Source organism: Ruegeria faecimaris, from assembly GCF_900182615.1.
In the GTDB taxonomy this organism is placed as follows: Bacteria; Pseudomonadota; Alphaproteobacteria; order Rhodobacterales; family Rhodobacteraceae; genus Ruegeria; species Ruegeria faecimaris.
Window position 1 is genome coordinate 1 of record NZ_FXTE01000001.1, and the last position, 56,886, is coordinate 56,886.

Genomic DNA, 56,886 nt, shown 5'->3' on the forward strand with positions numbered 1-56,886 from the left:
ATCAATTCGATCTCGTCGCGCTGACGGCCCAGCTCGGACGTGATCGAGCCGAACAGCTCTGGGTCGCGCTCTGAGAGAGACTGGGTGAAAAAACCGGTATCACGTAGATTGGCGTTCATGGGGGCTCCACAATGCTGGGATTTCTTGCGGATTTCCTATCGGAAACGGGACATCGGCAAAAGGCTTAAAGCGACGATTTGGCCAGCGGTGGCGTCAAGTCTGGTCTATAGGGGAAAGGTATGATTGTTTCGGAACCAAATGTGCAGCACTGGAAACCACAATAGATGATTCAAAGAATCGCTTTTCTTGCCAGCGACGCCAAGGTGGCTCAAACCGCACGCGACAAACTGGTCAGGCGCTATGGCAATGCGGCGCCGCGTGATGCCGGTGTAATTGTCGCGCTGGGTGGGGACGGCTTTATGCTGCACACTTTGCACAACATGCAGCACCTCGATACGCCCGTCTATGGCATGAATCGTGGAACAATCGGGTTCCTGATGAACGAGTTCCACGAAGAAGATCTGATGGACCGTCTTTCCGCCGCTGAAGAAGAGGTCATCAACCCGCTGGCAATGCGCGCGATGGATCAGTCCGGCAAGATTCATGAGGCGCTAGCCATCAATGAGGTCTCTTTGCTAAGGGCAGGCCCTCAGGCGGCGCGGCTGAGGATCAGTGTGGACGGTCGCGTGCGCATGGATGAATTGGTTTGCGATGGCGCTTTGCTGTCAACGCCAGCAGGATCGACGGCTTATAACTATTCCGCGCATGGGCCAATCCTGCCGATTGGATCGGATGTTCTAGCCCTGACAGCGATTGCAGCCTTTCGTCCGCGACGCTGGCGGGGCGCGCTGCTGCCCAAAATCGCCCAGGTGCGGTTCGATGTGTTGGACGCGGACAAGCGGCCGGTCATGGCGGATGCGGATTCAAATTCATTTCCGGATATTGATTGGGTCGAAATTCGATCTGAACCGGCGATCCGGCACCGTATCCTGTTCGACCCGGGCCACGGCCTGGAAGAGCGTCTGATTTCGGAGCAGTTCACCTAAATGAAAGGCCAGGTATGAATTAATCGCGCTTGTGTGAACCAGTTCACACGAATCCGATTAACATTAAGGTACTGTGAACTTGCCTGGAGAACACGCCATGGTGGAAGTGAGTGGCCATCAACGGCGGTTTCGAAATGAACGTGCAGTTTATGTGCGGGCGAGGGTAGGTGGTGCTACGCTCGTTATCGGATTTCTAGGCATATTTTAGAAAGCGGACCCCGGGTACAAAACCCCGGGGTCAATTTTTTTTGGACAACGTTTATTTAGAAGGACGTCCCCATTTTCTTCCACAATGGCAGGCACATTTGCCCCACCCGGTCTTCTATTGCCGCGGCGGCGTCTACCGCCATATCCTCGCGCCATCTGCGGGCTGCGATCTGGATGTTGATCGGCTGCGGCCCATGCGGCAGCTCGGCCAGCCGCGCCGGAACGCATGCCGCGGGCAGGCCGATGAAGTTCATCGCATAGGAATAGACCGCACAGCCCAGAACTTCATGCACGCCCTCGGCGCCCTCGGTGTCTCGGTCCGGTTTGAAGAACGGCTGTGGCAGGAATGGTGACAGGACCAGAGGATAGTTTTGCATGAACAGAGACCACTCGCGCGCATAGTGGCTGCGCTTGGCCAGCATTTTTATAAGGTCTGTGCCAACTATGGGTGGGAATTCCTGAAAGTAGACCTCGAATATGTCGCGGATTGTTTTTGATCCCGCAGCCTCGATATCGGCTTTCAACAAGGTCAAAACTTCGCCCATCAGGGCGCGGTACCCGCCACGACCAGCTTCAAAGTTATCGGGTGGTGCGACCTCTTCCACTACATAGCCTGCTTCGATCAATGCATCGCGTGCCGTATCCAGAGCCTTGTCGACTTCGGGATGCAAATCGTATCCAAAGGTCTGCTTGGTGAAGGCGACCTTGATCGGGCCGGTTTGGTCCTCACCCCGCCACGGCATCGGCACGTGAAACGGATCGCGCGGATCGGGCGCGATCAAGCTGGGCATGGACAGGTGCAGGTCCGCTGCGGAGCGCGTGATCAGACCCTGCACCGACATCGATTGTGCCAATATGCCCCGTTCTGCCGATTGGCTGGGATTCCACGCCGGAACACGACCCAGACCCGGTTTGACGGTAACCGCCCCATTGGCGGCGGCAGGAAATCGCAGACTGCCCCCTATATCGTTGCCATGGGCCAGCGCACCGATCCCAGCCATCACAGCTGCGCCCGCGCCACCAGAAGATCCCCCGGGCGAGATATGACGTCCCCAGGGGTTATGCGTGCGGCCATGCAGATCGTTGTCTGTGTCAGCACGGAATGAAAATTCGGGCGTGTTGGTGCGACCGATGACGATGGCGCCCGCCTTTTGCAGGTTGGAAACAACCGGCGCATCATCCGGGGCGATCACGTCTTTCAGGGCAACGACCCCATTCGAGGTCGCATGTCCTTTTTGATCGACGTTGATCTTGATGGTGACCGGCACACCATGCAGGGGGCCGGGCTGCTCTCCGTCACCGACCGCCTTGTCCAGATTTCGCGCACGGTCCAGCGCTTGTGAACTCAGATCTTCAACAACCGCATTCAGCGCAGGATTGACCTGTTGCATCCGGTCGATGGAGGCTTTGACGGCCTCTTCCGCGCTGATTTCCCTGTTGCGCGTCAACGCGGTCAGATCGGTGGCGTTCAGACGCCAGATGTCGGTTTCTGTCATGGGGCCTCACTGTCTTGGTCAGACAGTAGAGGCCCGGTGTCAGGTTGCAAGAGGCGGCAGGCGCGCCGATTTTCTACTGGGCGTAGCCGATGGATTTGAGGGCCTCGGTGATCTCGTCCAGAATCGCCGGATCGTCGATGGTGGCGGGCATCTTGTAGTCCTTGCCATCCGCAATCGAGACCATGGTTCCGCGCAATATCTTGCCCGACCGCGTCTTGGGCAGCCGGTCGACAACCACGGCCAGCTTGAAGGCAGCGACCGGTCCGATCTTTTCGCGAACCAACTTGACGACATCCTGAACGACGTCACCATGGTCGCGGTCACAGCCCGCATTCAGACACAGGAAACCAACCGGCATCTGGCCCTTCAGCTGGTCCGACACGCCGATCACGGCGCATTCGGCAACGTCAGGGTGTGCGGCCAGAACCTCTTCCATGCCGCCGGTGGACAGACGATGGCCGGCGACGTTGATCACGTCATCGGTGCGCGCCATGATATAAAGGTAGCCGTCCTTATCGACCATGCCCGCATCGCCGGTTTCATAGTATCCGGGGAAGTGGTTCAGGTACGAGCTTTTGAACCGGTCTTCGGCGTTCCACAGCGTCGGCAGGGTGCCCGGGGGCAGGGGTAGTTTCACCGCAATCGCACCCAGCTCTCCGGGTTTCATCGGGTGGCCGCCTTCGTCCAGAATCTGCACGTCGTAGCCGGGCATCGGCTTGGCAGGTGAGCCCAGCTTGGTTGGCAGCTCTTCAATCCCCAGCGGATTGCCCGCGATGGTCCAACCGGTTTCGGTTTGCCACCAATGGTCGATGACCGGAACGTTCAGCGCGTCTTTGGCCCATTCGATCGTGTCGGGATCCGCCCGCTCTCCGGCCAGAAACAGGGCTCGCAGGCAGGAGAGGTCGTATTCAGGGATCAATTCCCCCTTGGGATCTTCACGTTTGACCGCGCGGATTGCGGTGGGAGCAGTGAAGAAACTGCGAACATTATGCTCGGATATCACCCGCCAGAAGGTGCCCGCGTCTGGGGTTCCAACCGGCTTGCCCTCGAACACTATCGTGGTGTTGCCGTGGATCAGCGGCGCGTAGCAGATATATGAGTGGCCAACGACCCAGCCGACATCAGAAGCCGCCCAGAACACGTCGCCGGGATCCACGTTATAGATGTTCTTCATCGTCCAGTTCAGGGCGACCAGATGGCCGGCCGTCGGCCGTACGACCCCTTTGGGCGCTCCGGTCGTGCCCGATGTATACAGGATATAAGCTGGATCATTGCCATCGACAGGAACACATTCCGCAGGCTCAACACCGTACTGGAACCCGTGCCAGTTGAAATCACGCCCCTCGATCAAATGCGCAACCTCTTGTTCGCGCTGGAATATCACGCAGAAATCGGGCTTGTGGCTGGCAAGTTCGATGGCACCGTCAAGCAGCGGTTTATAATGCACCACACGGCCCGGCTCCATCCCGCAAGAAGCGGCGATGATTGCTTTTGGTTTGGCGTCATCAATACGGACCGCCAATTCGTTGCTTGCAAAGCCACCAAACACAACCGAGTGCACCGCACCCAGCCGGGCACAGGCCAACATCGCCTCAAGCGCTTCGGGGATCATCGGCATATAGATGATAACCCTGTCGCCCTTTTCGACACCTTTTGCCCGCAATGCCCCGGCCAAAGTGGCGACCCGATTGCGCAGTTCGACATATGAGATCTCGCGCTTGGTGTGGGTGATTGGGCTGTCATAGATGATGGCCGTCTGTTCACCGCGACCATTCTCGACATGGCGATCAACTGCATTCCAGCAGGTGTTGACCCTGGCATCACAGAACCATTCATAAAGAGGAGCATTGTCGTCAAACAAAGCCTTGCTGGGTGGCCGAACCCAATCAATTCCTTTTGCAGCTTCCATCCAGAATGCCTCTGGATCGGATTTCCAGCTCTGGTAAACGTCCTGATATGCCACTTTGGTCTCCTCCGAAAAATCCCTGCACCGTGTCTAGGGCGGGGTAGAGGGGGCAGACAAGCGGTCGAAGTGACGGGGCGTCACTTTATCGCAAAATATTTGCAGATGTATAAGAATTTCCCTGCTAATTTTTGCAAACCTGTGGGCAATTTATGGATTTTGCGCGCCGAATTCACAGTTTTGCAAAACTGCAAATGTATTGGTGCAAATATGAAGGAATCAGTCCGGGCACCTGTTTCGGTGCCCGGAGGGGATCCGTGACCCTTTACCCGTAATGAGCGACAGGCGTTCCTGCGATCGCCGCCATGTTCAGTAGCCCGCGTGCGGTGATCGAGGGGGTCACGATATGTGCCTTGTTGCCCATACCCATCAGGATCGGGCCAACTTCCAGCGCGTTGGCCTTCATCTTCAGGATGTTGCGCACACCGCTGGCGGCATCTGCGTGGGCAAATATCAGGACGTTGGCGACACCTTCTAGACGTGAATGCGGGAAGATGCGCGACCGCAGTTCAGGGTCAAGCGCTACGTCCAGATTCATCTCACCCTCATATGTGAAATCGCGCGGCTCCGAGTCCAGAATCTCCAAAGCGGCCCGCAGGCGCTTGCCCGAGCCTTCGGCCTGATTGCCGAATTGAGATTGCGAACAGAACGCGATTTTTGGCTCCAACCCGAAACGCCGGACATGACGGGCCGCGCCCAGGGTGGTTTCGGCAAGCTCTGCAGGCGTTGGTAATTGCCTCACATGTGTATCGGCGATGAACAAGGGGCCGTCCTCAAGAACCATCAGAGACAAAGCGCCATGTGCGCGCAGGTCGCCATTGGCCAACACCTGTTCGACATAGCTTAGGTGCCAGCGGTATTCGCCAAAGGTTCCGCAGATCAGGCTGTCGGCCTCGCCACGCTGGACCATGATCGCCCCAATGGCTGTGCTGTTGGTGCGCATGATGGCCTTGGCCAGATCAGGGGTGACACCGCGGCGCTGCATGATCTGGTGATATGAGGTCCAGTAATCATAGTAGCGATTGTCATGTTCCGGGTTCACGATCTGAAAATCCTCGCCGGGACGCACGGTCAGGCCCAGGCGCTCGCATCGCGCTTCGATGACTTCGGGACGTCCGATCAGGATCGGTGTTTCCGTGGTTTCTTCCAGAATGGCCTGAGCGGCGCGCAGCACACGTTCGTCCTCGCCCTCGGCAAATACTATTCGGCGCGACGCAGCTGCTGCGGCCTCGAAAACCGGGCGCATGATCAGGGCGGATTTGAAAACCGTCTGGTTCAGGCGCTCTTTATAGGCCTCCATATCTGGAATCGGACGCCTGGCAACGCCACTGTCCATAGCCGCCCGGGCCACTGACGAGGACACAACAGCGACGAGGCGCGGGTCAAAAGGTTTTGGGATCAGATAGTCAGGTCCGAAGGTCAGTTGCTCGCCCTTATAGGCGGCGGCGGCTTCTGCACTGGTCGTTGCCCGGGCCATATCAGCGATACCGTCTACGCAGGCGATCTGCATAGCGTCGTTAATTTCGGTCGCACCAACATCCAGGGCGCCCCGGAAGATGAAAGGAAAGCACAGAACGTTGTTCACCTGATTGGGAAAATCACTGCGACCGGTTGCGATGATCGCATCGGGGGCCACTTCGCGAGCTGCGTCCGGCAGAATCTCGGGCGTCGGGTTAGCCAGCGCGAAGATGATTGGTCTGTTGGCCATTTTCGCGACCATTTCGGGTTTCAGGACATTCGGTCCGCTAAGCCCCAGAAACAGATCGGCATCCCCGATCACGTCATCCAGCGTGCGCAGATCAGTCTTTTGCGCAAATTGGCTCTTGTGCGGGTTCATGTCCTCGGCTCGCCCTTCATAGACAAGCCCGTGAATGTCACACAGCCAGATGTTTTCGCGTTTCACACCCAGCTTCACCAGCATGTTCAGGCAGGCGATCCCAGCCGCGCCTCCGCCGGTCGAGACGATTTTGATATCCTCGAACTTTTTCCCGGCAACGTACAGCGCGTTCTTGGCAGCGGCGCCCACGACGATTGCGGTGCCGTGCTGGTCATCGTGAAAAACGGGGATGTTCATCCGCTCGCGGCACAGTTTTTCGACAATAAAACAATCGGGTGCCTTGATGTCTTCAAGGTTGATCGCACCGAACGTGGGTTCCAGCGCGCAAACGATATCGGCCAGCTTTTCGGGGTCGGATTGGTCAACCTCGATGTCGAAACAGTCGATCCCTGCGAATTTCTTGAACAGAACCGCTTTGCCTTCCATCACCGGCTTTGAAGCCAGAGCGCCTATATTGCCCAGGCCCAGCACTGCTGTTCCGTTCGAGACCACGCCAACAAGATTGCCCCGCGCAGTGTAAAGCTCGGCGTTGGATGGGTCGGCCTTGATTTCCAGGCTGGCCTCGGCGACGCCGGGCGAGTAGGCGCGCGCCAGATCCCGACCGTTGGCCATGGGTTTCGTAGCCCTGATTTCGAGCTTTCCAGGCTTTGGGTGAGCGTGATAATCAAGCGCGGCCTGTCGCAGGTTGGGAGTGTCAGACATAGGCAATTCATCTCCGTTCCGAATTTGGTTGAAGGGTTAAACTATTTCTGGCGCCTTGGCTACGTGACGTCACTTCATAAATGGATTTTTGCCAAACACGGCCGTAGGTTGAATTATGTTCTAATATGGTTACGGTCGCGCATCTTCATATTCGGCACCGCTTCCACAGGAGATCGAAGGCCCAAGATGACCCCGGAAAAACAATCTCAGCCGATACCCGTCACAACCGATACCAAGCGGTCCTTTGGGCTGGACCAGCCGCTGTTTCGTGCAGCGATTGGAGTTGCGTTGCTGATCTTGGTGGTCCTCTGTATCTGGCCGGTGCAGGCGATGTCCCTCAGCCATGAGGGCGGCCCGTTCGAATCCATTTCGGCCGCGGCGCTTGTTCTGGCCGGGGGCATTGCGCTTTTCCGGTATCGCGGGATTTCCCGTCTCTATATCGGTCTCGTCTGTTTGCTGCTGGCAGAGCGCGAACTAGCTGCGGATATCTATGCCGTAGATAGCCTGCCATATGGGATTCTGAATGGGCTGGACACGCTGCTCGATATGAACGCGGTTCGCGTCATCCTGGCTGTTTTGGCTCTGGGCGGCTTGCTCTGGCACGGGGTGCCAAACGGGTGGCGTGCGTTCAAGCAACGGGTCCCGTTTCTAATGGTGTTCTTTCTGGCCGGTATGTGTGCGGTGGTTGCGCAGGGGTTGGAAGAAGTCAGTGGCGCACTGAAAGACGACCTGTCGGACCAGATGATCATGCGTTTGTTTGTGTTGGAAGAAACGCTTGAGATGTTCTTTTCGATTGGCATTTTGGCTTCTGTTCTGATCGGATGGCCCAAAGCCACGACCGAAGAGAACTTGAATGACCAGCAATCAGACCAAAGCTGAGATTCGTCTGCCGACGCAGGAATTACGTGACGACATCCCGTTTTTTACCAAGGTACTGGGGATGCGGATGGATATGATCTATCCGGCTGATGACCCTCGGGTCGCCGTGTTCTCGGGGCATGGATTGCGATTACGGATCGAACAGGATGCACCCGAGGCGCCCGGAATGTTGCGCATTCTGACCGAAAATCCGGATGAGTTTGCGGCTGGCCAGCGCAGTTTGGTCGCGCCGAACGGGACGCGTGTTGAAATTGATGAACTGAACCCGCCGATGGTGATGCCGGATACCGTGCATTCCTTTGTCGTGCGCAGACTCAAGGATCAGGCCCCGTGGGTCATCGGGCGCGCCGGAATGCATTATCGCGATCTGGTACCCGATCGCTTGGGCGGGTCGATCATTGCCAGCCATATCCGCATTCCTGATGGCGGTCCGGTTCCAGACATGGTGCATTTCCACAAGGTCGGGTTTCAGTTGATTTTCTGCATCCATGGCTGGGTCGATGTGGTTTACGAGGATCAGGGCGACAAGATGCGCCTGACCGCCGGCGATTGCTTTATCCAGCCGCCCGAAATCCGTCATCGTGTGTTGGAAGCATCGGACAATGTGCAGGTGATCGAAATTGGTGTTCCTGCCGAACATGTCACCGAAATCGACCACGAAATGCAGTTGCCGACCCCGCAATACCGCCCGGATCGCGAATGGCAGGGCCAGCGCTTTGTCTACAACCGGGCCGAGGGGGCAGAATGGGGGCCGTTCCGTTTGCCGGGCTACATCTGTCGCGACACCACGATTGCCCAGAACACGATGGGTGTCGCAGGCGTTCAGGTGGTGCGTCGGGGGCAGGGTGACACCGCCTGGGCTACACATGATACCGATATTCATTTCACCTTCGTTATGAACGGTGAGTTGACGCTCGAAGGCGAGGGGCGCGACCCGTATCGGCTGGAACAAGGTGATGCCTTTGTCATTCCACCGGGCATGCGGACACGCCTGTCTGATCCGACCGATGATGTTGAACTGCTTGAGGTCACGCTGCCTGGCGTGTTCAATACGGTTCTGGATTAAGCATTTTGGCTCAGGAATTCTGCGCTCGGGGCTTCAATTCCCCGGGGGCTTTCATTTAGGGTATGACTTTCTGACCAGATGATCAAAAAATGGGGAATCGCCATGAGCTTGAAAGACGCAGCCTTGTCCGTGCGGGAAAACGCCTATGCGCCTTATTCCAATTTCAAGGTCGGCGCGGCGATCCGGTCCCTGTCGGGGCAGATCTACTCCGGTTGCAATGTGGAAAACGTGGCCTATCCCGAAGGCACTTGCGCCGAGGCCGGAGCCATTGCCGCCATGGTCGCTGCTGGCGAGCAGGAACTGACCGAGGTTTACGTGGTCGCGTCGTCTCCTCAGCCAGTACCGCCGTGCGGGGGGTGCCGCCAGAAACTGGCCGAGTTCGGCAAGCGTGACGTCAAGGTGGTATTGGCCAGCTTGGACGGGGCGGAGTTGAAAACCACTATCGGGGATCTGCTGCCAGGCGCATTTGACGCCTCGCATATGGAGGATGTCTGACCCCATGGACGCCCGCTCGATCATCGCAAAGTTGCGCCGCAAGGATATACCCTCCGCCGAGGAACTGCACTGGTTTGCCCAGGGGCTTGCCGATGGTGGGGTCAGTGACGCGCAGGCAGGGGCCTTTGCCATGGCGGTTTGCATGGGTGGGTTGGGTGCGCAGGGCCGTGCCGATCTGACCATTGCGATGCGCGACAGCGGCGATGTCCTGAACTGGGATGTGGAAGGTCCGGTAATCGATAAACACTCGACCGGGGGTGTGGGCGACAGCGTCAGCCTGGTACTGGCCCCCGCACTGGCCGAGCTTGGGGCCTATGTGCCAATGATTTCTGGCCGGGGACTGGGACATACGGGCGGCACGCTGGACAAGCTCGAATCCATCCCCGGTGTGACCACCCAGATCAGCCAGGACCGGCTGGTGCAGGTGCTGAACGAAACGGGGGCAGCCATTGTCGGCGCCACCGGGCAAATCGCGCCAGCGGACAAACGGCTTTACGCCATTCGGGATGTCACGGCGACAGTAGAAAGCCTCGACCTGATCACCGCGTCGATCCTGTCGAAAAAGCTTGCAGCCAGCCCGGATGCACTGGTGCTGGACGTTAAGGTTGGCAGTGGGGCCTTTATGAAAACCCTTGATGACGCGCACAATCTGGCACAGGCGCTGACTGAAACCGCCAACGCTGCAGGGTGTCGGACCTCAGCAGTCATAACCGATATGAACCAGCCGCTTGCCTCTGCGCTGGGCAATGCACTTGAGGTGGATGAGGTCATGAAGGTATTGACCCAAGCGCCTGACGCGCCGTTGGCTGTGATCTCTGCCGAACTGGGTGGGGTTCTGTTGGCTGACGCCGGTATGTTTGCCTCTTCAGAAGAAGGCCGGGACAAAATCGCCAAGGTCATCCGCGATGGCCGTGCCGCAGAACGGTTTGGCCGCATGATGGCCGCAGTTGGGGCACCCATTCACTTTGTCGACGATTGGTCGCGCTATTTGCCCGAAGCCAGCGTGATCCTGGAAGTGCCCGCTCTCGCTGCGGGCTATGTAACCACGATAGACGGAGAGGCTCTGGGCCTTGCGGTTGTCGAATTGGGTGGCGGACGTCAGGTTGAAAGCGATGTGATCGACCCTGCGGTCGGGCTGTCAGATCTGGTGCGACTGGGCGACCGGGTCGAAAAAGGCGTTCCATTGGCTGTCGTCCATGCCGCCCGCGAGGATGCCGCGCGACGTGCGGCTGATGCTGTTCAAAAGGCGATCACGCTTGGAACGGGTAAACCAGTGGTGCCATCCCTTGTCCACGAGAGGATCACGCCATGAGCCGCGCCTTCCTTGTGGTGATGGATTCTGTGGGTATCGGCGGCGCGCCCGATGCTGATCAGTTCTTTAATGGCGACATGCCGGATACTGGGGCAAACACTCTGGCCCATATCGCGCAGGCTTGTGCACAAGGTCAGGCGGAAGAGGGGCGATCCGGGCCTTTGCATCTACCGCATTTGGATGCGCTGGGGTTGGGTGCTGCGGCACGGCTGGCCTCGGGTGCGGAAACGCCGGGTTTGCTGGCCCAGCCGACAGGTCTGTGGGGCTGCGCCTGTGAGGATTCTCCGGGCAAGGACACGCCATCGGGGCATTGGGAGCTAGCAGGGCTGCCTGTGCCATGGGACTGGCATTACTTTCCAAATACAACACCATCATTTCCGGTTGATCTGAGCAAGGCCGCAGCAGAGGCCGCCGGAACCGAAGGGATTTTGGGGGATTGCCACGCCTCGGGCACCACGATCATCGCCGAATTGGGGGCCGAGCATATGCGAACCGGTTGGCCGATCTGCTATACCTCGGCCGACAGTGTCTTTCAGATCGCCGCGCATGAAGAAAGCTTCGGCCTAGACCGTCTGCTTGACCTCTGCCGCACGCTGGCCCCACGTTTGCACCAGATGAAAGTGGGGCGTGTGATCGCACGGCCCTTTGTCGGCTCGCCCGAACAGGGGTTCACCCGCACGACCAACCGCAAGGACTTTGCCATCGTGCCGCCCGCTCCGGTGCTGACGAACTGGTGTCAGGATGCGGGCCGCCGTGTTCATGCAGTGGGCAAGATCGGCGATATCTTTTCCATGCAGGGAATCGACACACTGCGCAAAGGGTCGGATGCTGATTTGATGGGTCATCTGTCCGATCAGGTCGATGAGGCCGAAGAGGGCAGCCTGACATTCGCGAATTTTGTCGAGTTCGACAGTCTCTATGGCCATCGGCGCGACATCAGCGGCTATGCCCGCGCGCTAGAATGGTTTGACCAAGAGATAGGTGCAATTCTGACCCGGTTGCGCCCCGATGACCTGATGTTGTTGACCGCTGATCACGGCAACGACCCAACCTGGATCGGCACCGACCACACGCGTGAGCAAGTACCTGTCCTGATTGCAGGGCAGGGTGCGGGGCAGATCGGTCAAGTCAAATTCGCCGACATTGCCGCCAGTATCGCGCATCACCTGAATATCCCGGCTCAAGGGCCGGGGCGGAGCTTTCTATGACTGTCGCTGACCTACCCAAGATCGAACTGCACTTGCATCACGAAGGTGCCGCGCCGCCTGCCTTCATCCGTCAGCTGGCGCATGAAAAGCGCGTCGACCTGAGCGGGATTTTCAAACATGACGGGTCTTATGATTTCCGGGATTTCGCCCATTTCCTCAGCGTATATGAGGCCGCCTGTGAGGTGCTGAAATCGCCCGAGGATTTCCGCCGTCTGACGTTGGCTATTCTTGAAGAAAGCGCGGCGAACGGGGTAGTTTATTCGGAAAGCTTTCTGAGCCCCGATTTCTGTGGCGGTGGCGATTTGGTGGCCTGGCGCGACTATCTAAGTGCCATTCAGGATGCCGCTGATGAAGCCGAGCGGAAGTACGATATCACTCTGCGCGGCGTGGTGACCTGTGTCCGGCATTTCGGACCCGAACAGGCCAAGCTCAGTGCATATTGTGCAGCTGAAACTGCGGGCGACTGGATTACCGGGTTCGGTATGGGGGGCAATGAATCCATGGGGGTTCAGGGCGACTATAAGTGGGCGTTTGACTGCGCGCGCGAGGCCGGACTGCGCCTGACCACCCATGCCGGAGAGTTCGGCGGGCCGGATAGTGTCCGCGATGCGATCCGTGATCTGGGAGTTGAACGCATCGGCCATGGCGTGCGTGCGATCGAAGATCCCGACCTTGTGCATGAGATCGTTGATCGCGGTGTGACGCTCGAGGTTTGCCCGGGCTCGAACGTGGTTCTAGGCCTGTTTCCCGACTTTGCCAGCCATCCGATTTCCAAGTTGCGCGAGGCAGGTGTCAAGGTCACCGTGTCCACCGACGATCCGCCGTTTTTCCATACCACAATGCGGCGTGAATATGAGATGTTGGCCAAAGCTTTCGGTTGGGAGGCCGAGGATTTTGCCGCCCTGAATGAAACCGCCCTGAATGCGGCTTTTTGCGATGAAGCGACCCGTGCGCGGGTCAAGAAAAGACTGGAGATATCATGAGCGAACACCTGACCGTCGTCGACCACCCGTTGGTGCAGCATAAATTGACGCTCATGCGGGACAAGGGCACTTCGACCGCCGAATTCCGTCAGTTGCTGCGTGAGATCACCTTGCTTCTGGCCTATGAGATCACGCGCGAAATGCCATTGACCACCCGGCACATTGAAACCCCGATGGAAGAGATGGACGCCCCCATCCTGGCAGGTAAGAAACTGGCGTTGGTCTCTATCTTGCGCGCCGGTAACGGAATGCTGGACGGCGTTTTGGAACTGATCCCCTCGGCCCGTGTTGGCTTTGTTGGCCTGTACCGCGATGAAGAGACTTTGAAGCCCGTCCAATATTACTTCAAAGCGCCCGAGGGGCTGAAGGACCGTTTGGTCATTGCTGTCGACCCGATGCTGGCAACCGGCAACAGCTCGGCCGCTGCGATTGATTTGCTGAAAGAGGCTGGCGCGACGGATATCCGTTTCCTCTGCCTGTTGGCCGCCCCCGAAGGTGTTGCCCGCATGAAAGAGGCGCACCCGGATGTTCACATCGTCACCGCCGCACTGGACCGTGAGCTGAACTCAAAAGGCTATATCATGCCAGGTCTGGGCGATGCGGGTGACAGGATGTTCGGGACCAAGTAAGCGGGCTTATCCGCCGCAGATATTCTGCAGCCGGACCCATTCGCGATCTGGCAGTATCTGTTGCAGAGGCTGGCCCGCCATCGGGTCGGCCTCGATCAGGCCCAGCACGGTTTCACCTGTGACGTCCGTCGCATAGGCAAAGGGGACCGAGGGCAAAGCTGCCTCGGCAAAAATTTCCAGCAGGTTCTCGTCTGGTACAGCCGGACGGGGTTCTGATAGAACTTCTTCGGTATAACTGTCGACAATCTGAGGTGTCAGCTCACCGGTTGTCAGCAGGCGGAACGCAGATCTGATGCCGGTCCGGTCCAGCAGATCATCCAGTGGGTCCTGTGCCTGCACACGTGCACGTTCCGCAAGGATGTGCCCGGCCACGACCGAGGGGTCCTCGTGATCTTCGACCAGAGATCGGTTCAACAGGACAATTCCACCCGGCAGGGTCAGGCTGGTCTGTACTCCGGCTGGTAGGATAACGATTGAGCGCACGCCCGTTCTTGCCGCCAGATGATCCAGTGCTTCCTGAGTGCCCTCGGACACGCAGGCGCGGCCTGACACTCTTTCGATGCGCCTCAGGATTGTATCGCCGATGTCGATACGTTTGATTTCGGGAACGACGGATACGACATGGTTTTGTAATGCTGACGGTAACCACAACAGCATGAGCGCGGCCACAGCAGCCACAACCCCGGCCACGCTGAACCACCGCAAACGCCCGGGGTGGGGGCGTGACCAGTCGATGGCACGCTGTAGACGGTCAATGGCTTCGATCATCGTGGTTTCGGATTGGGCCAGTTCCAACGTCTCTTGCGGGTCGCCATCCGGGTGGTAAATCGCAGGGAAAACACCGGGGTTCTGGCGCTCTAACGCAGCCAGCGACCAATGCGTCAGTGCCCGGTCGTTGAAATCCGATATCGTCAGCGTCGCTTCGCCAATCGACACAACAACCTCGCGCCGCTGAACATCGGGCGAGGGGCGCCACAGACCGGTGGCTTCGATCCGCTGGAACTGTTTCAGTGCCGTCATCGGGGTGATGTCTGCTCGTTCTTAATTGGAGCCAGCTTAACACGCTAAATTCAACCGGCGCAAACCTGTTGCGCGATGTTCAGGAAATGTGCTGGATACCTAGACGAGCGGAATATTCTGTTACCGCTCTCCATCATGCCGCGGGGAAAATGATGCAGGCGGACACCCAGACTTCACCGGTTTTGGCCTCGGTGCTGATGGTCAGTGCTATGGCAATCATCGGCGTGATTGATAATGTGGTCATCTTGGTGGCCGAAACGATCGGTCTGTGGCAGTTCCATTTCAGCCGGGCACTGCTCATGCTACCGTTGATAATGGGCCTGTCACTGCTTGGGCTGGGCCGCTTGCGCCCGATTAGGCTTGGCCCCGTGATCCTGCGTAGTGTTCTCATCACATTGGCCATGTTGTTCTATTTTGCCTCGCTTGCGCTGATGCCGATTGCGCAGGCGTTGGCGGGTTTGTTCACGTCGCCGATCTTTGTGCTGTTGATTACAACCGTCGCCATGAAGCAACGGATAGGCCCATGGCGTATTCTGGCCGTTGCAGTAGGGTTTGCCGGGATTTTGTGCGTGTTGCAGCCGAATCCCGGCGAGTTTGATGCAAAAACGCTGTTGCCGGTCGCCGGAGGGCTGTTCTACGCGTTCAGTTCAGTCATCACCCGAAGCCACTGCGCGCAGGAAAGCACGACGGCATTGCTGGCGGCTATGGTGACAACCTTGGGAGTGGCCGGAGCGGTAGGGCTGATCGTGTTATCCTTGTTTCCGGGGGTTCCGGTCGCTGGGCCGGAGGGCTTCGTCACCCGTGGCTGGGTCTGGCAAATGGGACCGGCAATTCCTTGGATTATAGTTCAGGCAATAGGGTCGACGATTGCGGTATTCATGCTGATCAAATCCTATCAGATCGGTGAGACCTCTTATGTGGCGGTGTTTGAATACTCGGTGATGATATTTGGACCCTTGTTCGCCTGGAGGGTCTTTGGGCAGAATATCGGTGTTCTGCAGATCCTCGGCATATGCCTGATCGCAACGGCCGGAGTTCTGCTGGCCTGGCGGTCCACGCGTCCCGCCGCTACAGAGGCCGCATCGTGATCATTTCGCGCGGTCGCTCTTATATCTTCGTCCACATTCCCAAAACTGGAGGGACATCTTTGTCGCTGGCTTTGGAACAGCGCGCGATGAAGGATGATATTTTGCTGGGAGATACGCCCAAGGCAAAGAAACGCAATAGGCGGATCAAACAGCTATCGGCGCGTGGCCGCCTTTGGAAACATTCAACCCTCGCCGATATCGAAGGTGTTCTTTCACCGGATGAGTTGTCGGGGATGACAGTCTTTACCCTGGTCCGAAATCCCTGGGATCGGCTTGTCAGCTATTATCACTGGCTCAAGGTGCAAGGCTTTGATCACCCCGCAATCGCGCTGGCCCGCGCCCATTCGTTTGAAGGATTTGTCTGCCACCCTGCGACGCAACAATCGCTCCGTCAGCATCCGGCGCGGCACTACGTGACGCGAGCCGATGGTATCGAGCAGTGCCAGTATTTCATCAGACTCGAAGCGTTTGATCAGGACGCAGAGCCTCTGTTTGACCACCTGGGGTTCCGGATCACGCTGCCGCATCTGAATCGTTCAGAGCGGGCGAAAGATTACCGAAGCTATTATTCAGCCGCATCACAAGAGGCCGTCGCCGAGGCATGCGCTGAAGATATAGACAGATTCGGATACTCTTTTGATTAGATGACAGAAATATAGTTTCCCTGCCGGACTTAATACCGGGCGATTACAGATCGTTGTTCCGTTTTTAGCGTTATCCAACGGGGTTTGGGACCCAAATCAGGCTCAAATGTGTCAAAATTTGGACGCGTGATCGGTTTGGATGCTAATGAATATCTATTGTTTTTGGTGCCAGCAGGGGGGGGAGGCACGTGTTTGAAGTAGTGAGTGACATGGGTATTTCAGATGTTCCGGAAAGCCGGACACAATTCGAAACCAGAGTAGAACTGAACGCGCGCCGTGGCGGCTTGATCCACGGGACCAGGGTTGCAACTGTCGACGGCTGGACGCCGATTGAAGACATTCAGCCTGGTGATCTGATCCGGACAGTCGAGAACGGCTTTAAGGCAGTAAGGCGCATTTCTGTCGATACGATTTCGGTTCCTACCGAAGAAAGTCGGATCGAGTATTTGCCAGTCCGCGTACCCCCAAGTGCCGTCGACAGCCCAGGTACGATTTGGATCATGCCTGAACAGGGTATAGCATTGGAGCATGGCACCGCAGATCTGACTGTTGTGGCAGCACGAAAGTTGAGCGGTTTGTTCCGCATCAAGTCGGACGTCCCGGCATCATCATTCGATGTCAGCGCACTGTTCTTTGACGAGGATGAAGTGGTCTATATGGAAGGCGGCATGCGCGCCTTCTGCCCGTCAGGGCGTTTCGGCGGCCACAGCGGCACAAGTGCGGGCTATCAAATTGCCGAAAGCGAAACAGCGGCGGAATTGGTCGAAGATATACGAACTGAGGGCCGCGTGGCAGCCCTTGCCAACCCGTTGGGTGCGCTGCCTGCACCCATCTCGCTGGAACAAGTTGTCCCTTTGAGACCCAGCAGGGGCGCGCGTCGCCCGGGTCGTCCGGGCCGACCTCTCCCAGTGATCTGAACGGCAGACCAACCAAACACGACAAGCAGGGTGCTGGCGTAAGGTCTCTTACGCCAGCACCAACTGTTTAGGCAGCCTTGGCTTCGGGGTTGAAACGCCCGTAGAAGCTTTGGCCTTTATCTGCCATCTCACGCAGCAGCGGCGGGCAGGTAAACCGTTCCCCATATTGTGCGGTCAACTGATCGCAGCGCTCGGCCGCATAAGGGGTGCCGATGATGTCCAGCCAGCTCAGTGGGCCACCTGACCAAGGTGCAAAGCCCCAGCCCAAGATTGCGCCGACGTCACCCTCGCGGATGTCTTCCAGAACGCCTTCTTCCAATGCGCGGACGGCCTCCAGAACCTGAGCGAACATCAGGCGTTCCTGCACTTCGATCAGGTCGGGCTGATCCTCTGCCAGCGGATACTTGTCCTGCAGACCCTTCCAATATTCGACGCGCTTACCTTTTTCGTCATAGTCGAAGAAGCCCGCGTTTGCCTTGCGGCCCAGACGGCCCTGTTCTTCCATCCAGAAGATCAGATCATCGGACGGGCTTTCAGGATATTCGTTGCCCATCGCGGCCTTGGTCGCGCGTGCGATCTTGGCACCCAGATCAATCGAGGTCTCATCAGTCAGCTGGATCGGCCCGACAGGGAAGCCCAACTGGCGTGCCGCGTTGTCGATCAGAACCGGGCTGACGCCTTCGGTCACCATCCGGGCACCTTCATTGATGTAGGGAATGATGCAGCGGTTGGCGTAGAAGAAGCGGGCATCGTTGACCACGATCGGCGTCTTGCGGATCTGGCGCACATAGTCCAGCGCCTTGGCCACTGCGCGATCACCGGTTTCCTTGCCTTTGATGATCTCGACCAAGAACATCTTCTCGACGGGCGAGAAGAAGTGGATGCCGATGAACTGATCCGCACGCACCGAAGCTTTGGCCAGGTCGCTGATCGGCAGGGTCGAGGTGTTCGAGGCAAAGATGCAGTCCTCGGGAATGATTGCCTCGACCTTTTTGGTCATCTCGGCCTTGACGCCCATGTCTTCGAAGACGGCTTCGATGATCAGGTCACAGCCCTTCAGATGATCAAGGTCAGGGGTCGCGGTGATGCGGCCCAGCATGGCCTCTTTCTTTTCAGCCGTAACCTTGCCGCGCTTCATACCTTTGTCCAGGTACGTCTCGGTATAGGCTTTGCCTTTGTCTGCTGCTTCCTGATCGCGGTCGACCAGAACAACTTCCATACCGGCCTGCGCCGATACAAGTGCGATACCCGCACCCATCATGCCAGCGCCCAGAACACCGATCTTCTTGACTGACTGATCCGGTACGCCCGCAGGACGCACGGCGCCTTTTTCCAAGGCTTCCTTGTTCAGGAACAGTGATCGGATCATGGCACCCGAAGACGGGTTCATCAGAACGGAGGTGAACCAACGGGCTTCGATCTTCAGCGCGGTGTCGAAATCAACCAGTGCACCTTCGTAAACAGCGCTTAGCAACGCCTTGGCGGCAGGGAACGCACCCTGGGTTTTGCTATTCACCATAGCCGAGGCGCCGACGAAGTTCATGAAACCGGCAGGGTGGTAAGGCGCGCCACCGGGCATTTTGTAACCCTTGGCATCCCAAGGCTTCACAATTTCCGCATCTTTGGCGTTCAGCACCCAATCTTTTGCTGCGGCAACTGGATCCTCGGCGATCTCATCGATGTAGCCTGCACTTTTCGCCTTTTTGACGTCCAGCATCTTGCCTTCCAGCAACAGCGGAGCGGCTGCAATCGCACCGACCTTGCGGACCATACGGGTGGTGCCACCAGCGCCGGGGAAGATGCCAACCATGATTTCAGGCAGGCCGTATTTCGCCTTTGGGTTCTCAGCTGCAAAGATGCGGTGCGTCGACAGCGGTAGTTCCATGCCAATGCCTGCGGCTGTACCGGGCAGGGCGGTTGCAATCGGCTTGCCGCCTTTCTTGGTCTTGGGGTCCATGCCCGCCAGCTCGATCTTGCGCAGCACGCCGTGCATATTCATGGTGCCTTCGAACAGGCCCTTGGCTGGGTTGTCGCCCGCCTGTTCTTTCATCACCGCAAGCAGGTTCAGGTCCATGCCACCGGCGAACGATCCTTCTTTCCCGCTGGTGATAACGATGCCTTTGATCTCGTCATCGGCAAGTGCCTGATCGATGCAATCGCTCAACTGTGCGAAGCCGTCAAAAGACATCACGTTCATGGATTTTCCTGGAACGTCCCAGGTGATAATGGCGACGCCGTCCGCGTCTTTGCTCAGAGTGAAATCAGTCATTGTCATCTCCAATCTGGTCAGCCGTTAGCGGGCTGCCATCTTTCCGGGTGAAGGAGAATCCGTTCTCATCATCCTTCACCATCATGTCTAAGTCGCTGTAATAGCCGGTCTCGTTCGGGGTCCGTGTGCCCACCACCAGAAAGGTCGCAGGCGCATCGGTGTTGTTCACAAGGTGATGGCCGTTGGCTTCACCTGCGGGCCATGCGGCGCAATCGCCGGGCTGCATTTCATGCTCGCCATCGTCGTCGATCAGCGTACAGGTGCCGCTTAGCATGATTGCAAACTCGTCCTGCTCCATATGGTAGTGGCGCAGCGAGGACATGCCTTGCGGTTCAAGCCGTACGATGTTGACCCCGTACTGGGTTAGCCCGCCCGCATCACCGAGGCGCTGAACAAAACGGCCTGCGGTCGCCTCGGCCAGCTTGCCGGGATAGGCCGAGCCGCCCTGAAACGGAATCTGAGAGAGATCCAGCTTGGGCATCAGACGCGCTCGATGATCGTTGCTGCACCCATGCCGGATGCGATGCAAAGCGTGGCTAGCCCGGTTTCCTTGTCCTGACGTTCAAGCTCATCCAGCAGGGTGCCGATGATCATCGCGCCGGTCGCGCCCAGCGGGTGGCCCATTGCGATCGAGCCGCCATTGACGTTGACCAAAGCCGGATCGACATCGAATGCCTGCTGGAAGCGCAGAACAACCGAGGCAAAGGCTTCGTTCACTTCGAACAGGTCGAGATCGCTGATTTTCATGCCGTTGTCGGCGAGGATTTTCTCGGTCACCGGAACCGGACCGGTCAGCATAATGGTGGGGTCGGTGCCGATCTTGGCCGTGGCCTTGATGCGTGCGCGCGGCTTCAGGCCGTATTTCTCGCCGAATTCCTTGTTGCCGATCAGAACTGCCGCCGCACCATCCACGATGCCCGAGCTGTTACCCGCGTGGTGGATATGATTGATCTTTTCCAGATGCGGGTATTTCAGCTTTGCGACGTTGTCGAAGCCGGGCATTTGCTCGCCCATCATCTGGAATGCGGGGTTCAAGCCACCCAGGCTTTGCATGTCCGTGCCGGGGCGCATGTATTCATCATGGTCCAGAATGGTCAGGCCGTTCTGATCCTTAACGGTGATGACCGATTTCGAGAACCGGTTGTCGTCCCACGCAGCTTTTGCACGGCGCTGCGATTCCATCGCCAGCGCATCAGCCTGATCGCGTGTGAACCCGTATTCGGTCGCAATGATATCAGCCGAGATACCCTGCGGAACGAAATAGGTGTTCATCGCCAGTGAAGGGTCAGCCGCAATCGCAGCGCCATCGCTGCCCATCGGAACACGGCCCATCATCTCGACCCCGCCTGCAATATAGGCGTCGCCTGCGCCGCCTTTGACCTGGTTGGCAGCTAGGTTCACAGCTTCCATGCCCGAGGCGCAGAACCGGTTGATCGCCAGCCCGGGGATCGATTCATCCAGATCAGAACCCAGCACTGCGGTTCGTGCCAGACAGCCGCCCTGTTCCATAACCTGGGTTACGTTGCCCCAGATGACGTCCTCTACGGCGTGGCCCTCTAGATTGTTCCGCTCTTTTACGGCGTTCAATGTCAGCGAGGACAGGCGCGCCGAAGTCAGCTCGTGCAGGCTACCATCCTTGCGGCCTTTGCCGCGCGGAGTACGCAGGGCGTCATAGATATATGCGTCGGTCATAGTTTTCTCCTTAAGCTCGATCCGGCACAGAGCCGGGCATCAGGTCGTAGGGGTGTTTCCAGCCAGGCTGCTGGGACAAGCGTGTCAGCCAGGCGTCGATATTTGGCCATTCGGTGCGGTCAAAGCCGAAGGGTTCAGGATAGTAGAGATAGCCACAGCAGCTGAGATCAGCATTGGTTACGCCGTCCCCAACGATCCAGTCGCGACCGTTCAGATGTGCATCCAGGACTTGATACGCAGCCTTCAGACGACCCTGGTTGAATGCGATCACGTCTGGGTTGCGATGTTCTTCCGGCAGAAAGTTGATCAAAAAACGGGTCAGGCCTGCCATCGAGCTGAGTTTGTGATTGTCCCACAGCACCCAGCGCAGTACCTCGTATTTCTCTTCCTGCGTCTTTCCTCCGAACATACCTGTCTTTTCAGTTATATAAGTCTGAATGGCCCCGGACTGACTGGTGCGAAAGTCGCCATCAATCATGACGGGCGCTTCACCCATTTCGTTGACAGTGGCACGAAATTCGGGAGTGCGTGTCACTCCTTTGAAGAAGTCGACTTCGACGGCTTCCCATTCTAACCCTGATAACTCCAGAGCCAGCGCCGCCTTGTACGAGTTTCCGCTGACGCCGAAACAATGCAGTTTGATGGTCATCATTTGCCTCCCTTGGCACATGAGTCAGTGCGATGTGCTGTATCATGTAGCCCGCCCTTTTTTGGGCGGGTCTGTTTTCTTATCGTTTGCGCTCTTCAAGTTCGGAATTGAAGATACGCAAACGGTGCGTCAGGCTCTCTTCGTCGATGACACTGTTGAAGTTCTCGAACAGGAATGACAGTGCCTCACCTTCGTCCAGACCAGCCTCGCGCGCGAACCCTCTGAGTTTGCGATAGCCGTCTTCGGTCATGGCGACCGGGAAACGGCGTGTTAGGCGAAATCGTTTTGGCATATCGAGCCTTTCGAATGGCCGGCCCCAAGATGGTTTGGGGCCGGTCAGAGATCAGAAGCTTGCCGCGTCCAGGCCCATGACAGTATCCGCACCGCTCTGGATGCGTGTCAGATGAAGACTGGTGGCTGGCAAGCGACGCGCCATGTAGAACTGGCCGGTGGTAATCTTTGTCTCGTAGAACTCGGTGTCCGAAGTCCCGGCTTCAAGTGCGGCATAAGAGGCTTTTGCCATCTGTGCCCACATCAGGCCCAGGCAGACATGACCGAACATGTGCATGAAGTCATTCGACCCAGCCAGCGCATGGTTGGGGTTCTTGGTGCCGCTTTGCATAAAGTACATGGCAGCGGCCTGCAGATCCTTGGAGGCCGCTTTCAGCGGTTCGATAAACGCCGTATCATAGGCTTCGTTCTGACCTGCGTTTTCCTTGCAGAAGTTTTTGACCATTTCGAAAAACGCCATGACGTGTTTGCCGCCATCTTGGGCAAGTTTACGGCCCACAAGGTCAAGCGCCTGAACGCCGTTTGCGCCTTCGTAGATCATCGCGATCCGGGCGTCGCGGGTATATTGCGACATGCCCCATTCTTCGATGTAGCCGTGGCCGCCATAGACTTGCTGGGCCTTGACCGTCATGTCATAGCCTTCGTCGGTCAGGAACCCTTTGAGGACCGGCGTCAGCAGTGAGATCAGGCCATCGGCGTCATCGTCACCAGAGCGGTGGGCCTTGTCGATCATGGTCGCTCCCCACAGAACAAAGGCACGGGCACCCTCGGTAAAGCTTTTCTGATCCATCAGGCTGCGGCGGATGTCGGGATGCACGATCAGCGGATCGGCTGGACCGTCCGGGTTTTTCGCACCGGTCACATCGCGGCCTTGCAGGCGGTCTTTGGCGTATTCCACCGCGTTCTGATAGGCCGCGTCGGCCTGGGACAGACCCTGCATGGCTACACCCATACGGGCTTCGTTCATCATGGTGAACATCGCGCGCATGCCTTTATGCTCTTCGCCCAAAAGATAGCCGGTTGCCTCGTCATAGTTCATGACGCAGGTCGAGTTGCCGTGGATGCCCATCTTTTCTTCGATGTTGCCGACCGATACGCCGTTGCGTTCACCCAGGCTGCCATCTTCGTTCACCATGAATTTAGGAACGATGAACAGGGATACACCCTTGATGCCTTCGGGGCCGCCCACGATCTTGGCCAGCACCAGGTGAATGATGTTGTCGGCCATGTCGTGTTCACCAGCCGAGATAAAAATCTTCTGACCGGAAATCTTGTAGGAGCCATCCGCCTGCGGTTCAGCCTTGGTGCGCATCAGACCCAGGTCGGTGCCGCAATGCGGTTCGGTCAGGTTCATGGTGCCGGTCCAATCGCAGCTAACCATGTTCGGCAGATAGGTTTCTTTCTGCTCTTGGGTGCCGTGCGCCAGAATGGCCGAGGCTGCGCCGTGGGTCAGACCTTGATACATGGTGAACGCCTGGTTCGAGGCGGAAAACATCTCGGCCACGGCAGAGCCGATGACATAAGGCATGTTCTGGCCGCCGAATTCTTCGGGCATGTCCAGGCCGGTCCAGCCGCCTTCCTTCATCTGACCGAATGCGTCTTTAAAGCCAGTAGGGGTATATACCACACCGTTTTCCAGACGACATCCTTCGGTATCACCGATTGTATTCAGCGGGTGCAGAACATTTGTCGCCACCTTACCGGCTTCTTCTAGGACAGCGCCGGTAAAATCAGGTTCAAGCTCGCTATAACCCGGGATGTCCGATCCCGATACATTGAGCACTTCGTGCAATACGAACTGCATGTCTTTGGTTGGTGCATTGTATACGGGCATTGGGAACTTCCTTAGTTTCGCTTGTCCGGTGGGTGGGTGCCGCCGGGGTTATTCTGCGGCCTTTTTGTCGCTCTTGATCGAGGCGATCACTTTCTCGCCCCATCTCAACTGTTCTTTTAGATCGTCAATGGCCTGGGTCAGCTCTTCACGCCGGGATTCCATATCGGCAAGCCGCTCGCACGCGATCTCATAGGTGCGGGTCATCTGTGTAACCTGCTGATCACCTACGTGATACAAATCAAGAAGCTGGCGAATTTCTTCCAGGCTGAAGCCAAAGCGTTTGCCTCGCAGGATCAGCTTGAGACGCGCCCGGTCGCTTTTGGTGAACAGTCGTTTCTGCCCTTCGCGGATCGGAAACAAAAGTTCCTTTGCCTCGTAAAAACGTAATGTGCGCGGCGTGACATCATAGGTCTCGCACATTTCACGAATGGTCATCAGATCTTCGGTCATGGTTTCTGCACTCTTGTAACTGGCCTTCGTTAAGCTGATTTGCGCAGTCGATGCGCGTCTTACAGCACGTAGATGCCGTTCACGTAACGCGAACGCTGCGTCACAAATAAGTTGACGTAACTTCCGTTCGCGTCAAGGTTTCTACTGCAGGGAATTTCAGGACGTCACGTCAGATCACCTTCCAGATGCAATTTTCCAAACACGGAAAAGCATGCTGAAAGGGTAAAAGAGCCCAGGAAGGGTCTGTTTTTGGCTTTGGCAAATCCGATAGTAAACGCGATCAACTGGGCAGCAATGCCTAGTCTAACAATTTCGCGGTCTGGTCACGCATTTGTTCCAAGGCATCTATGGCTTCATCCAACTGTTTTTTCTGATTGTTCAGTTCGACAAGCTGATGTTCGGCCATTTCGATGAAGGCCTTCATCTGTGCCTGATTCCCCTGATCTTCGTAGATCAGCAGCCACTGGCGGATATCTTCCAGTGGAAATCCGTATTTCCGTCCCCGCATGATCAGCGTCATCCGAGCGCATTCCCTAGGCCCGTAAAAGCGAGTTCGGCCTTCGCGGTCAGGCTGCAGAAGTTCGATATATTCATAGTAGCGCAGGGTACGTGGAGTCACGTCAAACTCGGCGCACATCTCTTTGAATGACAAACGGTTGTCGGGCATTCCTGGTCTCCTTCGAAACAGCGTAGGACGTGGCGACTTCAAGCGCAACAGGCGGGCTTGCTCTTTTGCTAGCCTGACGCTCATAAAGGGAGAAACAGAGAGGACACAAGTAGATGGTCGACAAAGCTGCTATAGCACGACAGTTTATTGAGGCCATTCCGCATGCCAAAGCTTTGGGTTTGACACTCACCAAAATGGGTAATGGCGAGGCCGAGATTTCGATGCCCTACAAGGCCGAACTGATCGGTGATCCACGCACGGGTGTGATCCATGGCGGGGCGGTTTTTGCCCTGCTTGACACCTGCTGCGGTTCCGCGGTCATGTGCCATCCTTCTTCGCCCGGCGCCACCGCGACAATAGATCTGCGGATAGACTACATGCGCCCGGCGACGCCAGGGCAGAGCATTACGACACATGCTGTCTGTTATCACATCACCAGAAACGTGGCCTTTGTCCGCGCAACTGCGATGGATGAGGACAAGGACCTGCCCGTGGCAACCGCCACCGGTTCATTCACAGTGGAGAGCCGATGATGTCACGACCTCGGCCCGAAGCCATGCAGCTTATCGAACAGCGTCGCGATGCAGCACTGAAGGCAATCGTGGATGGTGTTCCATATATTCAGTTTCTCGGAATCGAATTTGGCCGGCGGGGAAATGAGTTGACCGGGGTACTGAACTTTGACCAAAAGCTGATCGGAAACCCGATGCTTCCGGCGCTTCATGGTGGTGTGACGGCTGCCTTTCTGGAAGTAACCGCGGTTATCACCCTGAGTTGGGAGTATTTCTTTCCCCGGATCGAAAACGGCGAATTGGATGCCAGCACGGTCTTTCAAGATGAAACCATCATGTTTCCAAAAACAGTCGATTTCACCGTTGATTACCTGCGATCGGGCTTGCCTCGGGATGCCTATGCGCGTGCCTTTGTTCGCCGATTAGGGCGCCGGTATGCGTCGGTTCGTGTCGAAGCGTGGCAGGACAATCATCAGCGTCCTTTCGCACAGGCCAGCGGGCATTTTCTGATGCCGCAGTCCAAATCGAAAGCTGAGTAGATTTCCATGCAAGACGCCTCGGCACCCATCACGCACAGGCGCGTGCTTAAAATTGCAGCGCCCATCGTCCTGTCGAATGCCACGGTTCCGATCCTTGGGGCCGTGGATACTGGCGTAGTCGGGCAGATGGGTCTGGCTGCGCCGATTGGGGCTGTTGGGATGGGGGCCGTGATTCTGGCCTCGATCTACTGGATATTCGGCTTTCTGAGGATGGGGACCACCGGCCTGGCGGCGCAGGCGCGCGGGGCAGGTGACACTGCAGAAACCGGTGCGCTGCTGATGCGGGGCATATTGCTGGGCAGTGCGGCAGGTATGGTTTTCATATTGGCCCAGGTCCTTTTGTTCAAAGGGGCTTTTGCCCTTTCCCCCGCCAGCCCCGAGGTTGAGGCGCTGACCCGCGACTATTTGCGGATACGCATCTGGGGTGCGCCGGCAACGATTGCGCTGTTCGCCATCACTGGCTGGTTGATTGCGATTGAACGTACGCGTGGGGTCTTTGTCCTGCAGGTCTGGATGAACGGGCTGAATATTCTGCTGGATCTGTGGTTTGTGCTTGGTCTGGGTTGGGGCGTCGAGGGGGTGGCCATCGCGACGCTCATCGCCGAGTGGAGCGGGCTGGCACTGGGTCTCTGGCTGTGCCGCAGTGCTTTTACCGGGAATCAATGGCGTGACTGGCCGCGAATTTTTGATCCCACGCGTCTGCGTCGGATGATGCAGGTGAATGGTGACATCATGGTCCGTTCGGTATTGCTGACCGGCGCCTTTACCACATTCCTCTTCGTCGGGTCGGATCTGGGGGATGTTAATCTGGCAGCCAATCAGGTCTTGCTGCAGTTTCTCGAAATTACCGCCTTTGCACTGGATGGGTTCGCCTTTTCCGCCGAAGCACTGGTCGGCGGCGCCATTGGCGCGCGGGATCGGCATCAGGTGCGCCGAGCCGCGGCCATGGCTTCGCAATGGGGGGTAGGGGGTGCATTTGTACTTGGTGCGGTTTTCTATCTGGCCGGGCCAGCGTTGATCGACCTGATGTCAACTGCACCTGAGGTGCGACTAGCCGCACGCGAGTATCTGGTATGGGCGGCGCTGGCGCCGGTGATTGGTGTGGCAAGCTGGATGTTTGACGGCATCTACATAGGCGCGACCTGGACGCGCGCAATGCGCAATGCGATGATCCATTCGGTTGCGATTTATGTTTTGGCCCTGTTCATATTGGTGCCTGCGCTCGGCAATCACGGCCTTTGGGCCGCGCTGATGATCTTGAACATCGCGCGTGCCTGCACGCTGGGATGGCGATACCCCAAGCTTGAGGCTTTGGTCGCCTAAAGAAGGTCCAGAAGGGATTCCGTAGGGCGACCAATGGCTGCGTTGTCCCCTTTGATTGCAAGCGGACGCTCGATCAAAATCGGATGGGCCGCCATTGCTGTGATCAGGTCATCCTGAGCGGTATTCTTGGTTAGGCCCAGTTCCTTGAACAGCTTTTCGCTAGTCCGCATCAGGTCGATGGCGGGGATATCAAGGCGTGTAAGTACGGCCCGGATTTCGTCTGCCGAGGGCGTATCCTCAAGGTATTTGCGAATTTCGACCTGCGCTCCGTTTTCCTCAAGCAAAGCGAGCCCTGCGCGAGACTTAGAGCATCTGGGATTGTGCCAGTATTCGATCATATCCAGTCCTGTCTTTTGCTTCCAACGGCCTGCGCAACGGTTTCAAACCCGTCGCGCGCCAGCAAGTCATCCAAACCTCGCGCGATTTCCGCCGCAAGTGAGATACCACCGAAAACCATCGCTGTGTAGAATTGCACGGCCGAAGCACCGGCGCATATCTTGGCATAGGCCTGTTCTGCTGTGCTGATGCCACCAACACCGATCAACGGAATCTGACCGTCGGTCAAATGGCTAAACCGGGCAAGAACGCGGGTGGATTTTTCGAACAAAGGTGCGCCGGACAGGCCGCCTGCTTCGTCTCTGTGTGCGCTGCGCAACCCATCGCGCGACAAAGTGGTGTTCGAGGCGATGACCGCATCAACGCCCGATTCATGGGCCACTTCGGCGATATCCCGCAGCTCATCCTCGGTCAGATCGGGGGCGATCTTGAGGAATACTGGTAGAGGGCGCATTAGGGTGTTTCGGGTTTCGATCACGCCGCTCAACAGAGCGCTCAGCGCCGCTTTGCCTTGCAAATCCCGCAGCTTTTCAGTGTTCGGAGATGACACGTTGACCGTAGCGAAATCCAGATGCGCCCCACAATGGGCCAGTACCTTGGCAAAGTCGCCGGGTCGATCATCGCTGTCTTTGTTCGCACCAAGGTTCAGTCCGATCACCGCATCCCTGGGGCGCGCCGCCAGACGACGGGCCATGGCCTCCATCCCTTCGTTGTTAAAGCCAAAGCGGTTGATGGCAGCCTGGTCTTCGGTCAGGCGGAATAGGCGCGGCCTGGGATTGCCGGGCTGCGGGCGTGGAGTAACGGCACCGACTTCGATGAACCCAAACCCGGCGCGAGACAGGGGGCCAAGAACCTCTCCGTTCTTGTCGAACCCTGCGGCCAGACCAACCGGATTGGGCAGATCCAGCCCGGCGATTTTGGTCTGCAAACGCTGTGACGTGACCGGCCCTGGTGCAGGCGCAAGCCCTGCCTTCAGGGCTTTGATCGACAGGGCATGTGCAGTTTCCGGGTCCAAGCGGTGCAGGGCAGCCAGCCCCAGCTTTTCAGTCAGTTTCATCCAAACATTTCTCCGCCTTCGGTCGGCGCGCACCGGATCAGGCGAGAGGTCTTCACCGCAGCCTGACGATGCACGATCGCCTGTTTGTAATCAGGGTCGGATATCATTTCCAGAAAGGCATGCGCCGATGGGTAACGCGCGATAAATACCGCGTCCCATGCCTCATCCTTCGGGCCAATCAACGTATTCTGAAACGCGCCGCGCCAAATGATCTTTGCCCCAAGGCGGGTAATGATCGGCGCGGTTTCGATCCCATAATTTCGATAAGCCTGAGCGCCCGACAGACCGCTTTTGGCCAGTTCGTGCCCCGATGGATATTCGGCCCGGCTGCGGAACCTCACCAGGTTCAGCATCTCGATCGGGTGGTCACGATCCAGCACCTTGAAGGCTTCGAACTGGGCGCGATCCGGGTCGATATATTCCGTCATTTCATGTCGTCCGGGAAGCGATGCGCGTTGCCGTCAAAGGGCAGGGGGCAAGACCAGATAATGTCGGTCATACGGATTTGACGGTAGAGATGCGGAAACAGAGCCTCCCCCCGCGAAACCTCCCACTTCAGTTCCTCGCCCATCGCGTCAGCATCGCAGGCCAACAGCGTCAAACCTTCGGCGCCGGCAAAATGCTTGGCAGCGGTTTCCGCAGCTTGTTCAGCTGTCGAAAAGTGGACAAAACCGTCCGAAACATCAATCGGAGCACCATCCGTGGCGCCATCGGTCTGCAGCGCCGTCCATTCGTTGGCGCGGAAAATCTTGTAAATCAGCATAGAACGGTCATGCCCCGCGCTGCGGCTAGATTCAAGCCGGATTTCCCCCTTTGACTCTTTGCTGAAGGCGGCGCAACATCTTGGCAATTAACAAAGGGAGTTAAAATATGTTCACCCGTTTCCTAGCCTCGGCTGCTGTGCTGGGTTTGACTGCAGGAATGGCCGCCGCCGAATATAAACTGACCATTCTGCACACCAACGACTTTCATTCGCGTATCGAGCCGATCAACAAATATGACAGTGGCTGTAGTTCAGATGACAACGCCGAAGGCAAGTGTTTTGGCGGATCTGCCCGTCTCGTAACAGCAGTGGAAGAAGCCCGCGGACGTGCCGAAAACTCGATCCTGGTAGATGGCGGCGATCAGTTTCAGGGCTCGTTGTTCTATACCTATTACAAGGGCAAGGTCGCGGCCGAGTTCATGAACAAATTGGGCTATAACGCTATGACCGTGGGCAACCACGAATTCGATGATGGCCCGGAAGTCCTGCGCGGCTTTATTGACACGGTTGATTTCCCGGTGCTGATGTCGAACGCGGATTTTTCCGGCGAAGAATTGCTGAACGGCAAGATCAAAAAGTCTACAGTGATTGAAGTCGGCGGAGAAAAAGTCGGCCTTGTTGGTCTGACGCCGGAAGACACGCATGAACTGGCCTCTCCTGGCCCGAACATCACATTCTCGGACCCGGTTCCCGCGGTTCAGGCCGAAGTGGACAAGCTAACCGCGGAAGGCGTGAACAAGATCATCGTTCTCAGCCATTCGGGATATGCTGTCGACCAGCGTGTTGCACAGGAAACGACCGGCGTTGACGTAATCGTAGGTGGGCATTCCAATACATATTTGTCCAACGTTTCCGACAAGGCTGTTGGTCCCTATCCGACAGTGGTCGATGGCGTGCAGATCATTCAGGCCTATGCCTACGGCAAATTCCTGGGCGAGCTGAATGTCACTTTTGATGACGACGGAAATGTTGTCGCGGCGGCTGGTGAGCCGCTGATCATGGACAACAACGTGGCCGAAGATCAGGCCTCGCTGGACCGTATCGCGGAACTGGCCGCTCCTTTGGACGAAATCCGCAATAAGGTCGTGGCCAGCACGTCTGAGGCGATTGAGGGTGACCGTTCGATCTGTCGTGTTCAGGAATGTCAGATGGGCAATTTGGTCGCTGATGCTATGCTTGCGCGGGTTGCTGATCAGGGCGTTCATATCGCGATTGCGAACTCTGGCGGCTTGCGTGCTTCGATTGACCCTGGCGACGTGACCATGGGTGAAGTTCTGACCGTGCTGCCGTTCCAGAATACGCTTTCAACCTTTGAGATCAGCGGACAAGGCATCGTTGACGCGCTTGAAAACGGCGTGAGCCAGGTAGAAGAGGTCAAGGGCCGCTTTCCGCAGGTTGCCGGTCTGACCTTTGTTTGGGACGCATCGGTGGCACCAAACGAAGGGCGCGTATCAGAGGTCATGGTATCCAACGGCGATGGGCTTACCCCGATTGATCCAGCGGCGACTTATCTTGTCGTTACCAATAACTACGTCAGAAATGGCGGTGACGGGTACAGTATGTTCGAAGGTGACGATAAAAATGCCTATGACTTTGGCCCGGATCTGGCGGATGTCACGGCGGAATACCTAGCCGAAAACGCGCCTTACCAGCCTTATCTGGACGGTCGCATCAAGCAAAAGTAAGGCGACCAGAGCGAAACGAAAAGGGCCGCACCTTGGGATGCGGCCCTATTTCATTCAGCTAACCTTCAGCCTTGATCAATGTCGTATTCCGGCCAAAGCCCTGTATCAAAACCCGCAAGCATGGGCTGGATATGTTCCGACACAGATCGCCATCCCCCAATGGATTTGGTTGAGATTTTGTTGCGAACCTGGTCGATACTGGCAGTCCGGACCTGTTTGGTATTCTCTTCCGGATGCATCATCGTCTCGGTCCATTCGAGGTCGCAGAAAGCGGCGACCTGCTTGCTATAGGTTTCGGGGTCCGCGACAAGCTTTTCATATGGAACGGTCAGGATCTTGTCGCCAAAAACAGCATCCCAATGCGCCATATAGCGACGATACAGGTTGGCAGAATGGGCAATGGTCTCAAGATTCGAGGCATAGTTCATGCCACCCGCAGGGAACCGGCGGATCCATTTCGAAAGACCAACATCGCGCGGATCACGCAGCATGTTTATTATCTTGGCGTTTGGGAATGCCGACAACAGGAAGCCGACCCGCTGAAAATTGTGGGGCATCTTGTCAACAAAAGCGGTCGAGCCATCGGGGATCGGCGGCATCAACTCTCGGAACTCTTTGGCATATTTCGCTGCGGCAGTGGAATCGAAGGTCTTGCGATGTTGTGCATAGTCGCGCGAAAGATCGGCCCCAACCGTCAGTTCGCCGCAGCCAGCAATGTCTGGCGCTGAGCTCAGCATCATTTCCATGAGCGTTGTGCCAGAGCGCGGCTGGCCCAGAACGAAGATCGGAACCGGCTGATCGGTTTGTTCGGACCAAGGAACTCTTCCCCCTACAGGGAACAGGCCAGTGATACGTTCGAACTTCTGTTCTTCCGCCTCTAAATCATAGGGTTTGACATTGTGTTGGATGGCATTGGCACGTGCAAATTGCGGCAGTGCTGCGCCAAGGCTATCGGCTTTTTGGATCAGGTGGGCCTTGGCAAATTCCAGTTCCGACAGCTCGTGTACGCTTTCGGATATCGCTGCTTCTACCGCCTCCATCAGTTTCGGGGCGTCCTCTTTGCTGGACATTGTCGAAAGCTGAAGAAGGGTGGCAACATGGAAAGGTTCTTTGGCGTAGATGCCCTGCAGAATATTGGCGCATCCCTTTTTGTCGCCACTCTGGTGCAGATTTACGGCTTTTTGAAAGGCTATCTTTTCGTTTTCCGGATCCAGTTCATACGCTTTGGAAATATCGCGCGAGTTGTGCTCGACATAACCAATACGGCCATACGCGCGTGCGCGGGTGGACAATAGGTTGACACTCTCAGGGTCGCTTTGAAGCTTTTTGGTCACGTGTTCGATGATCAGACGCCAGTTCTTACCTTTCAGGGTGATCTCATCGATGACCCGGTTCAGTTCCTTGCTGGCTGGGAACTTTTCGACCTTGAGTTCGGCGTACTCCAAGGCTTTGGCAATCTGACCGGTCTGCATAAGGGCATTCGCCAGGTTCTCGGCGAACTGTGGGTCATCGGGTTTCATCCGCGCGGCTTCGACAAAATGCGGGATCGACCTTTTATACTGTTTCATCTCGGTCAGAACAAAACCGGAAATGGCATGAAAATCCGAGTCGGTCGGAAACTTTTTTACGCCAAGTTGAGCCTTTTTCAGCGCAGCCTGGAATTTGCCTTCTTCCAGCGCTGCGACAGCTTTGACTTTTAAGGTTTTCGCCGTTTGATTTTGCATATGACCCCGTGAGAACCTGTGCCTGTAGAAAACGATTGTTGAAAGTTCATTACCTATGTGCGGACGGTTTGCAATAACCCTTCCAAATGATGCCATGGCCCAGTTGTTTTCTGCGCGCCCGGCCAATGCTCTGCCTGTTGTCCCGAATTTCAACGTTTGTCCGACATGTCAGGTGCATGTGGTCAGGGCAGGCGAAACCGGGCGTCAGTTGGATGCCTTGCGTTGGGGGTTTTTACCACACTGGTACAAGTCCAAAACCGCTGGACCATTGTTGATCAATGCCCGCGCCGAAACGCTAGCTGAAAAACCGGCTTTCAGGGCGGCCTGCAGAGAACGCAGATGTCTGATCGTTGCCAGCGGGTTTTATGAATGGACCAAAACCGAGAGCGGAGACCGGCTGCCCTGGTATATTTTCAGAAAAGACGGGGCCCCGATTGCTTTTGGCGGGGTATGGCAAGATTGGGGACCCGAGGGCGACCAGAAGGGAACATGCGCTATCGTTACGACACCAGCGAACCGCAATCTGGGCAGAATTCATCACCGCATGCCCTTGATTGTTGAACCCGAAAACTGGCCTTTCTGGTTGGGTGAAGTGGGCAAAGGGGCTGCGCGGCTGCTGTCTCCGGGGCAGGAAGATATTCTTGGCTTTCATCGTGTCGATCCGAGCGTCAATTCCAATCGGGCCAGTGGACCGACGCTTGTCGATCCCATCGCAGGTTGACACCGTGCCTTTCCATCCGGTTCAACGCGGGTTAGATCGTTGACATGGTTCTGAAAATCACCAGCCTTCAGCAGTTATACGCGCATGAGTTCGACACAACCATAGACGTGCGCAGCCCGGCTGAATTTGCCGAGGATCATTTGCCCGGATCTATCAACCTGCCAGTTCTGGATAACGACGAACGGGCGCGCGTCGGGACGATTTATGTCCAGGAAAGCCCGTTTCTGGCCCGCAAGCTGGGGGCGGCTCTGGTTTTCAGGAATGCGGCCAACCACATTGAACACAGCCTGTCCCATCACGAAGGGGGGTGGAAACCCCTTGTATATTGCTGGCGCGGTGGGCAGAGATCTGGTTCGTTTACCTGGATGCTACAACAGATTGGCTGGCGGGCCGAAGTTGTCGAGGGCGGCTATCGGGCTTATCGCCGCTTGGTGAGCCGGTATCTGTATGACGATCCGTTGCTGTTTCAATTCGTCCTTCTGGATGGGTATACGGGCACAGCAAAGACCGAACTGCTTACACACATTCAGGAACGTGGTGTCCAGGTTCTGGATCTCGAAGGGCTTGCCAATCACCGGGGGTCGTTGCTGGGGGCAATGCCGGGCGGACAACCCAGTCAAAAGGCATTCGAATCCGCGCTGGCCGCAGAACTTTGTGGTTTTGATCCCACCCGTCCCGTCGTAGTCGAAGCGGAATCGTCCAAAATCGGCTCTTTGATCCTGCCGCCGAGGCTGTGGTCCGCCATGTGTGCGGCCGTGCGTATTCAGATTGATGCCCCGATAGAAGCGCGCGCGGAATATCTGGTCTCGGCATATGACGATGTCCTCAGCGATGCCGAGCGGTTGAAAGATCTCCTGTCGCCGCTGAGGTCTCACCGTGGGCATGAGGTGGTGGATGGGTGGTTTGCGCTGATTGATGGGGATAACAAGTTGGCCCTTACACGGTCACTTATGGAACAGCATTACGACCCGGCTTATGCCAAGTCGGCGCGCGTACACAGCGCCGAAATTGTAGCCTCGATCCAGGTGCCCTCGCTGGCAAGTACCGGTCTGAAAGAGGTCGCTGTGCGGGTCGAACAGGTCCTGGATCAGCTCTGAAGTTTTAAACCCGGCGTATCGTCGATCATGCCGATGATTGCTGCCGGATATCCAGCCGCATGTAGGTCTGCACACAGGCCTGGCGCGTCATCGGCTTGGACAGCGGCCAATAGCCCTCCGGCGGTTTGAGGGTCGAAAAGAAGATCAGCCTTGGGTCCGTTGGCGAGTTCAGGCGCAATGGCGCGGTTGTCTTCGAAGATCGTGGACCGAACACCGCTTGCGCTAAGCTCCACAGCCCCGGCCATCACGGGAACCGCATCCAGAGCAATTACCGCACCGCAGTCCGAGGCACCGCAAATACCTTGCAGATGCCCTGCCAGACCAAACCCGGTCACATCGGTCATCGCATGGGCACTGAACAGAATGCGCGCAGCTTCGCCTTGCGGCTGAACCATGTGGCGGAACGCCTCTGCGACCCAGATGCCATTGGCCAAACCGGCCATTTCGGCGGCCATGATCACGCCGCTGCCAATCGGCTTGGTCAGGATCAAAGCGTCGCCCTTGCGGGCCCCGGACAAGATGATCGGGTCGTTTTCGCACAGGCCGGTCAGAGTGAACCCGATGGTCATCTCATCCCCCATCGAACTGTGGCCTCCGACGATTTCGGCCCCGGTTGCGCGGATGACGTCACTAGCGGTGGCCATGATTTCTGACATGGTACGTTGTTGCAGTGCGGGTGACATCCGAGGCAGAATAATCGTCGCGGTGGCGGCCTGCGGTGCCGCACCCATCGCCCAGATATCACCTAATGCGTGAATGGCCGTGATCCGTGTCATCAAAACCGGATCATTGGTAAAGCTGCGCAAATGGTCCGAGGTCATCACCTGCCGCGCGCCGCCGGTGAGAAGCAAAGCCGCATCGTCACCTGAAAGCGGTATTACGTCTTGCCGATCGGGGGGCGGTAAATCAGACAGAACACTGCGCAAAGCGCGACGCCCAATCTTTGCGCCGCACCCACCGCACATGGGCTTTTCACCCAGGACTTCGGGCACGCCCAAAGCGTGGTCGCGGGGCAACTCTGCGGCTTTCATCTGCGGCAGATTCCGGAACTTATTCATGAAATTCTGGTCGATATGGTTCTTCCATTTCCACATCAACGGACCACTGAGCGAGGTTCCCAATCGCTCGGCCAATGCGGATTTCCCACCCAGCGATATCAGCTTGAGGTAATCTTTTTGCGGATGATAGGGGCGCATCTTTCCGGCACCCAGCGAGGCCCGAAGATTGCCATAAAGAATCGGGGCTTCTCGGACGGCATAGACACCTGCTTTTGGTCTGGGGTTTTCTGACAGATGGGCACAATCGCCGACTGCGAACACAAAAGGATTGCTGGACTGCAGCCTGCTATTCACCGTGATATATCCATCGTGAAGATCCAGCCCGGACTGCGCCATCCAACCATAGGGTTTGGCCCCCGCCGCCCCCGTCACGAATTCAGCTGCAATCTGGCGCCCGTCCTCCAACCGGATGTGATCCGCATGAATTTCGACGATGGCGGCCTGTTCGATCACGTCGATGCCAAGGTCAGCCATCGCATTGCGAATGATCGAGGCGGCCTTAGCGCCAATCGCGGTCAGGGCCCGAGCATTGTCGATCAGGGTCAATCGGGCGCTGCGGTTTGCGGAACGCAGAGCGTGCGCCATCGCCATGATCAACTCGACCCCGGCAACACCACCACCGATCACGGCAACCGAGGCGGCGCCTGCACCAGATTGGTACTCGGCCCACCTAGCGGCAAAAGACCCTAACGGTTTTGCGGGGACCGCATGGTCGGAAAATCCAGGCAGGGCCGGCATGTCGGATGTAATGCCAACATTAACCGAGGCTACATCATAGGCGACGGGCGGTCGGCCGGGCACATGTACCTCTTGCCGGTCAGGGTCTAACCCTTCGACGGCACCCAATATCACCCGTGCCCCGGCAAAGCGAGCCAAGCGCACCAGATCAATATCCAGGTCACCCCGGCGGTAATGACCGGCAACGAAACCGGGCAGCATCCCTGAATAGGGGGCTGAAGGCGCGGGGTTGATGACCGTCAGGCGCGCGCCAGGCAGGGGGTTCATCCCCCATTTTCGCAACACCAGCGCGTGCGTATGACCGCCGCCGATAAGAACCAGATCGCGGGTCAGGGGCAGCGGAGGTCTATACATAGGTATCAGGTGTTTCTGTGATCAGGAACGTCTTCGACCTGTTCGACCGCATGTGTGGCCCAGATTTTGTCCTCACCCGCGTCCGGCAGATCCTGGGGCTTTTCATGGCGGTGAATATGCCATTTGGCAATAAACAGGGCCGTGATCGGAGCAGTCAGGAACAGAAACAGCGTGATCAGCAGCTCGTGCAGAGACAGATGATGTTCGATCAATACGGAATGGATGATTGAGGCGATCAGAACGCCACCCACCCCAAGCGTTGTCGCTTTGGTGGGAGCGTGAAGCCTGGACATCGGGTCCTTTAGCTTGATCATCCCGTACGATCCGACAAAACCAAATATGCCTGAAACAACCAGGAAGAAGGCGACCAGGAATTCAAAGATTACCGACATGTCGCCCTCACTCGATGATATTGCCGCGCAGCATAAAACGCGCGTAGGCAACGGTTGAGACAAAGCCGAGCATGGCGATGATCATGGCAGCCTCGAAGAAGATTTCGGTCCCCAGAAACAGCCCGTAAAGCACCATAAGGGCGATTGTGTTGATCACCATCGTGTCCAGCGCCAGAACCCGGGTGCCCACTCCATCGGCCGTAATGATCCGCCACAGGCACATCATGATGGCTGCGCCGAAACAGGCAAAGGCAAAGTAGATTGCTAGCTCGATCATTCGAAAATCTCCTTTAGCCTGCGCTCGTATCGTTGCTTGATTTGATCGCGTACTTCGTCCGGGTTTGGCGCATCGAGGCAGTGGACCAGCAGGTTGTGACCCTGCGCGGACAGATCGCAACTGACGGTGCCGGGGGTCATGGTGATTGTCCCGGCCAGAACCGTAATCGCCTCTGGTGTGCGCAGTTCCAGCGGAATGCAGACCCAGTTCGGTTCACGGTCGGAATCCCGTTTGAAGAGGATGATCCTAGCAACTGTCATGTTGGCGACAACAATGTCCCATAGAACCACCAATATGTATTCGGCGATCATCGGCCAATTCCGAAGAATGGGCCGGTCTGGCCAATACGGCTGTGTGACGAAGGGGATGATAATCCCCAGCACAAGGCCAAACACCAGTGAATTCAGCGATGGTGTGTTTGCCAGCAAAATCCACACGACCGTCAGCAGGAAAGTCAGATGCGGGTGCGGGAATATCCGGTGAAGCAGTTTTTTCATTCTTCCACCCCTAACACGGCCGAGATGTAGTTTTCGGGTGCAAACAACTGTTCCGCTGTGCTGGTAGCGTAGTTCATTGCAGGCCCGGCAAACAATGTCAGCATGACCAGACCGATGATCAAAGCAAATACCGACGTAAAGGCCAACCCGGGCGAAGGTTCCGGGGCTGCCTGAAAGGCGGTCTCGCCGTCAGCTGTATCGGCTTGGTCGGTGGCCAAGCTGGCGTCATGGCTTTTCCAAAAGATCAAAGTTCCGGCGCGGGCTAGCCCTACTATAGTTACAAATGAGCCGATCAATACCACAGCCCAGACCGTATTTGCGTCTGGTGCATCTCGCGCGGCGTCCAGGACCAGCAGTTTGCCAATGAACCCGGACAGGGGCGGCATCCCGGCCAAAGCAATCGCACCAATAAAGAACAGTGCGGAAATCAGTCCGGTCTGTGCCATAGGGTGCTTTGGGGCAATCGCGCCTCCGCGCCGCTCGATCACCAGATCAGCAATCAGGAACAACAGCGCCGTCGCAAGCGTCGAATGGTAGATATAGAACAAAGCGGCGGCGGTTGCTGTTTCGGTGAACAGGGAAATTGCAATCAGCAGGGTACCCATTGACGCGATGGCGCAAAAAGCCACTAGGCGCGCGATGTGTCGTGAGCCCAATATGCCGATTGTACCAACGGCCAGAGTTACCAAAGCGGCAGGTTGCAGCCAGTTGATCACAAGATCATGCGCAACCAATACCTCGGGGCCAAAGCCAAGCGTGTACATGCGCAAGATCGAGTAGGCCCCGACCTTTGTCATGATCGCAAACAGCGCTGCAACTGGCATAGGAGCATTCGCATAGCTGGCCGGTAGCCAGAAATGCAGCGGTAGAACTGCAGCCTTAATGCAGAATACCAGCAGCAACAGGGCAGCACCCACTCTTATCAGAGCGGTGTCTTCGAGCGGAAGCTCGGCAATCCGTACAGCCATATCCGCCATGTTCAGCGTGCCGGTCACTGAATAGAGTGTGCCAAGGGCAAACAAAAACAGCGTTGAGCCCAAAAGGTTGTAGGCGACATATTGTACGCCTGCCTTGAGCCGAACGGCTCCACCGCCGTGCGTCATCAAACCGTAGGACGCGATCAGCAATACCTCGAAGAACACGAACAGGTTAAAGGCGTCACCTGTCAGAAAGGCACCGCATACGCCCATAAGCTGAAAGTGGAATAAGGGATGAAAGTGCTTGCCGCGTGCATCCCATCCGGAGGCAATTGAATAAAGCACTATCGGAAGGGCTAAAAGCGCGGTCAGCAAGACCATCATGGCAGATAACCGATCCAGCACCAGCACGATTCCAAAGGGCGCTGGCCAGTTGCCCAACTCATAGACCAGAATGTCTCCACCTGCGGCCTGTGCGGTGATTGTCAGGGCGATGCCAAGCAGTGCCACGACACCGGCGACCGAGAATATGCGCTGCAAATCAAGGTGGTACCGCAGGACCATGATGATGAACGGAGCCAGAATCGCGGGCAGGACGACTGGCGCAACGATCCAATGGTTCATGCGTCTTCTCCCGGCGCGTCCGTATTGTCATGAGCGGCCATGTCGATGTGGTCATCCTTGGCCGACAGGTAAGCCGAAAGCGAGATCATCACGATCACCGCAGTCATCCCGAATGAAATCACGATGGCGGTCAGCACCAGGGCCTGCGGCAAGGGATCGGTATAGGCGACCTCTTCATATTTGTTCAGAACCGGCGGCGCGTCCAAAGCCAGCCGCCCGGTGGCAAACAAAAAGACGTTCACCGCATAGGTCAGTAGAGACAGTCCCAGAATGACCGGAAAAGTCCGGCGACGCAGGATCAGGAAAATCCCGGCGGCGGTCATCACGCCAACCGCAGAGGCTACGAGCGCTTCCATCAGACCTGCTCCTTTTCTTCTTGTTCTTCTTCAGGCGGATCGTCCCGCAGCGGGTTGATATCCATCGGGAATTCCTGCGCCATGCCGGGCTGCCAGGCCAAGCGGGACAGGCTATCCAGTGCCAGCATCACCGCGCCTAAAACCGCAAGGAACACACCGGTATCGAACAGCATGGCGGTTGCCCATTCGAACTCTTCCAGCGGCGGCCAATTCAGATATCCGAAATCGCTGGTCAGGAAGGGACGTTCATTGAACCATGCGCCAATTCCAGTTGCTGCGGCGATCAGAACGCCCCAACCGATTGTGCCGTGGTAATAGAACCGTTGCCGTTCGATGGCCCAGGTATAACCGCTGGCCATATATTGCATCAGATAGGCGATGGCGACGACCAGACCGGCGATGAACCCTCCACCTGGCTGGTTATGGCCGCGGAAAAAGATATAGGCCCCGACCATCAGCGCGATCGGCATCATCACTCTTGTCGCCACGACCATCATCAACGGATGAGAGTCACCCGATTGCGGCCAGTGCGGTTTACGGTTCAGCAAATACCCCCGGACATTGGTTTCCAGAACCGCCTCGGTCAGGGCAAAGATGATCAGGGCGGCAATGCCCAGAACGATGATTTCGCCGAAGGTATCAAAGCCACGGAAATCCACCAGGATCACGTTGACCACATTGGTGCCTCCGCCGCCCTTATACGAGTTGGCCAGATGGAATTCGGAAATGCTCGGGAAACCGAAATCCCGCAGCATCAACGCGTAGATCAATGCACCTGATCCGATGCCTGCCACGACCGAAATTGCCGCATCCCGCCAACGCCGCGCCGCGCTGCTGTCCCAGGGCGTGTCCGTGGGTAGGAAGTTCAGTGACAACAACAGCAGGATCATCGTCACTACCTCGACAGAAATCTGTGTCAGGGCAAGGTCGGGTGCGGACAGGTAGTTGAAGGCCATCGAGACGATCAGGCCCACGACCCCGATCAGCACCAAGGACAACAGCCGGTTGCGGTGAAACCACATGATGGCCAGCGTCGCGGCGATCAGGCAGATCCAGCCAATGAACGGAATGATCTGAACGGGTAGGGGCGTGCGTGTTTCAACGCCAATAGATCCGGTGGCGAATGCATAATATCCCAGCCCAACCGTAAAGACGATTAGGATGGCGGCATACCGGCTGAGGACCCCGTTATGCAGAGTATCTGTGACCCAGCGGCTGGTTGTCGTAAGCGCAGCGATCACTGCGTCAAAAATGGTCTTCGCCTCGGGTCTGGGCAGCGCATTCCAGATAAACTCACCGCGCCGATGCTGTGCCAGCAAGGCCAGGCCACCCAGTGTCGCGAACGCGGACATATATAGGGCAGGCGTAAACCCGTGCCAGAGTTTCAGCGAATAATAGGGCAGTTTCTCGCCCCCGATTACCGCACTTGAAACAACCGCCACCAGCGGACCTACGATGGCGTTGGAATAAAGACCGATCAGGACGACAAGCACGACAAGGAAAGCGGGTGCAAGCCAAAGCCCGGCCGGTGGGTCATGTGGATGGGTTGGGTAATCGTCGCGTACAGGACCAAGGAACACGTGACCAACAAAGCGGAACGAATAAGCTGCAGAGAACAAGGCCGCCAGCAGCGCCAGTCCGGGCACAAGATAATGCGAATGCAGCCAGGTTGTGTGGACCGTTTCCTCAAGCATCATCTCCTTGGACAGAAACCCGTTCAGTGGGGGCAGACCGGCCATGGAAAGTGCAGCAATCGTCCCGATGGTGAAGGTGATGGGCATCAAATGGCGCAATCCGCCCAGTCGCTTGATGTCGCGGGTCCCGGCCTCGTGATCCACGATCCCGGCGGTCATGAACAGGGCTGCTTTGAACGTCGCATGGTTGATGATGTGGAAGATGGCAGCAACGGCGGCGATCTTGGTTCCAAACCCCAGCAGCATGGTTATCAGGCCCAGATGGGACACGGTCGAAAACGCCAGCAGCGCCTTGAGATCGTCTTTGAACAGGGCGATGCAGGCCCCGATCAGCATGGTTACCAGGCCGGTTGTGGCCACAATGTAGAACCACGCATCAGTACCCGCCAGAACGGGCCACATGCGGGCCATCAGGAACAACCCTGCCTTCACCATCGTGGCCGAGTGCAGATAGGCTGATACTGGCGTAGGGGCGGCCATCGCGTGTGGCAGCCAGAAATGGAAGGGGAACTGTGCCGATTTGGTGAAACACCCCAGCAAAATCAGGATCAGCGCTGGCATGTAATAGGGTGAAGACTGGATTAGCTCTTTGTTCTGGAGAATGACGCTTAGGTCATAAGAGCCAACGATATTGCCCAGGATCAGCATCCCCGCAATCATCGCCAAGCCGCCAGAGCCGGTCACAGCCAGCGCCATACGTGCGCCCTGTCGTCCCTCGGGGAGGTGTTTCCAATATCCGATCAAAAGGAATGAACTAAGCGAGGTAAGTTCCCAGAATATCAGCAAAAGCAGGATATTGTCCGACAGAACGATTCCCACCATCGCGCCCTGAAACAGCAGCAAATAGGTGTAAAACTGCCCCATCGGGTCTTCGCGCGACAGGTAGAACCGGGCGTAGAGGATGATCAGCAAACCGATGCCAAGGATCAGCAGCGCGAACAGAAACCCAAGGCCATCCAACATGAAATTGGCGTTTAGACCCAGTGCCGGAATCCAGTCGAACCGGGCGGTAACGACCTCGCCGCGCATCACGGTTGGGATGTGAATCAACAGCCCCATCAGCGCCAGAAAAGTGGTCAACCCAGCGGCCGAGGCTGCTGCGTTTCGTCCAGCCCGGATCAAAAGGGCTGGGAATACAGCTCCGAGGAAGGGAAGGGCCGCGATGAGGAATAGGGACAACTGCGATACTCCGGTCTGGGCGGTCAAAAGTGCTATTGATTTTGTAAGGATAATTCGCGGAGTGTCCAGCGATTGCAAGCCATTCTGCCTGTTCAGGGGCCCCAAGGTAGGGGATGGTACAGGTAAAGCGGCGATGACACGAACTTGAACAGACAGGTTAATTTCGACACGGAACTGGATAAGCTGCTGTGATACATAGGACCGCATCGGATCAGGAGGGATTACAGTGGCTGCTGGGGCAAACCGGACACGGCGAAAGGTTCTGCTGTTTGGTGCGGCTGCTGTTCTGGGCGGTTTTGCAGTCCGTGAATACCGCCTGATCCCGCAGAGCTATGCGGGCGGTCGGATCAGTGTCGGGGATGCGCATCAACAAGCTAGGCTTGGAGATATATTTTTGGTGGACATCCGTACCCCACGCGAATGGGATGCCTCGGGCGTGGGCGAAGGCGCGCATCCCCTAGACATGCGTCGCGATGATTTTGAAGAGGCGCTGCTGCAGATTGTCGGCGGAGACCACGATGCCCCAATCGCCCTGATCTGCGCGCGCGGTGTGCGCTCGGCCCGGCTGAGCAACCAGCTGTCCGAGGCGGGGTTCGCAAATATCATCGACGTGCCCGAGGGTATGTTAGGCTCAGCAGCAGGGCCGGGCTGGGTCCGGGCAGGCCTGCCGGTTCAACACTATGATGGGAAAGCAGAATGATCCGAAGCTTGTTTCTGTCGGTCGGGATGGCCGTGATCGCGAATGCAGGAATGGCCGCCTGTGTCGATCAGGAAGACATGTGCGAAACGCCGTCGGGTGGGTACCATATCGAACTTCCCGAAACCGAAAACCCACCGCTGGTGGTGTTTCTGCACGGTTATGGCGGGACTGCGACCGGAACGCTGAAGAACCGCAGCTTGGTTGATCCTCTGCTTGCGCGCGGATATGCGGTTATGGCACCGGAGGGGTCCGAGCGTAACGGCCGCCAAAGCTGGAATTTCTTCCCGGGTTGGGAAGGGCGTGACGAAACGGCTTTTCTGCGCGAGGTGGTTCAGGATGCGTCGGACCGGTTCGGGGTCGATGATGACCACGTCGTGTTGGGCGGGTTTTCTGCGGGGGCCTTCATGGTCTACTACCTCGCCTGCGCGGCGCCGGATACGTTTTCGGCCTATGCTCCGGTTTCAGGTGGGTTTTGGCGACCGCATCCCGAGGCCTGCGATGGCCCGGTGCGCATGTTTCACACCCATGGCTGGATCGACAATGTAGTCCCGCTGGAAGGGCGTCTTTTGGGCGGTGGTCGATTCCATCAGGGCGATATCTTTGCCGGTCTGGAAATTTGGCGGGTCGCAAACGAATGCGCCGATACCAAACCCAGCGGATTTTCCACGACCGGGCAATTCATGCGTCGCAGATGGACCGGATGCGCCGATGGCGCGATGTTGGAATTCGCACTTTTCCCAGGTGGTCACAACGTGCCGCAGGGATGGTCGGATATGATGGTAGAGTGGTACGAGGGCCTGCCGGGTGGTTGATCACTCGGCAGGAGTCATGACGGTTTTGCCTTCGACCAGGCGCTTCAATTCATCCCTGTGGAGACGGGCGGACCGGGTGATTGCCGGTTCCTGAACATCTTCTTTCATTCCGACCATGCGCCGCGCCGGTGAGGTTGAAACGCCGCTGAGTGCGGAAAGCGGGATGGCAAAGGCCAGGCTTATGGCAATCGGAGCCAGCCAGATTGACACCAGACCCGATAGGATGCCGGCGCCCAAGGCTATACCGCTGATAGTTTCCAGCGTGTGACATAAGATCAGCGTCCGTAGGCCATAGCTGCCACCATCCCGTGCCTGAGGAGACCAGCCTTTTTGAATACCAAGAATTGTCCGGAAGACGGCGATCATCTGTTGCACCATAAGGATCGGCGCATAGAGGATCGACAGGATGACTTCCGAGATGAATGAGGTCATGAATTTACCTGCGCCACCGAAATCCGCATAGCGCACACCGCTAAGTGGCAGGGCAAGCACGCCAAGTACCTTGGGGGCCAGCAACATAGCATACATGACCAGAATGATCAGCACGTGGCGGGTTTCCGACATCTCGGGCCATTGCGGGAACAGCGGATTGTCGGGGCTGAAATAATGCAAGACCGAGGCATCCTCGCCCTGACCGATCAGCGCCCACATCACCAGCAAGGCAAACCACAGCGGCGACATCAGATATCCGACTGCTCCATGGAACATGTGGAACCGCGACACAGCGCGGAATCCGGTTGAGCCCAACAACTTCAGGTGTTGCAAATTGCCCTGACACCAGCGCCGGTCACGCAACGCGTGGTCGATCAGCGTTGGTGGGGTTTCTTCATAGGATCCTCGGATGCGCGGTAGGAACCGCACGCCCCATCCGGCGCGACGCATGAGGCCGGCCTCGACGAAATCGTGGCTCATGATCAGTTTTTCCTGACCATTCATTGCGCGCAGTCTTGGCAGCCCCGCGCAGTTGGCAAAAGCCTTGGTGCGGATGATCGCGTTATGGCCCCAATAGTTACCTTCCTGACCACACCAGCGGGCTAGACCTTCGGCGAAGGCGATACCATAAACACCATTGGCAAATTGCTGCATCCGAGCAAAAACCGACTGAGCGCCAATTAACTGAGGGTAACTCTGGATCAGGCCCGCACCGGGGTCTCGCGCCAGAGAATCTGTCAGGCGCAGGATGGCGCGGCCGGTCATCAGGCTGTCGGCATCCAGCACGAGCATCGCATCCCAATCCGCACCCCAACGGCTGACCCAATCTGCGATATTTCCGACCTTGCGGTCTGTGTTCTGTTCTCGCCGACGGTAATACAGTTCCAGTCCCGGCGCGAGGGTGGTGCGCAACGCTTCGACGCTGGCTTGTTCCTGTGCCGCGATCTCGGGGTCGCGGGTGTCAGAGAGGATGAACATCGCATAGTGGTGCTGACCATCCCGCGCGCGCAGGTCTTCCAGCATGGTTCGGGCGTTGCCCAGCACGTTCCAGGGTACTTCATTATAGACCGGCATAAGAAGCGCGACGCGCAGCGCCTGTGGGCGGCGCTGACGTTTGGGCTGTTCCTGCCGCGACAGGGAAATCATACCCAACAACACGGTGCAGACCGTGAAAGAGATCCAGAAAAAGTTGAATGAGATCAGAGCCAACAGAATCGCTTCGATCAGGTTGATCCCTTCGGCACCGAACCAGTCGGCCATGACCCAAAGCAGGCCCAGCGTAGCCGCCATCGCAGGCGAGAACGCCAGCGCACGCCAGAATCCCGCAGATGCCTGCCTACTGCCGGGCGCCTGAGCGTCATGGAACCCAGCGCTGAAATTCTGCTCCGGCATCGCCAGGGGTGCCTCAGGCGGCATGATATGCAGATCGTTGCTCATGATGTCCAACGATACAGCCAGACTTCGGAGGCAGGCTGCTTGTCTTTCAGCAACTGTGCGCGCAGTTCCACATGGTTCCGGTCTCCCGGCTCGAAGGAAAAGGCCAACCGCAGGCCGCCAGTATCGGGGTTGCGCTGTAGGACGCCTTCCGAGGTCTCTGCATGGGGCGAGTCCACAAAGATCGTCATCGCCTCAGGTTCGTCGAATAGCTCGCTGGCCTCAAAGTCAATCACTGCAAGACGGCCGTGACCAAATGTGTTGTCACCCATCGCGGTGTTGATCACGCGTGGCATCGGGGTGCGCTCTGGTTCCTCACCCCAGATCAGGCGGTAGGACAGGTCCACCTGGCTTCCGGCCGCATAGGGCTCCATCGGGCGCCAATAGGCGACGATATTGTCGTAGATTTCCTGATCAGCCGGGATTTCGACCAGAGTGACCGCGCCTTTGCCCCAATCGCCAGTTGGCTCGACCCAGAGGCCGGGGCGTTTGTGGTAACTCGCCTCAAGATCGGCATAATCCGAGAACGCCCGTTTGCGCTGCATCAGGCCAAACCCGCGCGGGTTCATGTCGACAAAGGACGAGAACTGCAGGCGGGTCGGGTTTGCCAGAGGCCGCCACAGGACCTCGCCAGCGCCGTTGCGGATCAGCAGCCCGTCGCTGTCATGCACAGCAGGGCGGAAATCGTCGAAACGGCTGTGATTGGTCTGATCGAACAGGAACATCGACGTGCCGGGTGCAATGCCGACATGGGTCAATTCGGTGCGTGGGAACAGCGTCGCCTCGACCTCCATCACGCAATCCGCGCCGGCCGTGACGTTGAACCGATAGGCACCGGTCACGCTGAGGCTGTCCATCAGGGCATGAACCACCATGTTGCGCTGACCGGGCTTGGGACGTTCCAGCCAGAAACGGATGAATTCAGGGAATTCCTCACCGTCCGGGTCGCCGGTTTTCAGGGCCAAACCGCGGGCCGACAGGCCATAGACCTCGTGCAGGCCGATGGCGCGGAAATAGCTGGCGCCTTGAAACACACAGAACTCATCGGTTTTTCCGGGGCGGTGCATTTCAGTCCGCAGGCGCAGGCCCGAAAAACCCAGCGTGTCGTCGACGGGCAACTGAGGGACCTCGGTCGACTTGTCAAACATCGACAGATCGAAGGCTACGGGTTTTGCCATGCCGTTTTCGACGGTCGAGACCTGAACCGTACGCGGAAAATAAAGCCCGGGCGTAAAGAAATCTACGTTGAAAGGCGTCTCAGATTCGAACCAAAGCGCACGATCCAGGCGGAACCGGATCGAGCGGTATTGCTCATAGGTCAGGTCCTGCCATTCCTGCGGGACCATCTCGCGCTCGGCAAAGGGCTTTGCGGCCAACTCGCGGGCCAGCGAGATCACGTCACTGCGGTCAAACGGGACCTCTCCGCCCACGGCAAAGGTGGCCGGGGCGAAGGCAAGCGCCGAAGTCGTGGCCAGAAATGCGCGACGTGTGAATTTCATTTCTTTGATTTCCAGGGTTGTGACTTAAACCACGCGGCCAAATAGGCCACGCTGATGATCATGGCAAAGCCAATCATATTAGCGACAAAGACAGTGGCAAAATCCCGCCCAAACAAATCGAGCCCAACGCCGATAAGTCGTGCTGCTGCCATGGAAAATACGAATACGGCAAGTGATTGCTGACCCACTTTGGTGACCAGGGTCAGCACGATTTGCCAAGCTTTGGCGCCTGCGCTCTGACCGGTTGCGATCAGGCGGTGTCCATGCTCGCCAGCAGCGACCCAGCCCAGATAGGCCAGCGACAGGAAATGCATGTAGCGAAACAGACCGAAATCGGTCTTGTCGCGGAATTCCTTCGTGATGGGCCAGACTTTGCGGATTTCATCGGCCAAATCCGGGGCTGCGGCATTCACCCATGTGAACACTTTCCACGACCCGAAAGGCATTGAAAAGATCAGGAACAGCGCCGCTGCCCAAATCAACGTTTTTGACACCGGAGGGGCCGGGATCCAGCCGCGCATGAATGCAAAGCCAGTAAAGAAAAGCAACTGCCAGCCAAAAGGGTTAAAGAACCACTGACGATCCGACCAGGGCTCGGCGGGCAGGTCCAGAACGTCGGTCTGCGCCACGAGCCAGATAGCAACGGATGTGGCTGCAACCGCCCAGAATCCGATGCGGGACAGGCCCATAAACAGCGGCATCATTGCAAGAACCACCAGATACATGGGTAGAATGTCGAAATAATTCGGCACGTAGGTCAGGGTGAACAGGCCGACGATCTGCGGAGCAGGATCATTGAAGAAATGCTGCAGGTTCAGGGACGAGATGTAGTTCTTCTCAAACAGGCCTGATTGATTCAGCGCAGCCATCGTCATCGCGACAAAGAAGAACAGGCCGATATGCGCCCAGTAAACCTGCCAGATCCGGTATGATACCCGCGCAGTGCCCATCCACCAGCCCTTGCGCAGGAACGCGCCGCCAAAGGCGATGGCCGAGGCCATGCCCGAACAAAAAACAAAAATCTCGGTTGCATCCGAAAAACCAAACCGGGCAGGGATCCACTTGGCCCAGGGGTCGTTGGGAATATGCGCAATCAGGATGATGAACATCGCGATTCCGCGATAGAAATCCAGACGCGGGTCGCGCGTACTAACAGGGGCGGCCGAGGTGGCTGCCACAGGTGCAAAATCAGAAGCGGGCGATAGAGTCGCCATACGAGTTCTGTCCTTCTTCAGTCTTTTTGTTTTGTTATTCTGCCGGAACGCTTTGTGCGTCTTGGTTATCGCGAGCCGCGTCGATCAATGCGCGGCGCGCCATAGCATAATTGTCCTCACCCCCGGCCCGCTTGGCACGGCGGTCGTCTAGAATGCGCTCGACAGCATCCAAACGGCCGGCACGCAGGCCGGAATCAATAGTGATGCGCTCGAATACATCACGTTGGGCGTGGCTACCACCGGCCAGTTGCATTCCGTCCCGTGCATTCGACAGGAAATCAAATGCTTCGCCGTAAAGGCCGTCGCCAAAAGCCTCAAGCCCTTTGGCTGCGGCAATACCGGGATCCGACATCCGGATCGGAGTGTCGCCCTGATTGCGCTGGGCATCTTTCTGGATGCGCTGCAGCATTTTGCCGGTCGCTTCGGTCCGGTTGTCGCCGGTCAGGGCCAGCAGATAGTGAAGATCGGCGAAGATCAGGCAGCCATCTTCGGTCCGGGCGGCGCTGAGGTCGGCCAGTTCCTCCCAGCGATTTCCAACTTTGACGCCCTCAAGCTCGAGCCGGGACAAAAGCGACGTGGCATTCGATATGTCACGGTAATCGTCGGTTTTGTCCTGCCGGACATACTGGTCATACAGTTCCATAACCTGATCGACCTGACCCAGGTCCAGATGCATCAGCGCCTTGTGCCACCAGACATGATAGCGAAAGTTGTTGCAATGCGCCCAGGCATCCTCGCGTCCGGCCAGCCAATCAAGACCTTGCTGCGCATTGCCGGTCATCTCGTGCACATGGGCCACTGCGTGCAGACCCCAGGCATCATCCGACACCATCCACAGTGCCTGACGTCCGGCGATTTCGGCTTTTTCATAGGCCCCGGTTTCCTCAAGCGCGAAGGAATGGCACCCCAGAAGATATCCGCGGCCGGCGTGGTCGGGTTCATAAGCAGGCAGGACACGTTCGATCGACCGTCGCATACCAGCGGCATCTCCCAAGACAAACCGTGTTGCGTGGCTGAGTTTCATCGCCAGCGAGTCCTGTGGGTGGAGGCGCAGAATTTCTTCAAACTTCTGGATTGCATGTGAGGGCAGGTCGGACAGGTAAAGGGCCAACGCGTCGACATAAAGCCGCTCGCGATCAGTTACCGGTTGGCGATCCATAGCGGTGTTGGCAGCATTCAACGCTTCCGCTGCAACTGGCATCATCTCTCGCCGGCCCAGCAAGACCAGGAACAGGCCTTTGACGGCGTGACCAAGCGCGAAATCGGGCTCAAGCTCTAGCACTTTGCCCAGATGCAGGGGTGTGACAGCTGAATGCGCCATGAAACCAAGCAGAACACCATTCCACGCCTCGACACTGGCCGAATGGCAAAGAGTGTTCATCTGTCCGAAAACATCTTGTTTCATGCGCGGGATCCAATCCATTTGCGATTTATTACTTTATTCGATTTAGCAGAGAGTCAGGCGGGGTCGTATCAGTATCGGCCCTGCTCTCGAATTGGTGAAAAGCTGTGTGTGGAAAACGTGAAAAAATCCGCCGATTCAACGGCATGTTTCAGCAATATGCCGCCTAGTAAGGCATTGTGTTTCAATCTTCAAATGGGTTCTTCGCGTTCAAGACTGCTGCAGTGTCCGCTCCGAACTGTGGCGGAGCCGTCCGGTAGGTAACCGGTGTCCGCGACAATTTCAGCGGGTTTCCGATCAGTTTTACCTCGGCCGGGGCAGCCTGCATCGCGATCTGCATTTGCCGCGCCGCGACCTGCTCGGTGTCAAAAACCTGATCCAGGGTCTGGACCGGCCCAACTGGTACTTTGCGTGCCTCAAGTTCTGCGATGACGGTTGTTGTGTCATATGACTGAACCGCAGGGCGCAATAGGGCGTTCAACGCATCCCGGTTTTCCAGCCGCGCCGGATTCGTCGCAAAGCGGACGTCATCCGCCAGATCAGGTTGGTCGATGAATTCGCAGAACCGGCGGAACTGACTGTCATTACCTACAGCAAGGATCACATGGCCATCAGCGGTTTCGTAAACGTCATATGGAACGATATTTGGATGACCATTCCCACGGCGTTGTGGCACATTGCCGGATGTCAGATAATTCACGCCTTCATTGATCAGCCACGCAATCTGGGAATCGACCAGAGCCAGATCAATTTGCTGTCCCTCTCCGGTCTGGTCCCGATGGCGCAATGCTGCCAAAATGCCAACGCAGGCATACATACCGCACATGACATCAGCGATACCAACTCCAACTTTCATCGGCGCCCCTTGGGGATCGCCGGTCAGAGACATGACACCGCCATAGCCCTGCGCCATCAGATCATATCCGGGCTTTGATGCGTTAGGCCCATCCTGCCCGTAGCCTGAGATCGAACAATAGACGAGGCTAGGGAATTCCTGCGAGAGCGATTTGTAATCCAGCCCGTATTTCGCAAGCCCGCCGGGTTTGAAATTCTCGATCAGGATGTCCGCAAACGAGGCCAGCCGCCGAATTTCCGCCTGACCTTCGGGTGTGGTGATGTCGATGGCGACCGATTTCTTGTTGCGGTTGGCTGACATGAAATAGGCACTAAGATCCGATGGAACCCCGTCGGCATCAGCGACATAGGGTGGGCCCCACTGGCGCGTGTCGTCCCCTTTAGTGGCAGGGTTTTCGATCTTGATAACGCTGGCACCCAAATCGCCCAGCAACTGTGTGCAGGTCGGTCCGGCCAGAATGCGGGACAGGTCCAGAACCTTGACGCCCTTCAGCGGTCCTTCAGATCCGGCCATCATATCCTCCGCGGTCAATCTCAGCAGCGATTACGGTGAACCTATCAGACTTGGTTGCCGCTTCCAGAGCATCCCTCAGTTCGGCGCGGGTGCGCACCGTGTGACCATTCCCACCGAAGGCCCGGCCCATAGCTGCAAAGTCGTGGCGGTCGAAATCGACGCCTACGTTCCCCATTTGCCGCTGACGCTGTTTCAATTCGATCAGGGCAAGGCTGGCGTCGACGAACACCAGGAAAATCGGGTTACCACCCATCTCGGCAACGGTCGACAGTTCTCCGGCGACCATCAGGAACCCGGCATCGCCGGAAAAGCTGATGACCGGGCGCGTGGGTTCGGCCAGTTTCAGCCCGATGGCCATTGGCAGAGCGCAGCCCATGGTGCAGAGCGCTGAAGATTGGATCAGCCCGCGTTCTTCGGAACATCCCCACATCTGGCTGAGAAGGATGCGATGTGCGCCACTGTCAGCGGTGGCCAATGTCTCGGCAGGAAGAACCGCGCGGGTTTCCGCAATTACCGCGGCGGGACCCCATACGTCATCAGTAGGGAAGGCTCGCGCCAGGGCGGCCCGAACCTGTTCGGGCTCACCGCCGGGCCAGGTGGCGCGGGCAGGGTTGCCCTTTGCAACGGCCTCGAGGGTCGCGCCGGTATCAGCCACCAGGTTCAACCCGGCCTGATGCATGTAGTGATCGTTCGGAACCGCCGAAATGTCGATGACGCGCTTTTCTTCGGGGTCCCATATCTCGCGCCAGCCAGGGCGCATTTCGATCGGGTCATAGCCCAGACACAACACCAGATCGGCCTGTTCAACCAGCGGCACCAGATGGGTGTCAGCAAGCGGCGACAGGCCCGCGCCGCCAAGGCACAGTGGATGATCCTCGGGAACCACGCCCTTGGCCTTGTAGGTTGTCACAAAAGGAATGCCAAAATGTTCAAGGAACGCCTGCACCACATTGCGTGAGTCGTCGTATAGAACATCCAGGCCGATAATCGCGATGGGCCGTTCGGCCTGTGCCACCCAGCGGCGGGCTTTTTCAACGCAATCCCCCTCGGGCGCGACGGCGGCAGGTTTGACAAGACGGCGGCGTTTGACATCGGTCACAGGCGCATCCGCAACCGAAATCGGCACGTCGATATGCACCGGCCCTGGGCGCGGCTGACTGGCGAGCGACACCGCTTTGTCTGCGATAATATCCGCGCCTTTGGCGGTCAGCATGAATGTCCCTTTGGTGATCGAGCGATAGACCCGTGCGTGATCCATGACCTGATGGGTGTATGTCAGCGCCTCATCTGCGTCGACACAGCCGGTCAGCACGATCATTGGCACCCGGTCCTGCAACGCATTGGCGACCACATTGATCCCGTTCATCGCGCCTGGACCGAGTGTGGCCACCAGAATGGCCGGGGCACCGTCGCGGTGATGCACCGCCTCGGCCATAAAGCCAGCCGCGTTCTCGTGTTTGGTCAGGTGAAAGGTTATTCCAGCCTTTTCCAACGCATCCACTAGGGTCAGCACCTCGCCACCTGGCATGCCAAAAGCGTGGCGGCAGCCAGCCTCATAAAGCCGTTGGGCCAGAATGTCCGCAGCGCGGGGCGACGAGTCCTGCATCAGTAAAGCTCCGAAAACTGTTTCAACGCAGATTGCGGAGGACAGACCCGGACGCAAGGCGCATCACGCCAGTGTGACTATTTGACAGCGGCTTCGGCCACGATCTGAAAGGTGTCATCCAATTCCTGGGCAATGTCCCTCAGGGGGTCTCTTCCCTCATAGATATAGGGCGCGAATACAAAGCTGGGCGTTTTATAGGACAGGGTGGCGGTGCCGTCCTCGTTTTCAGTCACGTAAAACCGGATCGGTGCTTCGATCATTGCGCGCACCGAGGTTTCCAGCACGCGCACCGCATAGTCATTGTTGAAGGCGCCGATCACCAGATTGCCTGGGATTGTAATCCCCCGCGCGGCGGCGGCTTTGGTGGGGCCGGCCTGCGTGACAACGATCAGACCGTTTGCCTTAACCGCCGATTTGGTGTCCGAGACCAATTCATCATAGCTTTTGCCCGTTGGATACACGGCCCATCCCGAGAGCGGTTCGTCGGCCCAGGCGGGCAGAGCCAGCAGGGCGAAGACAGTCCAAAGCAGTTTCATCCAGAGGCCTCCTTTTAAGGTGTCTGCAGGAATCCTGCCAGAAATGCGGGGACGTCGCACTCACAATCTTGTGCGCATTCGGGATTGCGCCGCGCCGCTTAAAGCCGCAGAAACGGGCGCAGGACGAAGGGAAAGGTCTGGATCGGATGCGCCTGATGATCTGCAAAACCTGTGGCACCGCACGCGATCGGGCGGCCGAGGTGCAGGCTGTGCAGGACGCACTGAAAAGGGCCGGATTGACGGATCAGGTCGAAGTGAGCGAACACGCCTGTTTCAGCGGCTGCGCGGAACCCACGGCCCTAGCTATACAGGCGCAGGGGCGCGCATCTTATGTGTTTTCGGGAGTCGATGTGGCGGCGGATGCTGCGGATATCGCTGAAACTTGCCGTACTTACCTGAACAGCCCGCAGGGCTGGATTGAAGACGCCCGACCCTGCGGGCGGCTTCGGATGTGTTTGCGTGCGCGTATTCCGGCGCTTTAATCGACCTGAACCGTAACCGCAGCACGAACCGGCACGTTATCGACCGAAAGCGGGCTATGGCTGTTGGAATTCAGCGAAACCGAAACCTCGACCTCGCCTTTGGGCAACTGATCAATGTGCATCCAACTGCCGTAAAGCCGGGCGAGCTTTTCTCCGTTGATGTAAACATGCGCGTGCCCTTCGCCCGCCATGTCTGCGGTCGATGCGTTCTGCGGTGCGAAGGTAAAGTTTTTTGGCATGACATGCAGGTTCCAGCCAGACATAGGATCCTGTGTCAGAGCGATGTCCAGTGTAGGTGCATCTGTGCCTGCCGGTAGGTTCAGGGCCGTGGAATGATCGTGGGCCATGGTCTCAGTGTGTGAGGCTCCGTGAATAGACGGATCAGAATGGTCGTGGCCATCAAATGTGACGCCATTTGCAGCAGCAATTACAAATCCTGCACCGCCGCCAAAGACCAGACCGATCACGAATAGAGCAAGTGAACGGGTCATTGTATTTCCTTGAAAACATAGGGAAACGCGCCAAGTTTACACCCGGCGCGTTCAATCGAAGTGCGATCAGGCCGTTGCTTCGGAAGGTTGCGCTTCTTTCTGCCAGAAATAGCCAGCGAACGCGCCAACCAGAACCCATGCAACCAGACCGATTCCAAAAGCTCGTGCGGCGAACAATGCGCCAATTTCAGTCGGCACAGGGCCGGTGAAAACATCGGGCTCGGGTGCACCGATAAGATGTGGCACCAACAGAAGTACCGCAGCGATCACATAGCTGATCAGGTTACCTCCAAAGGCGATCAACCACATGGCGACAAGGGCTGCTGCAACCGTTGCGAACCACCAGACCTGACGTGCATAGACATCGGCTGCTGCGACACCCGGCACTTCAGGCGCCAGGGTGAAACCTGGTGCAAGGTGGAAGGCGATAAATCCGGCCAACCCCCAAAGGACGCCGGTCCGGCCATCAATCTGATGTCCTTGACCTTCGGCTACCGACATCAGCGCAACCATCACCAACGCATAGCCGGTATAGGTCAGCATGGTAAAGATGACACTCAGCGCATCACGCGTCAGTTCAGAGAACATGCGCGGCAGCTCGGGATGAGCCGATACGGTCTCGCCCCCGAAATGCACCAGCTCTCCGGATTCATAAAGCTCGGCATGCAACAATACTGGTTGCACAAATACCAACTGCAGCAAGGCGGCAATCAGCCCCGCTGCAGCACCAGCGAACAACGCGCTGGTCAATATACGACTGAACACGGTCTTAGTGGCAGGGGAAGCCGGTCGCGTGACGCACGTCATGCGCTGCATCATGCAGGGCCGCTGCCTGAACGTGACCGGTCAGCGTGATGAGGCCCAGACCCAGAACCACTGCAAACATGACCGGAACAAAGCCTGTACGCGCGGCGGATGCTGTTTTCGTTTGTGTTGCCATTTTGTATTCTCCTCTGCCGCCGCACCCGACGGCCGGTGTTTCGTTTTTGCGCCTGGCAGGTCTCCTGGCTTGCGGGTCGATGCCTCTGTTCGCCTTCCCCCCGGAGAACCGGGAGTGGCTGGTTGAACAGGGGCTCTCCGCTTACAGTCGCGGGGGCGGCTTTGGAGTTGACCACCGAGGCAGTCGCACCAAATTCCCTCTTAGCATCCGGATTTCTCCGGCAGGACCAGACACCCCCATTTAGCCGCTATAGCTGTGGCGGTGCAATCATCATTTGCGACGTATTGTGTCAGATTATGCGCTTTTTCAGCAAATAAATATCCATGATCCAACCATGGTCGGCACGGGCATGGGCGCGGCGGTCTAGAATCTGCTGCGCAACCTCGGCCAAAGGGCCTTTGATCAGGATTTCCTCTTTCATGCCGACATATGCGCCCCACCAAATGTCCAATTCTTCCATGTTCAGGTTTTGGAAGGAACATTCGCCATCCAGCATCACCGCCACGTTTTCTGCGGTTTCCGGCCATCCTTCGTCCCGGATGCGACGACCAGTTGTTACGATATAGGGCGCGCCCAGTTCGTTGATCGGAATCGCATGGGCCGCCGTCAGCGCTTGCAGCGCGGTTATGCCGGGAATCACCCGTGTTTCTGGCTGAGGGGTCAAACGTGCCGCGATTCGCAGCGAACTGTCATACAGCGACGGATCCCCCCAGATCAGCAGCGCCACATGGCGGGCCTTCGGGTGGGCTGCGATGGCCTCCTGCCAGCGCAATGCAATCGCG

At 57.4% G+C, this 56,886-nt stretch carries 55 protein-coding genes and 1 riboswitch (1 of these 56 only partly in view); of the genes, 20 read left to right on the forward strand and 35 right to left on the reverse strand.

Annotated features, from left to right (window positions below; translation table 11 throughout):
* Positions 1-284 precede the first annotated feature (284 nt).
* Positions 285-1,046, forward strand: a complete 762-nt coding sequence (locus FN806_RS00005; RefSeq protein ID WP_142632779.1) for an NAD kinase — start codon at positions 285-287, stop codon at positions 1,044-1,046.
* A 263-nt stretch (positions 1,047-1,309) separates the two neighbouring features.
* On the opposite strand, the gene FN806_RS00010 is transcribed toward FN806_RS00005, so the two are convergent.
* From FN806_RS00010 to FN806_RS00020, 3 genes are all read right to left on the reverse strand, one after another.
* Complete coding sequence (locus FN806_RS00010; protein ID WP_142632781.1) at positions 1,310-2,749, reverse strand: amidase family protein; 1,440 nt, start codon at positions 2,747-2,749, stop codon at positions 1,310-1,312.
* A gap of 73 nt (positions 2,750-2,822) precedes the next feature.
* Complete coding sequence (gene prpE, locus FN806_RS00015; RefSeq protein WP_142632783.1) at positions 2,823-4,712, reverse strand: propionate-CoA ligase PrpE; 1,890 nt, start codon at positions 4,710-4,712, stop codon at positions 2,823-2,825.
* 265 nt (positions 4,713-4,977) lie between these two features.
* Complete coding sequence (locus tag FN806_RS00020; RefSeq protein WP_142632785.1) at positions 4,978-7,251, reverse strand: NADP-dependent malic enzyme; 2,274 nt, start codon at positions 7,249-7,251, stop codon at positions 4,978-4,980.
* Between the two features lie 186 nt (positions 7,252-7,437).
* On the opposite strand from FN806_RS00020, the gene FN806_RS00025 reads away from it, so the two are divergent.
* The 7 genes from FN806_RS00025 (at position 7,438) to upp (ending at position 13,823) form a co-directional block, all read left to right on the forward strand.
* Complete coding sequence (locus FN806_RS00025; protein WP_142632787.1) at positions 7,438-8,130, forward strand: hypothetical protein; 693 nt, start codon at positions 7,438-7,440, stop codon at positions 8,128-8,130.
* Entirely contained in the window at positions 8,105-9,196 is a 1,092-nt protein-coding gene (locus FN806_RS00030) for a cupin domain-containing protein (protein WP_142632789.1), read from the forward strand. The genes FN806_RS00025 and FN806_RS00030 overlap by 26 nt, the downstream gene beginning before the upstream one ends.
* Before the next feature lie 102 nt (positions 9,197-9,298).
* A complete protein-coding gene (locus tag FN806_RS00035) occupies positions 9,299-9,691 on the forward strand; it encodes a cytidine deaminase (protein ID WP_142632791.1) in 393 nt (130 codons plus the stop codon).
* Between the two features lie 4 nt (positions 9,692-9,695).
* Entirely contained in the window at positions 9,696-11,003 is a 1,308-nt protein-coding gene (locus tag FN806_RS00040; RefSeq protein WP_142635061.1) for a thymidine phosphorylase, read from the forward strand.
* Entirely contained in the window at positions 11,000-12,211 is a 1,212-nt protein-coding gene (locus FN806_RS00045) for a phosphopentomutase (RefSeq protein WP_142632793.1), read from the forward strand. Before FN806_RS00040 ends, FN806_RS00045 begins: the two co-directional genes overlap by 4 nt.
* On the forward strand, positions 12,208-13,194 hold the full coding sequence (locus FN806_RS00050; RefSeq protein WP_142632795.1) for an adenosine deaminase: 987 nt from the start codon (positions 12,208-12,210) through the stop codon (positions 13,192-13,194). Before FN806_RS00045 ends, FN806_RS00050 begins: the two co-directional genes overlap by 4 nt.
* Entirely contained in the window at positions 13,191-13,823 is a 633-nt protein-coding gene (gene upp, locus FN806_RS00055; RefSeq protein WP_142632797.1) for a uracil phosphoribosyltransferase, read from the forward strand. The genes FN806_RS00050 and upp overlap by 4 nt, the downstream gene beginning before the upstream one ends.
* 6 nt (positions 13,824-13,829) lie before the next feature.
* On the opposite strand, the gene FN806_RS00060 is transcribed toward upp, so the two are convergent.
* Positions 13,830-14,843 (reverse strand): hypothetical protein, encoded by a 1,014-nt coding sequence (locus FN806_RS00060; protein WP_142632799.1) that lies wholly within the window; start codon positions 14,841-14,843, stop codon positions 13,830-13,832.
* A 152-nt stretch (positions 14,844-14,995) separates the two neighbouring features.
* Here FN806_RS00060 and FN806_RS00065 point away from each other — a divergent pair, with 152 nt between their 5' ends.
* The 3 genes from FN806_RS00065 (at position 14,996) to FN806_RS00075 (ending at position 17,492) form a co-directional block, all read left to right on the forward strand.
* Positions 14,996-15,931, forward strand: coding sequence for a DMT family transporter (locus tag FN806_RS00065; protein WP_142632801.1), 936 nt, complete (start codon positions 14,996-14,998; stop codon positions 15,929-15,931).
* On the forward strand, positions 15,928-16,575 hold the full coding sequence (locus tag FN806_RS00070) for a sulfotransferase family 2 domain-containing protein (RefSeq protein WP_142632803.1): 648 nt from the start codon (positions 15,928-15,930) through the stop codon (positions 16,573-16,575). Before FN806_RS00065 ends, FN806_RS00070 begins: the two co-directional genes overlap by 4 nt.
* 188 nt (positions 16,576-16,763) lie before the next feature.
* Positions 16,764-17,492, forward strand: a complete 729-nt coding sequence (locus tag FN806_RS00075; protein WP_246097113.1) for a Hint domain-containing protein — start codon at positions 16,764-16,766, stop codon at positions 17,490-17,492.
* Between the two features lie 67 nt (positions 17,493-17,559).
* On the opposite strand, the gene FN806_RS00080 is transcribed toward FN806_RS00075, so the two are convergent.
* The 8 genes from FN806_RS00080 to FN806_RS00115 form a co-directional block, all read right to left on the reverse strand.
* The gene (locus tag FN806_RS00080; RefSeq protein WP_142632805.1) at positions 17,560-19,761 is read right to left on the reverse strand and encodes a 3-hydroxyacyl-CoA dehydrogenase NAD-binding domain-containing protein; all 2,202 of its coding nucleotides are present in this window, start codon (positions 19,759-19,761) and stop codon (positions 17,560-17,562) included.
* Positions 19,754-20,242: a cupin domain-containing protein gene (locus FN806_RS00085; RefSeq protein WP_142632807.1), complete on the reverse strand. Its 489-nt coding sequence runs from the start codon at positions 20,240-20,242 to the stop codon at positions 19,754-19,756. Before FN806_RS00085 ends, FN806_RS00080 begins: the two co-directional genes overlap by 8 nt.
* Positions 20,242-21,453, reverse strand: a complete 1,212-nt coding sequence (locus FN806_RS00090; RefSeq protein WP_142632809.1) for an acetyl-CoA C-acetyltransferase — start codon at positions 21,451-21,453, stop codon at positions 20,242-20,244. The genes FN806_RS00085 and FN806_RS00090 overlap by 1 nt, the downstream gene beginning before the upstream one ends.
* A gap of 10 nt (positions 21,454-21,463) precedes the next feature.
* Positions 21,464-22,102, reverse strand: coding sequence for a glutathione S-transferase family protein (locus FN806_RS00095; protein ID WP_142632811.1), 639 nt, complete (start codon positions 22,100-22,102; stop codon positions 21,464-21,466).
* 79 nt (positions 22,103-22,181) lie between these two features.
* Positions 22,182-22,394 (reverse strand): hypothetical protein, encoded by a 213-nt coding sequence (locus FN806_RS00100; RefSeq protein ID WP_142632813.1) that lies wholly within the window; start codon positions 22,392-22,394, stop codon positions 22,182-22,184.
* A gap of 51 nt (positions 22,395-22,445) precedes the next feature.
* A complete protein-coding gene (locus tag FN806_RS00105; protein ID WP_142632815.1) occupies positions 22,446-24,227 on the reverse strand; it encodes an acyl-CoA dehydrogenase C-terminal domain-containing protein in 1,782 nt (593 codons plus the stop codon).
* Positions 24,228-24,275: 48 nt separating this feature from the next.
* Positions 24,276-24,677, reverse strand: coding sequence for a MerR family transcriptional regulator (locus FN806_RS00110; RefSeq protein ID WP_142632817.1), 402 nt, complete (start codon positions 24,675-24,677; stop codon positions 24,276-24,278).
* 298 nt (positions 24,678-24,975) lie between these two features.
* Positions 24,976-25,344 (reverse strand): MerR family transcriptional regulator, encoded by a 369-nt coding sequence (locus FN806_RS00115; protein ID WP_142632819.1) that lies wholly within the window; start codon positions 25,342-25,344, stop codon positions 24,976-24,978.
* 113 nt (positions 25,345-25,457) lie between these two features.
* On the opposite strand from FN806_RS00115, the gene FN806_RS00120 reads away from it, so the two are divergent.
* Genes FN806_RS00120 through FN806_RS00130 form a run of 3 tightly spaced genes read left to right on the forward strand, consistent with a single transcriptional unit; the run spans position 25,458 to position 27,718 of the window.
* The gene (locus FN806_RS00120) at positions 25,458-25,877 is read left to right on the forward strand and encodes a PaaI family thioesterase (RefSeq protein WP_142632821.1); all 420 of its coding nucleotides are present in this window, start codon (positions 25,458-25,460) and stop codon (positions 25,875-25,877) included.
* Entirely contained in the window at positions 25,877-26,395 is a 519-nt protein-coding gene (locus FN806_RS00125; protein WP_142632823.1) for a PaaI family thioesterase, read from the forward strand. The genes FN806_RS00120 and FN806_RS00125 overlap by 1 nt, the downstream gene beginning before the upstream one ends.
* Positions 26,396-26,401: 6 nt before the next feature.
* Positions 26,402-27,718 carry an MATE family efflux transporter gene (locus tag FN806_RS00130; protein ID WP_142632825.1) on the forward strand — a complete coding sequence of 439 codons (1,317 nt, stop codon included), beginning with the start codon at positions 26,402-26,404 and terminating at the stop codon, positions 27,716-27,718.
* Here FN806_RS00130 and arsC read toward each other — a convergent pair.
* The 4 genes from arsC to FN806_RS00150 are packed head-to-tail and all read right to left on the reverse strand — an operon-like array spanning position 27,715 to position 29,874.
* Positions 27,715-28,056, reverse strand: a complete 342-nt coding sequence (gene arsC / locus FN806_RS00135) for an arsenate reductase (glutaredoxin) (RefSeq protein ID WP_142632827.1) — start codon at positions 28,054-28,056, stop codon at positions 27,715-27,717. The two genes, FN806_RS00130 and arsC, sit on opposite strands and share 4 nt — an antisense overlap.
* Complete coding sequence (locus FN806_RS00140; protein ID WP_142632829.1) at positions 28,053-29,111, reverse strand: quinone-dependent dihydroorotate dehydrogenase; 1,059 nt, start codon at positions 29,109-29,111, stop codon at positions 28,053-28,055. Before FN806_RS00140 ends, arsC begins: the two co-directional genes overlap by 4 nt.
* Positions 29,108-29,539, reverse strand: coding sequence for a DUF1330 domain-containing protein (locus FN806_RS00145; RefSeq protein ID WP_142632831.1), 432 nt, complete (start codon positions 29,537-29,539; stop codon positions 29,108-29,110). The genes FN806_RS00140 and FN806_RS00145 overlap by 4 nt, the downstream gene beginning before the upstream one ends.
* Positions 29,536-29,874, reverse strand: coding sequence for a DUF952 domain-containing protein (locus tag FN806_RS00150; RefSeq protein ID WP_142632833.1), 339 nt, complete (start codon positions 29,872-29,874; stop codon positions 29,536-29,538). The genes FN806_RS00145 and FN806_RS00150 overlap by 4 nt, the downstream gene beginning before the upstream one ends.
* A 107-nt stretch (positions 29,875-29,981) precedes the next feature.
* Here FN806_RS00150 and FN806_RS00155 point away from each other — a divergent pair, with 107 nt between their 5' ends.
* The gene (locus FN806_RS00155; protein ID WP_142632834.1) at positions 29,982-31,559 is read left to right on the forward strand and encodes a bifunctional metallophosphatase/5'-nucleotidase; all 1,578 of its coding nucleotides are present in this window, start codon (positions 29,982-29,984) and stop codon (positions 31,557-31,559) included.
* 65 nt (positions 31,560-31,624) lie between these two features.
* Here FN806_RS00155 and FN806_RS00160 read toward each other — a convergent pair whose 3' ends face one another.
* A complete protein-coding gene (locus FN806_RS00160; RefSeq protein WP_142632836.1) occupies positions 31,625-33,283 on the reverse strand; it encodes a tetratricopeptide repeat-containing sulfotransferase family protein in 1,659 nt (552 codons plus the stop codon).
* A 55-nt stretch (positions 33,284-33,338) separates the two neighbouring features.
* On the opposite strand from FN806_RS00160, the gene FN806_RS00165 reads away from it, so the two are divergent.
* Positions 33,339-34,004, forward strand: coding sequence for an SOS response-associated peptidase (locus FN806_RS00165; protein WP_142632838.1), 666 nt, complete (start codon positions 33,339-33,341; stop codon positions 34,002-34,004).
* A gap of 44 nt (positions 34,005-34,048) precedes the next feature.
* Entirely contained in the window at positions 34,049-35,101 is a 1,053-nt protein-coding gene (mnmH, locus tag FN806_RS00170; RefSeq protein WP_142632840.1) for a tRNA 2-selenouridine(34) synthase MnmH, read from the forward strand.
* Here mnmH and selD read toward each other — a convergent pair.
* The 7 genes from selD to FN806_RS00205 are packed head-to-tail and all read right to left on the reverse strand — an operon-like array spanning position 35,092 to position 43,187.
* A complete protein-coding gene (selD, locus tag FN806_RS00175) occupies positions 35,092-37,251 on the reverse strand; it encodes a selenide, water dikinase SelD (RefSeq protein ID WP_142632842.1) in 2,160 nt (719 codons plus the stop codon). The genes mnmH and selD overlap by 10 nt on opposite strands.
* A gap of 5 nt (positions 37,252-37,256) precedes the next feature.
* The gene (locus tag FN806_RS00180) at positions 37,257-37,643 is read right to left on the reverse strand and encodes a Na+/H+ antiporter subunit G (RefSeq protein WP_142632844.1); all 387 of its coding nucleotides are present in this window, start codon (positions 37,641-37,643) and stop codon (positions 37,257-37,259) included.
* A gap of 7 nt (positions 37,644-37,650) precedes the next feature.
* Positions 37,651-37,920 carry a K+/H+ antiporter subunit F gene (locus tag FN806_RS00185; RefSeq protein WP_142632846.1) on the reverse strand — a complete coding sequence of 90 codons (270 nt, stop codon included), beginning with the start codon at positions 37,918-37,920 and terminating at the stop codon, positions 37,651-37,653.
* A complete protein-coding gene (locus FN806_RS00190; protein WP_142632848.1) occupies positions 37,917-38,417 on the reverse strand; it encodes a Na+/H+ antiporter subunit E in 501 nt (166 codons plus the stop codon). Before FN806_RS00190 ends, FN806_RS00185 begins: the two co-directional genes overlap by 4 nt.
* On the reverse strand, positions 38,414-39,958 hold the full coding sequence (locus tag FN806_RS00195) for a monovalent cation/H+ antiporter subunit D (RefSeq protein WP_142632850.1): 1,545 nt from the start codon (positions 39,956-39,958) through the stop codon (positions 38,414-38,416). The genes FN806_RS00190 and FN806_RS00195 overlap by 4 nt, the downstream gene beginning before the upstream one ends.
* The gene (locus tag FN806_RS00200) at positions 39,955-40,314 is read right to left on the reverse strand and encodes a Na+/H+ antiporter subunit C (RefSeq protein ID WP_142632852.1); all 360 of its coding nucleotides are present in this window, start codon (positions 40,312-40,314) and stop codon (positions 39,955-39,957) included. Before FN806_RS00200 ends, FN806_RS00195 begins: the two co-directional genes overlap by 4 nt.
* Entirely contained in the window at positions 40,314-43,187 is a 2,874-nt protein-coding gene (locus FN806_RS00205) for a monovalent cation/H+ antiporter subunit A (RefSeq protein ID WP_142635065.1), read from the reverse strand. Before FN806_RS00205 ends, FN806_RS00200 begins: the two co-directional genes overlap by 1 nt.
* Positions 43,188-43,413: 226 nt before the next feature.
* Between FN806_RS00205 and FN806_RS00210 the strand changes: the two genes are divergently transcribed.
* On the forward strand, positions 43,414-43,887 hold the full coding sequence (locus FN806_RS00210; RefSeq protein WP_142632854.1) for a rhodanese-like domain-containing protein: 474 nt from the start codon (positions 43,414-43,416) through the stop codon (positions 43,885-43,887).
* Positions 43,884-44,699 (forward strand): CE1 family esterase, encoded by an 816-nt coding sequence (locus tag FN806_RS00215; RefSeq protein WP_142632856.1) that lies wholly within the window; start codon positions 43,884-43,886, stop codon positions 44,697-44,699. Before FN806_RS00210 ends, FN806_RS00215 begins: the two co-directional genes overlap by 4 nt.
* Here the strand turns inward: FN806_RS00215 and mdoH are convergent, their stop codons facing one another.
* From mdoH to FN806_RS00250, 7 genes are all read right to left on the reverse strand, one after another.
* The gene (mdoH, locus tag FN806_RS00220) at positions 44,700-46,568 is read right to left on the reverse strand and encodes a glucans biosynthesis glucosyltransferase MdoH (protein ID WP_142632858.1); all 1,869 of its coding nucleotides are present in this window, start codon (positions 46,566-46,568) and stop codon (positions 44,700-44,702) included.
* The gene (locus FN806_RS00225; RefSeq protein WP_142632860.1) at positions 46,565-48,064 is read right to left on the reverse strand and encodes an OpgD/OpgG family glucan biosynthesis protein; all 1,500 of its coding nucleotides are present in this window, start codon (positions 48,062-48,064) and stop codon (positions 46,565-46,567) included. Before FN806_RS00225 ends, mdoH begins: the two co-directional genes overlap by 4 nt.
* The gene (locus tag FN806_RS00230; RefSeq protein ID WP_142632862.1) at positions 48,061-49,278 is read right to left on the reverse strand and encodes an OpgC family protein; all 1,218 of its coding nucleotides are present in this window, start codon (positions 49,276-49,278) and stop codon (positions 48,061-48,063) included. Before FN806_RS00230 ends, FN806_RS00225 begins: the two co-directional genes overlap by 4 nt.
* 34 nt (positions 49,279-49,312) lie before the next feature.
* Positions 49,313-50,683 (reverse strand): tetratricopeptide repeat protein, encoded by a 1,371-nt coding sequence (locus tag FN806_RS00235; RefSeq protein ID WP_142632864.1) that lies wholly within the window; start codon positions 50,681-50,683, stop codon positions 49,313-49,315.
* A gap of 181 nt (positions 50,684-50,864) precedes the next feature.
* The gene (locus FN806_RS00240; protein WP_142632866.1) at positions 50,865-52,049 is read right to left on the reverse strand and encodes a CaiB/BaiF CoA transferase family protein; all 1,185 of its coding nucleotides are present in this window, start codon (positions 52,047-52,049) and stop codon (positions 50,865-50,867) included.
* Entirely contained in the window at positions 52,036-53,655 is a 1,620-nt protein-coding gene (locus tag FN806_RS00245; protein ID WP_142632868.1) for a thiamine pyrophosphate-binding protein, read from the reverse strand. The genes FN806_RS00240 and FN806_RS00245 overlap by 14 nt, the downstream gene beginning before the upstream one ends.
* A gap of 77 nt (positions 53,656-53,732) precedes the next feature.
* A complete protein-coding gene (locus tag FN806_RS00250; protein WP_142632870.1) occupies positions 53,733-54,191 on the reverse strand; it encodes a DUF302 domain-containing protein in 459 nt (152 codons plus the stop codon).
* Positions 54,192-54,259: 68 nt separating this feature from the next.
* On the opposite strand from FN806_RS00250, the gene FN806_RS00255 reads away from it, so the two are divergent.
* Complete coding sequence (locus tag FN806_RS00255; RefSeq protein WP_246097114.1) at positions 54,260-54,673, forward strand: DUF1636 family protein; 414 nt, start codon at positions 54,260-54,262, stop codon at positions 54,671-54,673.
* Here FN806_RS00255 and FN806_RS00260 read toward each other — a convergent pair.
* The 4 genes from FN806_RS00260 to cobF form a co-directional block, all read right to left on the reverse strand.
* Complete coding sequence (locus tag FN806_RS00260; RefSeq protein ID WP_142632872.1) at positions 54,670-55,164, reverse strand: hypothetical protein; 495 nt, start codon at positions 55,162-55,164, stop codon at positions 54,670-54,672. The two genes, FN806_RS00255 and FN806_RS00260, sit on opposite strands and share 4 nt — an antisense overlap.
* Positions 55,165-55,230: 66 nt before the next feature.
* Positions 55,231-55,929, reverse strand: coding sequence for a CbtA family protein (locus FN806_RS00265; protein WP_142632874.1), 699 nt, complete (start codon positions 55,927-55,929; stop codon positions 55,231-55,233).
* A 4-nt stretch (positions 55,930-55,933) separates the two neighbouring features.
* On the reverse strand, positions 55,934-56,104 hold the full coding sequence (locus FN806_RS00270) for a CbtB domain-containing protein (protein ID WP_142632876.1): 171 nt from the start codon (positions 56,102-56,104) through the stop codon (positions 55,934-55,936).
* 37 nt (positions 56,105-56,141) lie between these two features.
* A riboswitch (cobalamin riboswitch) is annotated at positions 56,142-56,350 on the reverse strand.
* A 43-nt stretch (positions 56,351-56,393) separates the two neighbouring features.
* Positions 56,394-56,886 carry the 3' portion of a precorrin-6A synthase (deacetylating) gene (cobF, locus tag FN806_RS00275; protein ID WP_142632878.1) on the reverse strand. It continues 251 nt past the right edge of the window, so 493 of the gene's 744 nt are visible here — the last part of the coding sequence; the start codon falls outside the window, past its right edge — the gene reads right to left on this strand; its stop codon occupies positions 56,394-56,396.

Coding starts and splice junctions, on each gene's coding strand:
- FN806_RS00245 (WP_142632868.1), bottom strand. CDS start 53,655: ATGCAGGACTCGTCGCCCCGCGCTGCGGACATTCTGGCCCAACGGCTT.
- FN806_RS00225 (WP_142632860.1), bottom strand. CDS start 48,064: ATGAAATTCACACGTCGCGCATTTCTGGCCACGACTTCGGCGCTTGCC.
- FN806_RS00110 (WP_142632817.1), bottom strand. CDS start 24,677: ATGACCGAAGATCTGATGACCATTCGTGAAATGTGCGAGACCTATGAT.
- FN806_RS00230 (WP_142632862.1), bottom strand. CDS start 49,278: ATGGCGACTCTATCGCCCGCTTCTGATTTTGCACCTGTGGCAGCCACC.
- FN806_RS00165 (WP_142632838.1), top strand. CDS start 33,339: ATGTGCGGACGGTTTGCAATAACCCTTCCAAATGATGCCATGGCCCAG.
- FN806_RS00050 (WP_142632795.1), top strand. CDS start 12,208: ATGACTGTCGCTGACCTACCCAAGATCGAACTGCACTTGCATCACGAA.
- FN806_RS00085 (WP_142632807.1), bottom strand. CDS start 20,242: ATGCCCAAGCTGGATCTCTCTCAGATTCCGTTTCAGGGCGGCTCGGCC.
- FN806_RS00150 (WP_142632833.1), bottom strand. CDS start 29,874: ATGCTGATTTACAAGATTTTCCGCGCCAACGAATGGACGGCGCTGCAG.
- FN806_RS00025 (WP_142632787.1), top strand. CDS start 7,438: ATGACCCCGGAAAAACAATCTCAGCCGATACCCGTCACAACCGATACC.
- FN806_RS00105 (WP_142632815.1), bottom strand. CDS start 24,227: ATGCCCGTATACAATGCACCAACCAAAGACATGCAGTTCGTATTGCAC.
- FN806_RS00260 (WP_142632872.1), bottom strand. CDS start 55,164: ATGACCCGTTCACTTGCTCTATTCGTGATCGGTCTGGTCTTTGGCGGC.
- FN806_RS00040 (WP_142635061.1), top strand. CDS start 9,696: ATGGACGCCCGCTCGATCATCGCAAAGTTGCGCCGCAAGGATATACCC.
- FN806_RS00065 (WP_142632801.1), top strand. CDS start 14,996: ATGCAGGCGGACACCCAGACTTCACCGGTTTTGGCCTCGGTGCTGATG.
- FN806_RS00030 (WP_142632789.1), top strand. CDS start 8,105: ATGACCAGCAATCAGACCAAAGCTGAGATTCGTCTGCCGACGCAGGAA.
- FN806_RS00160 (WP_142632836.1), bottom strand. CDS start 33,283: ATGCAAAATCAAACGGCGAAAACCTTAAAAGTCAAAGCTGTCGCAGCG.
- FN806_RS00060 (WP_142632799.1), bottom strand. CDS start 14,843: ATGACGGCACTGAAACAGTTCCAGCGGATCGAAGCCACCGGTCTGTGG.
- FN806_RS00195 (WP_142632850.1), bottom strand. CDS start 39,958: ATGAACCATTGGATCGTTGCGCCAGTCGTCCTGCCCGCGATTCTGGCT.
- FN806_RS00155 (WP_142632834.1), top strand. CDS start 29,982: ATGTTCACCCGTTTCCTAGCCTCGGCTGCTGTGCTGGGTTTGACTGCA.
- FN806_RS00080 (WP_142632805.1), bottom strand. CDS start 19,761: ATGACTGATTTCACTCTGAGCAAAGACGCGGACGGCGTCGCCATTATC.
- FN806_RS00005 (WP_142632779.1), top strand. CDS start 285: ATGATTCAAAGAATCGCTTTTCTTGCCAGCGACGCCAAGGTGGCTCAA.
- FN806_RS00200 (WP_142632852.1), bottom strand. CDS start 40,314: ATGGAAGCGCTCGTAGCCTCTGCGGTTGGCGTGATGACCGCCGCCGGG.
- FN806_RS00020 (WP_142632785.1), bottom strand. CDS start 7,251: ATGTCTGACACTCCCAACCTGCGACAGGCCGCGCTTGATTATCACGCT.
- FN806_RS00100 (WP_142632813.1), bottom strand. CDS start 22,394: ATGCCAAAACGATTTCGCCTAACACGCCGTTTCCCGGTCGCCATGACC.
- FN806_RS00240 (WP_142632866.1), bottom strand. CDS start 52,049: ATGGCCGGATCTGAAGGACCGCTGAAGGGCGTCAAGGTTCTGGACCTG.
- FN806_RS00140 (WP_142632829.1), bottom strand. CDS start 29,111: ATGAAACTGACTGAAAAGCTGGGGCTGGCTGCCCTGCACCGCTTGGAC.
- FN806_RS00235 (WP_142632864.1), bottom strand. CDS start 50,683: ATGAAACAAGATGTTTTCGGACAGATGAACACTCTTTGCCATTCGGCC.
- FN806_RS00185 (WP_142632846.1), bottom strand. CDS start 37,920: ATGATCGAGCTAGCAATCTACTTTGCCTTTGCCTGTTTCGGCGCAGCC.
- FN806_RS00215 (WP_142632856.1), top strand. CDS start 43,884: ATGATCCGAAGCTTGTTTCTGTCGGTCGGGATGGCCGTGATCGCGAAT.
- FN806_RS00180 (WP_142632844.1), bottom strand. CDS start 37,643: ATGTCGGTAATCTTTGAATTCCTGGTCGCCTTCTTCCTGGTTGTTTCA.
- FN806_RS00125 (WP_142632823.1), top strand. CDS start 25,877: ATGTCACGACCTCGGCCCGAAGCCATGCAGCTTATCGAACAGCGTCGC.
- FN806_RS00270 (WP_142632876.1), bottom strand. CDS start 56,104: ATGGCAACACAAACGAAAACAGCATCCGCCGCGCGTACAGGCTTTGTT.
- FN806_RS00120 (WP_142632821.1), top strand. CDS start 25,458: ATGGTCGACAAAGCTGCTATAGCACGACAGTTTATTGAGGCCATTCCG.
- selD (WP_142632842.1), bottom strand. CDS start 37,251: ATGTATAGACCTCCGCTGCCCCTGACCCGCGATCTGGTTCTTATCGGC.
- FN806_RS00045 (WP_142632793.1), top strand. CDS start 11,000: ATGAGCCGCGCCTTCCTTGTGGTGATGGATTCTGTGGGTATCGGCGGC.
- FN806_RS00145 (WP_142632831.1), bottom strand. CDS start 29,539: ATGACGGAATATATCGACCCGGATCGCGCCCAGTTCGAAGCCTTCAAG.
- FN806_RS00250 (WP_142632870.1), bottom strand. CDS start 54,191: ATGAAACTGCTTTGGACTGTCTTCGCCCTGCTGGCTCTGCCCGCCTGG.
- FN806_RS00010 (WP_142632781.1), bottom strand. CDS start 2,749: ATGACAGAAACCGACATCTGGCGTCTGAACGCCACCGATCTGACCGCG.
- arsC (WP_142632827.1), bottom strand. CDS start 28,056: ATGATCGAATACTGGCACAATCCCAGATGCTCTAAGTCTCGCGCAGGG.
- FN806_RS00115 (WP_142632819.1), bottom strand. CDS start 25,344: ATGCCCGACAACCGTTTGTCATTCAAAGAGATGTGCGCCGAGTTTGAC.
- FN806_RS00090 (WP_142632809.1), bottom strand. CDS start 21,453: ATGACCGACGCATATATCTATGACGCCCTGCGTACTCCGCGCGGCAAA.
- FN806_RS00130 (WP_142632825.1), top strand. CDS start 26,402: ATGCAAGACGCCTCGGCACCCATCACGCACAGGCGCGTGCTTAAAATT.
- upp (WP_142632797.1), top strand. CDS start 13,191: ATGAGCGAACACCTGACCGTCGTCGACCACCCGTTGGTGCAGCATAAA.
- FN806_RS00035 (WP_142632791.1), top strand. CDS start 9,299: ATGAGCTTGAAAGACGCAGCCTTGTCCGTGCGGGAAAACGCCTATGCG.
- mnmH (WP_142632840.1), top strand. CDS start 34,049: ATGGTTCTGAAAATCACCAGCCTTCAGCAGTTATACGCGCATGAGTTC.
- FN806_RS00190 (WP_142632848.1), bottom strand. CDS start 38,417: ATGAAAAAACTGCTTCACCGGATATTCCCGCACCCGCATCTGACTTTC.
- mdoH (WP_142632858.1), bottom strand. CDS start 46,568: ATGAGCAACGATCTGCATATCATGCCGCCTGAGGCACCCCTGGCGATG.
- FN806_RS00095 (WP_142632811.1), bottom strand. CDS start 22,102: ATGACCATCAAACTGCATTGTTTCGGCGTCAGCGGAAACTCGTACAAG.